This window comes from Chengkuizengella marina, assembly GCF_009910845.1.
Taxonomy (GTDB): Bacteria; Bacillota; Bacilli; order Paenibacillales; family KCTC-33759; genus Chengkuizengella; species Chengkuizengella marina.
Window position 1 is genome coordinate 115,343 of record NZ_SIJB01000030.1, and the last position, 57,671, is coordinate 173,013.

General features: G+C 33.2%; 45 protein-coding genes and 1 riboswitch (2 of these 46 running past the window's edge). Of the genes, 34 read left to right on the forward strand and 11 right to left on the reverse strand.

Annotated elements, in window-relative coordinates; genetic code table 11:
* The 3 genes from ERL59_RS21135 to ERL59_RS15185 form a co-directional block, all read left to right on the forward strand.
* Positions 1–1,555 carry the 3' portion of a fibronectin type III domain-containing protein gene (locus tag ERL59_RS21135; protein ID WP_235929915.1) on the forward strand. It extends 710 nt beyond the left edge of the window, so 1,555 of the gene's 2,265 nt are visible here — the last part of the coding sequence; its start codon lies off the left edge, out of view; it ends in the stop codon at positions 1,553–1,555.
* Positions 1,556–1,718: 163 nt separating this feature from the next.
* Positions 1,719–4,226, forward strand: a complete 2,508-nt coding sequence (locus ERL59_RS15180) for a glycosyl hydrolase family 18 protein (protein WP_160647075.1) — start codon at positions 1,719–1,721, stop codon at positions 4,224–4,226.
* A gap of 197 nt (positions 4,227–4,423) precedes the next feature.
* A complete protein-coding gene (locus ERL59_RS15185) occupies positions 4,424–5,323 on the forward strand; it encodes a 5'-3' exonuclease (RefSeq protein ID WP_160647076.1) in 900 nt (299 codons plus the stop codon).
* Between the two features lie 77 nt (positions 5,324–5,400).
* Here ERL59_RS15185 and ERL59_RS15190 read toward each other — a convergent pair whose 3' ends face one another.
* The 3 genes from ERL59_RS15190 to ERL59_RS15200 form a co-directional block, all read right to left on the reverse strand.
* Positions 5,401–5,661: a hypothetical protein gene (locus ERL59_RS15190; protein ID WP_160647077.1), complete on the reverse strand. Its 261-nt coding sequence runs from the start codon at positions 5,659–5,661 to the stop codon at positions 5,401–5,403.
* Positions 5,662–5,800: 139 nt separating this feature from the next.
* Complete coding sequence (locus ERL59_RS15195; protein WP_160647078.1) at positions 5,801–6,103, reverse strand: DUF3055 domain-containing protein; 303 nt, start codon at positions 6,101–6,103, stop codon at positions 5,801–5,803.
* Between the two features lie 47 nt (positions 6,104–6,150).
* On the reverse strand, positions 6,151–6,615 hold the full coding sequence (locus tag ERL59_RS15200; protein WP_160647079.1) for a DUF2269 family protein: 465 nt from the start codon (positions 6,613–6,615) through the stop codon (positions 6,151–6,153).
* A gap of 282 nt (positions 6,616–6,897) precedes the next feature.
* On the opposite strand from ERL59_RS15200, the gene ERL59_RS15205 reads away from it, so the two are divergent.
* A complete protein-coding gene (locus ERL59_RS15205; protein WP_160647080.1) occupies positions 6,898–7,530 on the forward strand; it encodes an HRDC domain-containing protein in 633 nt (210 codons plus the stop codon).
* Positions 7,531–7,537: 7 nt separating this feature from the next.
* On the opposite strand, the gene mgtE is transcribed toward ERL59_RS15205, so the two are convergent.
* Positions 7,538–8,890, reverse strand: coding sequence for a magnesium transporter (gene mgtE / locus ERL59_RS15210; RefSeq protein ID WP_160647081.1), 1,353 nt, complete (start codon positions 8,888–8,890; stop codon positions 7,538–7,540).
* 179 nt (positions 8,891–9,069) lie between these two features.
* A riboswitch (SAM riboswitch) is annotated at positions 9,070–9,185 on the forward strand.
* Between the two features lie 120 nt (positions 9,186–9,305).
* Here mgtE and metA point away from each other — a divergent pair.
* A complete protein-coding gene (metA, locus tag ERL59_RS15215; RefSeq protein WP_160647082.1) occupies positions 9,306–10,217 on the forward strand; it encodes a homoserine O-acetyltransferase MetA in 912 nt (303 codons plus the stop codon).
* A 14-nt stretch (positions 10,218–10,231) separates the two neighbouring features.
* Positions 10,232–11,392: an aminotransferase class I/II-fold pyridoxal phosphate-dependent enzyme gene (locus ERL59_RS15220; RefSeq protein ID WP_160647083.1), complete on the forward strand. Its 1,161-nt coding sequence runs from the start codon at positions 10,232–10,234 to the stop codon at positions 11,390–11,392.
* Between the two features lie 101 nt (positions 11,393–11,493).
* Here ERL59_RS15220 and ERL59_RS15225 read toward each other — a convergent pair whose 3' ends face one another.
* The gene (locus ERL59_RS15225; RefSeq protein ID WP_160647084.1) at positions 11,494–13,287 is read right to left on the reverse strand and encodes an MDR family MFS transporter; all 1,794 of its coding nucleotides are present in this window, start codon (positions 13,285–13,287) and stop codon (positions 11,494–11,496) included.
* A gap of 175 nt (positions 13,288–13,462) precedes the next feature.
* Between ERL59_RS15225 and ERL59_RS15230 the strand changes: the two genes are divergently transcribed.
* The 14 genes from ERL59_RS15230 to serC all read left to right on the forward strand — a co-directional run bounded on the left by ERL59_RS15230 (position 13,463) and on the right by serC (position 30,458).
* Positions 13,463–14,359, forward strand: coding sequence for a TetR/AcrR family transcriptional regulator (locus tag ERL59_RS15230; RefSeq protein WP_160647085.1), 897 nt, complete (start codon positions 13,463–13,465; stop codon positions 14,357–14,359).
* 91 nt (positions 14,360–14,450) lie between these two features.
* Positions 14,451–15,581, forward strand: coding sequence for a cyclic dehypoxanthinyl futalosine synthase (gene mqnC, locus ERL59_RS15235; protein WP_160647086.1), 1,131 nt, complete (start codon positions 14,451–14,453; stop codon positions 15,579–15,581).
* Positions 15,582–15,769: 188 nt separating this feature from the next.
* On the forward strand, positions 15,770–16,660 hold the full coding sequence (ytxC, locus tag ERL59_RS15240; RefSeq protein ID WP_160647087.1) for a putative sporulation protein YtxC: 891 nt from the start codon (positions 15,770–15,772) through the stop codon (positions 16,658–16,660).
* Positions 16,661–17,025: 365 nt separating this feature from the next.
* Positions 17,026–18,969, forward strand: coding sequence for a threonine--tRNA ligase (gene thrS / locus ERL59_RS15245; RefSeq protein ID WP_160647088.1), 1,944 nt, complete (start codon positions 17,026–17,028; stop codon positions 18,967–18,969).
* 182 nt (positions 18,970–19,151) lie between these two features.
* A complete protein-coding gene (locus ERL59_RS15250) occupies positions 19,152–19,877 on the forward strand; it encodes a 3D domain-containing protein (RefSeq protein WP_235929916.1) in 726 nt (241 codons plus the stop codon).
* Between the two features lie 103 nt (positions 19,878–19,980).
* Positions 19,981–20,127 (forward strand): hypothetical protein, encoded by a 147-nt coding sequence (locus ERL59_RS15255; RefSeq protein ID WP_160647089.1) that lies wholly within the window; start codon positions 19,981–19,983, stop codon positions 20,125–20,127.
* A 146-nt stretch (positions 20,128–20,273) separates the two neighbouring features.
* On the forward strand, positions 20,274–20,681 hold the full coding sequence (locus tag ERL59_RS15260; RefSeq protein ID WP_160647090.1) for a YugN family protein: 408 nt from the start codon (positions 20,274–20,276) through the stop codon (positions 20,679–20,681).
* 191 nt (positions 20,682–20,872) lie between these two features.
* Positions 20,873–22,357, forward strand: coding sequence for a S1C family serine protease (locus tag ERL59_RS15265; RefSeq protein WP_160647091.1), 1,485 nt, complete (start codon positions 20,873–20,875; stop codon positions 22,355–22,357).
* A gap of 148 nt (positions 22,358–22,505) precedes the next feature.
* Positions 22,506–23,186 carry a response regulator transcription factor gene (locus tag ERL59_RS15270; RefSeq protein ID WP_160647092.1) on the forward strand — a complete coding sequence of 227 codons (681 nt, stop codon included), beginning with the start codon at positions 22,506–22,508 and terminating at the stop codon, positions 23,184–23,186.
* Between the two features lie 44 nt (positions 23,187–23,230).
* Entirely contained in the window at positions 23,231–24,709 is a 1,479-nt protein-coding gene (locus tag ERL59_RS15275) for a sensor histidine kinase (RefSeq protein ID WP_160647093.1), read from the forward strand.
* A 54-nt stretch (positions 24,710–24,763) separates the two neighbouring features.
* On the forward strand, positions 24,764–25,714 hold the full coding sequence (locus ERL59_RS15280; protein WP_160647094.1) for a 4-hydroxy-3-methylbut-2-enyl diphosphate reductase: 951 nt from the start codon (positions 24,764–24,766) through the stop codon (positions 25,712–25,714).
* 160 nt (positions 25,715–25,874) lie between these two features.
* A complete protein-coding gene (gene aroF, locus ERL59_RS15285) occupies positions 25,875–26,918 on the forward strand; it encodes a 3-deoxy-7-phosphoheptulonate synthase (RefSeq protein ID WP_160647095.1) in 1,044 nt (347 codons plus the stop codon).
* Positions 26,919–27,738: 820 nt separating this feature from the next.
* Positions 27,739–29,163, forward strand: coding sequence for a type I glutamate--ammonia ligase (gene glnA / locus ERL59_RS15290; protein ID WP_160647096.1), 1,425 nt, complete (start codon positions 27,739–27,741; stop codon positions 29,161–29,163).
* A 212-nt stretch (positions 29,164–29,375) separates the two neighbouring features.
* Complete coding sequence (serC, locus tag ERL59_RS15295) at positions 29,376–30,458, forward strand: 3-phosphoserine/phosphohydroxythreonine transaminase (RefSeq protein WP_160647097.1); 1,083 nt, start codon at positions 29,376–29,378, stop codon at positions 30,456–30,458.
* A 123-nt stretch (positions 30,459–30,581) separates the two neighbouring features.
* Here the strand turns inward: serC and ERL59_RS15300 are convergent, their stop codons facing one another.
* The gene (locus tag ERL59_RS15300) at positions 30,582–31,088 is read right to left on the reverse strand and encodes a hypothetical protein (protein WP_160647098.1); all 507 of its coding nucleotides are present in this window, start codon (positions 31,086–31,088) and stop codon (positions 30,582–30,584) included.
* Between the two features lie 210 nt (positions 31,089–31,298).
* Here ERL59_RS15300 and trmL point away from each other — a divergent pair, with 210 nt between their 5' ends.
* Together trmL and ERL59_RS15310 are read left to right on the forward strand one after the other, a co-directional pair.
* Positions 31,299–31,760, forward strand: a complete 462-nt coding sequence (gene trmL / locus ERL59_RS15305) for a tRNA (uridine(34)/cytosine(34)/5-carboxymethylaminomethyluridine(34)-2'-O)-methyltransferase TrmL (protein WP_160647099.1) — start codon at positions 31,299–31,301, stop codon at positions 31,758–31,760.
* Positions 31,761–31,874: 114 nt separating this feature from the next.
* A complete protein-coding gene (locus ERL59_RS15310) occupies positions 31,875–32,120 on the forward strand; it encodes an AbrB/MazE/SpoVT family DNA-binding domain-containing protein (RefSeq protein ID WP_160647100.1) in 246 nt (81 codons plus the stop codon).
* Between the two features lie 331 nt (positions 32,121–32,451).
* On the opposite strand, the gene ERL59_RS15315 is transcribed toward ERL59_RS15310, so the two are convergent.
* Both ERL59_RS15315 and ERL59_RS15320 read right to left on the reverse strand, forming a co-directional pair.
* Complete coding sequence (locus tag ERL59_RS15315; protein WP_235929917.1) at positions 32,452–33,519, reverse strand: phosphodiester glycosidase family protein; 1,068 nt, start codon at positions 33,517–33,519, stop codon at positions 32,452–32,454.
* The gene (locus ERL59_RS15320) at positions 33,516–33,908 is read right to left on the reverse strand and encodes a hypothetical protein (RefSeq protein ID WP_160647101.1); all 393 of its coding nucleotides are present in this window, start codon (positions 33,906–33,908) and stop codon (positions 33,516–33,518) included. The genes ERL59_RS15315 and ERL59_RS15320 overlap by 4 nt, the downstream gene beginning before the upstream one ends.
* A gap of 295 nt (positions 33,909–34,203) precedes the next feature.
* Here ERL59_RS15320 and ERL59_RS15325 point away from each other — a divergent pair, with 295 nt between their 5' ends.
* The 5 genes from ERL59_RS15325 (at position 34,204) to sph (ending at position 39,647) form a co-directional block, all read left to right on the forward strand.
* Positions 34,204–34,974 carry a sulfite exporter TauE/SafE family protein gene (locus ERL59_RS15325; protein ID WP_235929918.1) on the forward strand — a complete coding sequence of 257 codons (771 nt, stop codon included), beginning with the start codon at positions 34,204–34,206 and terminating at the stop codon, positions 34,972–34,974.
* Positions 34,975–35,058: 84 nt separating this feature from the next.
* On the forward strand, positions 35,059–35,964 hold the full coding sequence (locus ERL59_RS15330) for an NAD(P)/FAD-dependent oxidoreductase (protein WP_160647127.1): 906 nt from the start codon (positions 35,059–35,061) through the stop codon (positions 35,962–35,964).
* 253 nt (positions 35,965–36,217) lie between these two features.
* Positions 36,218–36,355 (forward strand): hypothetical protein, encoded by a 138-nt coding sequence (locus tag ERL59_RS15335; RefSeq protein WP_160647102.1) that lies wholly within the window; start codon positions 36,218–36,220, stop codon positions 36,353–36,355.
* Positions 36,356–36,508: 153 nt separating this feature from the next.
* Positions 36,509–38,404 carry a PrkA family serine protein kinase gene (locus tag ERL59_RS15340; RefSeq protein ID WP_160647103.1) on the forward strand — a complete coding sequence of 632 codons (1,896 nt, stop codon included), beginning with the start codon at positions 36,509–36,511 and terminating at the stop codon, positions 38,402–38,404.
* A 274-nt stretch (positions 38,405–38,678) separates the two neighbouring features.
* Positions 38,679–39,647 carry a sphingomyelin phosphodiesterase gene (sph, locus tag ERL59_RS15345; protein ID WP_160647104.1) on the forward strand — a complete coding sequence of 323 codons (969 nt, stop codon included), beginning with the start codon at positions 38,679–38,681 and terminating at the stop codon, positions 39,645–39,647.
* Between the two features lie 65 nt (positions 39,648–39,712).
* On the opposite strand, the gene ERL59_RS15350 is transcribed toward sph, so the two are convergent.
* Positions 39,713–40,090 carry a hypothetical protein gene (locus tag ERL59_RS15350; RefSeq protein WP_160647105.1) on the reverse strand — a complete coding sequence of 126 codons (378 nt, stop codon included), beginning with the start codon at positions 40,088–40,090 and terminating at the stop codon, positions 39,713–39,715.
* Between the two features lie 369 nt (positions 40,091–40,459).
* Here ERL59_RS15350 and ERL59_RS15355 point away from each other — a divergent pair, with 369 nt between their 5' ends.
* From ERL59_RS15355 to ERL59_RS15385, 7 genes are all read left to right on the forward strand, one after another.
* Positions 40,460–42,238: a sensor histidine kinase gene (locus ERL59_RS15355; protein WP_160647106.1), complete on the forward strand. Its 1,779-nt coding sequence runs from the start codon at positions 40,460–40,462 to the stop codon at positions 42,236–42,238.
* Between the two features lie 36 nt (positions 42,239–42,274).
* Complete coding sequence (locus tag ERL59_RS15360) at positions 42,275–43,603, forward strand: ABC transporter substrate-binding protein (protein ID WP_160647107.1); 1,329 nt, start codon at positions 42,275–42,277, stop codon at positions 43,601–43,603.
* Positions 43,604–43,678: 75 nt separating this feature from the next.
* Entirely contained in the window at positions 43,679–44,875 is a 1,197-nt protein-coding gene (locus ERL59_RS15365) for a response regulator transcription factor (RefSeq protein WP_160647108.1), read from the forward strand.
* Between the two features lie 82 nt (positions 44,876–44,957).
* On the forward strand, positions 44,958–48,179 hold the full coding sequence (locus tag ERL59_RS15370) for a cellobiose phosphorylase (RefSeq protein ID WP_160647109.1): 3,222 nt from the start codon (positions 44,958–44,960) through the stop codon (positions 48,177–48,179).
* Positions 48,180–48,246: 67 nt separating this feature from the next.
* On the forward strand, positions 48,247–50,820 hold the full coding sequence (locus ERL59_RS15375; protein WP_160647110.1) for a carbohydrate binding domain-containing protein: 2,574 nt from the start codon (positions 48,247–48,249) through the stop codon (positions 50,818–50,820).
* 446 nt (positions 50,821–51,266) lie between these two features.
* Complete coding sequence (locus tag ERL59_RS15380; RefSeq protein ID WP_160647111.1) at positions 51,267–54,839, forward strand: carbohydrate binding domain-containing protein; 3,573 nt, start codon at positions 51,267–51,269, stop codon at positions 54,837–54,839.
* A 238-nt stretch (positions 54,840–55,077) separates the two neighbouring features.
* Positions 55,078–55,944 (forward strand): NAD-dependent epimerase/dehydratase family protein, encoded by an 867-nt coding sequence (locus ERL59_RS15385; RefSeq protein WP_160647112.1) that lies wholly within the window; start codon positions 55,078–55,080, stop codon positions 55,942–55,944.
* 152 nt (positions 55,945–56,096) lie between these two features.
* Here ERL59_RS15385 and ERL59_RS15390 read toward each other — a convergent pair whose 3' ends face one another.
* Together ERL59_RS15390 and ERL59_RS15395 are read right to left on the reverse strand one after the other, a co-directional pair.
* A complete protein-coding gene (locus ERL59_RS15390) occupies positions 56,097–56,993 on the reverse strand; it encodes a hypothetical protein (protein ID WP_160647113.1) in 897 nt (298 codons plus the stop codon).
* 28 nt (positions 56,994–57,021) lie between these two features.
* On the reverse strand, positions 57,022–57,671 hold the 3' portion of the coding sequence (locus ERL59_RS15395; RefSeq protein WP_160647114.1) for a GH36-type glycosyl hydrolase domain-containing protein. It continues 2,095 nt past the right edge of the window; only the last 650 of its 2,745 coding nucleotides appear in the window; its start codon lies off the right edge, out of view; it ends in the stop codon at positions 57,022–57,024.

Sequence of the window (57,671 nt, forward strand, 5' to 3'; positions counted from 1 at the left end):
GCATTATAATACGGGTTCAATGATTGCACTTGACGGTTTGTCTTATTCGCAAGGTACTGCTGACTTTCATGTGGCTATGGCAGAATTGTTACTACAAGGTTTTCCTGTAGCAAACAATCAGAATCATTTTTTTGAACCCTTGCGATCGGATCAGGTAATCATTGGATTACCAGCTTCTCCGCAAGCGGCTGGAGGTGGTTATACATCACCTGTTATCGTTCAACAAGCACTTGATTATTTGATAAAAGGAAAGTCATTTGGAGGGAATTATGTGTTACGTAATCCATCTGGATACCCTGGTTTTAAAGGATTGATGACATGGTCTATCAATTGGGATGCTTTTAATCATTTCGAGTTTTCTAACAGTCATCGAGCATATTTGGATAGTCTTACAGGACAGATAGATACTCAAGCACCAACTGTACCAAGTAACCTACGAGTAACAGGAAAAACAACAAGTAGTATAAGTTTGGCTTGGGATGCTTCAACAGATAATGTAGGAGTAACGGGATACATTGTAACCTATGGAAATACTTCAATCAATGTAGGTAGTTTAAATGCAACGATTAGCGGTCTTACACCAAATACATCTTACACTTTTACAGTAAAAGCGAAAGATGCAGCAGGTAATGTCTCGGGAGCAAGTAATGCAGTTACAGAAACAACGGAGCAGTCTAACGATACTACTCCGCCAACAGCACCTACAAATCTACAAGTCACTTCAAAAACTTCTACAAGTGTTGATTTAAGCTGGTCAGCTTCCACAGATGATGAAGGGGTTACAGGCTATACTGTTTCATATCACTTAGACTCTGTAGAAGTAACAGGAACAACCGTAAGTATTAACGGATTAACAGCAGATACAACGTATACTTTCACTGTCATAGCAAAGGATGCAGCTGGAAACATATCAGATGAAGCTTCCATTCAGGTAACAACGGATGGACCAAACAGTTGTCCTTATCCAGCTTGGGATGAGAATACAGAATATGTTGGTGGTGTGAGAGTAACCTACAACGGGAAGGTCTACGAGTCTAAATGGTGGACAGCAGGAGAATTTCCTGATCAAAGTGGAGAATGGGGCGTGTGGAAATATATTAGTACCTGTGATGGTGGCGGAGGTGAAATAGATCATGAAGCACCAAGCATTCCAAGTAATCTCCAAGTTACAGGAAAAAGTTCAAATAGTGTAAGTTTAGCTTGGGATGCTTCTACAGATAATGTGGGTGTAACAGGATACATGATCACATATGATATAGGCAGTGTAGAGGTAACAAATACAACAACAACCATCAATGGATTAAGTGCTGAAACAACGTATACTTTTACAGTGACAGCAAAGGATGCAGCGGGCAATGAATCAGATGGGGTATCCATTCAAGCGACTACAGATGAAGGTGATCCATCGGGTGTTGAGCCTTGGGAAGCTGGAGTTAGTTACAGTATAAATGATGAGGTCACCTATAATGGAAGCATTTATTATTGTATACAAGCTCATACTTCACAAATAGGTTGGGAACCGCCTAATGTACCTGCTTTATGGGGATTAAAGTAAATACTTCTAGCATTTTTACTAGCAATTCTTTCTATTTATTAACGTGGTAGGTAGTTTAATTTTTACTATATATTTGGCTTGTTAAAGCATTTATTCTATTAGATTAAAACAATACTAGAGTTAAAAAGATATTGATTGATTTTTAATACGAGGAGGAACAAATATGATTTTAAAAAGAAAGTCTATTAAAAAATCATTTATTTTGCTATTCATTATTACACTATTATTTTCTCTGTTTCAATTTCATGTTTTTAATATAGAAAAGGTAGAAGCTAATTCTGATTATAAAATTGTTGGTTATTATCCTTCCTGGGGTGCCTATGGGCGTAATTATCAAGTTTGGGACATGGATGTCTCAAAGGTGACACATATTAACTATGCTTTTGCTGATATTTGCTGGGACGGAAGACATGGCAATCCTGATCCCACAGGTCCTAATCCTACTACATGGACTTGTCAGGATGAAAATGGAACGATAGATGTACCGAACGGTTCAATTGTGTTAGGGGACCCATGGATTGATGTTCAAAAAAGTAATCCTGGGGATACTTGGGATGAACCGATTAAAGGGAACATCAAACAGTTAAATCTATTAAAAGAACAACATCCTCATTTGAAAACGATGATTTCTGTCGGCGGATGGACTTGGTCTAATCGTTTTTCTGATGCTGCAGCTAGTCAAATCACTCGAGAGAATTTTGCTAATTCGGCAGTAGATTTTCTAAGAAAGTATCAATTTGATGGTGTTGATTTAGATTGGGAATATCCGGTTAGTGGTGGTTTACCAGGGAATAGTACTCGTTCAGAGGATAAACAAAACTATACATTATTATTACAAGAAGTACGTGAAAAACTAGATATTGCAGGAGCTGAAGATGGCAAATATTATTCTCTCACTATCGCTTCAGGAGCAGGACCAACTTATGCTCAGAATACAGAGCTTGATAAAATAGCAAATGTTGTAGATTGGATTAATATCATGACTTATGACTTTAATGGAGGATGGCAAACGATTAGTGCCCATAACTCACCATTGTATTTTGACCCAGCAGCAGCCAGTTCAAATGTGCCAAACGCTGCTGAATTTAATATTGAGGCAGGTGTTCAAGGTCATATAAATGCTGGAGTACCCTCACAAAAAATCGTAATAGGAACGCCATTTTATGGGCGAGGCTGGAGTAGTTGTTTATCAGACAATAACGGAGAATATCAAAACTGTTCTTCTGCAAATGATGGAACTTGGGAGAATGGGGTTTGGGACTATACTGATTTAGAAGACAACTATATCAATAAAAATGGTTATGTACGTTATTGGAATGATGTAGCTAAAGTACCTTTTTTATATAACGCTTCCAATGGTAACTTTATTACTTATGATGATGTGAAATCTTTCGGTTATAAAACAGATTTTATAAAATCAAATGGACTAGGTGGAGCCATGTTCTGGGAGTTTAGTGGGGATCGGAACAAGGTCTTATTAAATAAGTTAACAAGTGATTTAGATAGTGGTGGGGTGCCTGATAACGAAGCACCAACTGTACCAAGTAACCTACGAGTAACAGGAAAAACATCAAGTAGTATAAGTTTGGCTTGGGATGCTTCAACAGATAATGTAGGAGTAACAGGATACATTATAACCTATGGTAATACTTCAATAAATGTAGGTAGTTTAAATGCAACCATTGGTGGTCTTGCTCCAAATACATCCTACACTTTTACGGTAAAAGCGAAAGATGCAGCAGGTAATGTCTCGGGAGCAAGTAATGCAGTAACGGAATCAACGGATCAATCTAATGATACTACGCCGCCAAGCGCTCCTGCAAATTTACAAGTCACTGCAAAAACTGCTTCAAGTGTTGATTTAAGTTGGTCAGCTTCCACAGATGATGAAGGGGTGACAGGCTATATTGTTTCATATGATTTAGGTACTGTAGAAGTGACAGAACCTACTGTAAGTATTAGTGGATTAACAGCAGATACAACGTATACTTTTACAGTGACAGCAAAAGATGGAGCGGGGAATATATCAGATGAAAGTTCAATACAGGTAACAACGGATGCACCAAACAGTTGTCCTTATCCAGCTTGGGATGAGAATACAGAATATGTTGGTGGTGTGAGAGTAACCTACAACGGGAAGGTCTACGAGTCTAAATGGTGGACAGTGGGAGAATTTCCTGATCAAAGTGGAGAATGGGGAGTATGGAAATATATTAGTACCTGTGATGGTGACGGAGGTGAAATAGATCATGAAGCACCAAGTATTCCAAGCAATCTCCAAGTTACAGAAAAAAGTTCAAATAGTGTAAGTTTAGGATGGGATGCTTCAACAGATAATGTGGGTGTAACAGGATATACAATCACATATGATTTAGGCAGTGTAGAAGTAACAAATACTACGACAACTATCAATGGATTAAGTGCTGAAACAACGTACACTTTTACAGTCACGGCAAAGGATGGAGCAGGAAATGAGTCAGAAGGGGCGTCCATTCAAGCCACAACAGATGCAGATGATCCATCGAGTGCTGATCCATGGGAAACAGGGGTTAGTTACAGTGTAAATGATGAGGTCACTTATAATGGGAACACCTATTATTGTATACAAGCTCATACTTCACAAATAGGTTGGGAACCGCCAAATGTACCTGCATTATGGGGGTTAAAATAATAACATAATTATCAATCAAAAATAGAGATTCCAAAAAAATAGCTAAAGCACCTTCAAAAATCACTTCTGTGGTGGAAATTGGGGTGCTTTTATTTTACTTTTCGAGGAGTTACTTGTTCAATTTTCCAAAAGGAAATCCCTTTTTATTGTAGAATTAGTTTATAATTAAATCTATCATCAGCTTAAAGGAGATAAAAATGACAGGAAATAATCACATAGAAGATCAAGAAAATTCTATTTTAATCATTGATAGCTTTGCATTATTATTTAGAGGTTTTTACGCTACTGCAGTCACTGGAAACTATATGAGAAACTCTCAAGGTCTTTATACAAATGGTTTATATCAGTTTACTAGATATATGCTAGATGCCATTGAGAGATTTAAACCTACCCATGTAATTTGTGCTTTTGATATGGGAGAAAAAACGTTCCGCAACGACATGTATTCAGATTATAAAGCAAACCGAGGAGCTCCACCAGAAGAACTCGTTCCACAATTTGGTAAGCTGTGGGAATTAGTAGAAGCATTTGAAATCCCTTGTATGGGGAAGGTTGGTTATGAAGCAGATGACATGATCGGATCTATTGCTAAATACTATTCGAATCAAGGGATAGAGATAAATGTTTTAACAGGGGATAAAGATACTTTACAATTAATCAATGAAAAAACGAATGTTACACTTATGAAAAAAGGATTCGGTAATTACTTAACAATTGGTATGGATAATTTTAAGGAAGAAACAGGTGTAACCTATCCATATCAAATTATTGAAATGAAAGGATTAATGGGGGATGCGTCAGATAATATTCCTGGATGTCCTAAAGTAGGTCCCAAAACTGCAATCAAATTAATTGATGAGTTTGAAAATATAAATCAATTGTTTGAAAACATAGATCAAGTTAAAGGTAAGTTACAAGAAAGATTGTTAGAAAATAAGGAATTAATTTATTTATCAAGGGAATTAGCAACGATTCATACAGATGTTACATTCCAATGCCATTTAGATGACTGTACTTATGTGATTAATCAAGAGAAACTTATTCATAAATTAAAAGAATTTGAGTTTAAATCTTTAATAAGAAAGTTTGCAGTCTAAATATTATTGATTTTATTAATTTATACCCACAAAAGTATTCGGACTATGCATCATCAAATTTTGTTCACTTTTGTGGGTTATTCGTCATGAGTAGCATGTCCAGGTGGATCTTGTCGAGGAAGCCCCTCATGCAACTCCCGGTTTTCATAAGTGAATCGGTTAGGAGGTCGTTGGTCTTCTCTCCAAGGAGAGCTTTTTCCTAAAGATTCACTTAATAAATCCATACCATAAGCCCCTTCTGGAAATTCTTCAGCTGTTAAATCATTGCGCTGAGATTCTACTGTTTTTAGATCTGTAAATTTACTTTTTCTTTCTTTTTGAAATGGTTTATTATTCATGAAAAAACCTCCCAGGAAAGATGTGATCGTATTGTCACATTATTTTTCCCTTGGAGGTTTGTTCTATTCGTAATATTCACCTTGGAAATAAAAAATATATAGATTTAACTCCCATCTAACTTATATACATTAGATTGGATTATAGGTCAGAAAAATTAACAACACCTACGACAAGGTCTAAAAAGGCACGCAGCTCTATTCCTTCTTCTTCATTTAATTGATATACATGCTCTAAATAACCTTCTTCCTCTAAATCATCAGGACCAAGAATTGCGGTTTTACCTGATTGTAAATCGGCAACTAATTTTTTACCGTAAAATCTTCCTGTTGTTGTAATAGCTAAGTCATATCGCTTTAAGCTTTGCTCCCCAACAAATGTAACAAAGCGTGTTGATGTTTCTTCAGTGCTATCTGATAGAAAATCAAATGAAATATCAGACATGTGATCACCTCTTTTACTGTATATATGTTCTTTTATATTACAACATATTATACAAATACTAAAGGTTTAAGTATCATCAATACAAAAATGAATAATATTAGTGTTGTACTAATATAAAAAAGTAAGTTTACTTGACTTCGCATTAATATGATTTCAAATGGCAATTTGATTTCATTATTATTATTTGGATCAAACAACCATGAAGCTATTTTTTTCTGCCTCGGCGCTATGAAACCCAATAAAATGACTTGAGCAATAAGATATAAAACTAAGGAACCAACTAACCATAGTTGAAAAAAAGTACCATAATCGTTTAAAAGTATAATTAAGAGTCCAGTTAAAACCGCAGTTAAACCGCCTATTTTTGGAAATAACAACAGTTTTTTTGCTATTTTCATGGAAAAACGAAGTTCCTGTACAGATTGCTCTTTCCTTAATAATATATGGATGAAAAAGATAGGACCCACCCCAATTACAGCGGATAACACATGTATTAATATTAAAAAACTCATTTTTCACCTCCACACATGATTTGTTTTATGATTATGTAGTTGATATGATCACATGTTTTAAGTTAATTTAATCGTAAAGAAAAACAGTATTTATTTCAATATAAAATAACGTAGTTGTGAAATTACAAAAGAAAAATAATATTTAAGTCCTATTGATTACATTAGGGAAAATGATGTATCATTCAAAAAAAAGATGAAAAACATGAGGAAGCACCTCTTTTACAAACTTTGTAGAAGGGGTGTTTTTTAGTTATATTGCCAGTTAGGGAAGGAAGTATAAAAATGAAAGAAAATTTAGTTTACATGAATACGTTGAAAAAGGAATCAGACGACAAAAATGAAAGTAATGTTGTTCAAGTTCATTTATTTGAACTCGAGTCATTTTGGCAAATGAAGGTCATAAATGAAAATGTGGAAACTGTGAAAGACTTAACGATTGAAGAAAAAAGTTTAGAAGTTATTTTAGTACAATTAAGATTAAAATTTAAACAGTATATAAGGGAGGGTTATCTCCCGTTGTATGCTGACCATTTTAATCATTCTAAGTCACTCTCTTCAAAAAATAAAAGGACTCAACTGCTGTATTTTTATAGTGAACAAATGGGAAATCATGAATTGTTTGAGCAATTGCGTGGATGGAGGAGGCAAGAGTCTGATAAATTAGAAAAGCCTCCTTATATTATTGCATCTAATCGAGTGTTAAAAATGTTAAGTACGTTTATTCCAAAAACAAAAGAAGAGCTATTGCAAATTCCTGGACTTGCAACAGCTAAAGTTGATCAATTCGGTGATTCAATTTTAAATATAACGAATCAATTTGAACGTGTAACTAAATTTCCTCTTATGTGGGTTGAAGAGCAAATAAATGTTCCGCAATTTGATGATTGGTTTTATAAAAAACAAATGATGAAGTAAAACATGTTTAAAAATAAGACATAAATAAGGTGGCTAAACCGAAATAAACGGTTAATGAAAAAATATCATTTAATGTTGTAATTAGTGGTCCTGAAGCGATAGCTGGGTCTACTTTAAACTGATATAGAATTAATGGAATAATGGTCCCTGCTAATGTACCTATAATCAGTGTTAAAAATAGTGAGGAACCAATAACGAAACTAAGCATTAAATTTCCCTGCCAAAAAAAGGAGATCAATGAAATGAGCATTCCACAAACCGTTCCAATGATAAGTCCAACACCAATTTCTCTAAACAATAATTTGAAAAATGATGTTTTATCCAAGTGTTGAGTAGTTAGCCCACGAACAGCAATAGCTAAAGATTGAGTACCTGTGTTTCCTGTCATACCAGCAATCATAGGCATGAAAAAGGTTAATGCAACTACTTTTTCTAAAGTTCCTTCAAAATTTGAGATTACACTGCCTGATAATAACCCTAAAAATAATAGTAGAACTAACCATGGTAAACGACGCATAGAGGCAGTGATAGTACTTGTATTAAAATCAATGGATTTACCACTGGCAGATAATTTATGAATATCTTCATTTGCTTCTGTTATCATAACATCAATAACATCATCAACAGTAATGATACCAGAGAGTCTTTGTTCTTCATCCACAACAGGAACAGCGATAAAGTCATATCTTTCAATAATTGTAGCCACATGTTCTTGATCCATAGTTACAGGTACAGAGATGACTCGGTTATACATAATATCCTTAATTGAATCTTCAATATCTGCCAATAGTAAATCCCTGTAAGATACTACACCAACTAATTTTTTATCTTCATCTAGTACATATAGATAGTAAATATTTTCTGCAATTTGGGCAAATGATTTTATTTTATCTATGGCTTCACGTACAGTATAATAGCTGCGTATCCATACATATCGGTTTGTCATGATTCCACCTGCAGTTTCAGGCGGATATTGCATTAGATCTTGAACCGTTTTGGATTCTTCTTTTTGCATGGAAGACAAAAATTCTTCCATTTTTTCTTCTGACAGCTCATTTAATAAATCAGCAAGGTCGTCATTTTCCATTAGATCCATAACCTTAGATGATCTTTCTATCCCCAAAGCTTGTAATATTTCTAATTGTAGTTCGCTTTCCAATTCTTGTATTAAAATAGCTAAATGTTTGGAGGATAAACACAAAATAAACTTTATTCTATGTTTATCTGGTAAAGCTTTGTAAAGTTCAGCAATATCATATGGCTGTAGTTCATCAAATAAATTTTGAACTTCCTCTTTTTTATAATCTTTAATATATTTAATGACTGTTAACAGAACATTTTCAATTTGTGAATGTTTCATTTATGTTATTCACCTAAATTCGTCAATATAATTGTAAATTGCCCCATAATGAACAATAGCATAATCAAAATTTTAAATAAATAAAATTTAACACATTTTAATTTATTATATTTATTTTTTTTCTTCTTGACTCAAATACTTTTTTCAATTAAAGTAATAATAATTAAATAATCGTGAAACTCTTATCAAGAGCAGGTGGAGGGACTGGCCCGATGAAACCCGGCAACCGGCATTTTTTAAAATAATTTTGCACGGTGCTAATTCTTGCAGAAGTGTACCTTCTGAGAGATGAGAGAGGATATCATTGTATAATGATATAAAAAACCTTTCTCAGTAAGCAGTGAGAAAGGTTTTTTTCTAACTACTCTGATGAGTTTTATGATTGATACATTCAAACTAAAGGAGTGAAGTTAAGATGCCCGTTAAGATTCCAGATCATCTACCAGCCAAAGAAATATTAAATAATGAGAATATATTCGTAATGGATGAATCTAGAGCCTTCCATCAGGATATTCGTCCATTAAAGGTGATCATGTTAAATTTGATGCCTACTAAAGAAACGACAGAAACACAAATCTTGCGCTTATTAAGCAATACCCCTTTACAAGTAGAGTTTACACTGATTCATCCTAAAACACATGCAAGTAAAAACACATCACAAAAACATTTAAAACAATTTTATAAAACGTTTGAAGAAGTTAGGCATCTGCGTTTTGATGGAATGATTATTACTGGGGCACCTGTTGAAACTTTAAACTTTGAAGATGTGAATTATTGGGAAGAATTAAAGGATATTATGGAATGGTCTAAAGTAAATGTTACCTCAACATTGCATATATGTTGGGCTTCACAAGCAGGTCTATACCATCACTTTGACGTTCCTAAGTATTTATTAGATGAAAAAATATTTGGAGTATTCCAACATCAAACGAATGTAAAAAACGTGAAATTATTTAGAGGTTTTGATGAAGTATTTAATGCCCCTCAGTCAAGACATACAGAAATACGTAGAGAAGATATTGAAAAACATGAAAATCTGGAAATCTTATCCGAATCAGAAGAGGCAGGGGTATACATTGTCGGAACAAAAGATGGAAAGCAAATTTTTGTTACAGGTCACGCTGAGTACGACTCAGAGACTTTAAAATGGGAATACGATAGAGACATAAATAAAGGCATGGAATGTGCTATTCCTAGAAATTATTTTCCAAAAGATGACCCTACTAATAAGCCTTATAATACTTGGAGAGCGCATGGAAGTTTGCTGTTTTCCAATTGGTTGAACTATTATGTATATCAAGAAACCACATATGACTGGGTTATTTAAAGGAGGATATAGTTATGAGAATAGAAAGTCGCTTAGCTCAAATAGGTTCACAAGCTGACCCTAAAACTGGTGCAGTTAATTATCCGATCTATCATTCCACTGCTTTCAGACATCCAAAACTAGGGGAAAGTACTGGGTTTGATTATGCTAGAACCAAAAGTCCTACACGTGCCATATTAGAAGATGCCATAGCAGATCTAGAAAATGGAGATGCTGGATTTGCATGCAGTTCAGGAATGGCTGCTTTACAGACGATATTTGCTTTATTTTCACAAGGAGATCATTTGATTGTTTCATTAGATCTTTATGGTGGAACGTATAGATTATTGGAGAAAACTATGTCTCGATTCGGAGTAACCTCTAGTTATGTTAATACAAATAATATTGAAGAAATGGAAAAGCTTATCACTTCAAATACAAAAGCGATTTTAATTGAAACACCTACTAATCCATTAATGATGGTAACTGATATTGAGAAAGTTAGCACATGGGCAAAATCAAAAAATCTGCTTACGATCGTAGATAACACACTGCTTTCCCCATATTTTCAAAGACCGATTGAATTAGGGGCAGACATTATTATTCATAGTGCATCCAAATATCTAGGAGGACATAACGATGTGATTGCAGGTTTAATTGTCACTATAGGAGAGGAATTATCAGAAAAGATGTTTGAACTGCATAATTCTATTGGTGCGGTATTAGGACCTCAGGATTGTTGGTTATTAATGAGAGGGATGAAGACGTTAGCACTTCGAATGGAACGACATCAAGAAAATGCAACGAAAATAGCTGAGTATTTACTTGAACATCCAATGGTGGAAGAAGTTTTTTATCCGGCCTTGCCATCACACCCTAGTCATGAAGTGCAAAATCGACAATCTTCAGGAAACACGGGTATTTTTTCTTTTAAAATGAAAGATGCAAGAACGATTGAGCCCATTTTACGTCATATTCAAATTATTGCATTTGCAGAGAGTTTGGGTGGAGTCGAATCTCTGATGACTTATCCTTCCGTACAGACACATGCTGATATTCCAAAAGAGATACGTGAAAAAATAGGAGTAGATGATCGTTTATTACGTTATTCAGTAGGTATAGAACATGTTGAGGATTTGATTACAGATCTATCTCAGGCTTTTGAAAAGGCAAAAGTAGAGGTTGAAGGAGAATAAGCACTTCATAATTAATTGTTTTAAAAAAGGTAAAATAAACTAGTCCCAAACCAAAGATAATGATGGCACTAGTTTATTTTTGTTTTGCCTTTCTTTTTGCTTTACTCTGTCACAAGCTCTTTTTTCATTCCTTGTTCCTTCTTTTCTCTTCCGATTATCGCGGATTTCTTTTTATCTCGTTTAATACGTCCGTTTCCTACAGAAAGAGCAACAAATATACCTAAAGCGATAATACTTAATCCTGTTAAAAATACAAAGGAGAATGATTGTGACCATGCAGTTTTAATAGCAAGAACAACGCCATGTAATGTTTCTTCTGGAATCGGCAACATCTCTTTAAGTTCATCAGGTGTTGTAATTAATATGTTGAATAAATCATCGGGTTCATTACCTATCGCACTTAACGTAGAGGCCACAGCTGGATCACTTTGTTCACTTGTTACATTGGATATTTTATCAGTTAATGTATTATTCATGACCACATTAAAGATTGTAACCCCGATGGTACCTCCAATGGATCTAAAAAATGTAGATGCAGATGTCACAGCGCCTAACTTTTCTTTTGGAAATGCATTTTGTACAGCGATCATCAATGTAGGCATCACTAACCCCATTCCAAATCCCATAACAGTCATAAATCCATAGGCTGTCCACATTGTTGACTCCAGACCCATCGTGCTCATAAGGAAAAATCCTATGCTTGTAATGATCATGCCTACGGTAAGGTTTGTTCTATATTTAATTCGCAGCAACAACCTACCTCCTATTACGCTCGCAACAATTAAAGATATCATCATGGGTGTCATTGTAGATCCTGCTTCTGTTGGTGAAACTCCTAAGATAGCTTGCATAAACATCGGAACAAACATAATCGCTCCAAACATACCTAAACCTAGTAGAAATCCTAGCCCGTTGGTTGCAGCAAAAACTCTGTTTTTAAACAAACTTAGATCCAGAATCGGTTCAGCTGTTATACGTTCGATGAAGATAAAAATAATCATTAATAGTATAGAAATACCAAAAATAAGATAACTAGTTAAGGATAACCAAGCAAATTTGTCTCCCCCGAACGTTAAACCGAGTAATAATATAGTCAGTGCAGGAATTAATGTCATAATCCCAAAAAAATCAATATTTAAATCTTTCCGTTTTATAAAACCAAACAAAGTAAAGATAAAGAGGGGAATACCAAATATCAAATAACTTTCTAAAGAATTCCATTCAAAGGCATCTCCACCAAGTATTAAACCAATCAATAATAGGATACCAGCGATAATCAGTGAAATTTTACTCATATATCCAATGGTAACTTTTTTTGTGTTTTGTACAATTTCATTTTTCATACCTATAAAAATTAAAGCAGCAGATAAGAGTCCAAAAGGAACATTAATTAAAAAGATCCAGTGCCAGCTAATTGTATCTACAAAAAAGCCTCCAACTAACGGACCGATAACTGAGCTCAGACCAAAGATGGCTCCAAATACTCCCTGCCATTTTGCACGCTGTTCAGCTGTGAAAATATCTCCCACAATGGTTTGTGATAATGGCATGATCATACCGCCGCCGATACCTTGAATACCGCGGAAAATGATTAACTGTTCCATTGTAGTTGCAGTTGCACACAATGCAGATCCTACAATGAAAATGACCATTCCAGTTAAGTATAAGTATCTTCTTCCAAATAAATCAGATATTTTCCCAACAATAGGAATTACAGCAGTAGATGTAATTAAGTATGCTGTAGTTACCCATGCAAAAATTTCAAAACCATTTAACTCACCAATAATGGTCGGCATAGCTGTACCAACTACGGTCTGTTCAAGTGCACTGAAAAACATACCGATCATTAAACCTAAAAGAACGATTCTTGTATTTATTTGTTTTTGTTGTAACATCCTTAGTCTTCCCCTTCAGAGCTATTTGTATTGACTAGATAGTCATTGTATAATAAAAACAGTCAGTCAATTATTTTATGACCATGTAGACATATTATATAAAAAAGATAGTGACAGGTCAATTGGAAAGAAATATAATGAAATGAAATTATTTTTAGATTGAGGGTTGTTTTTTATGAGCGATAAACGGAAGAACATTATGGAATCTGCGATGAAATTAATTTCTCAAAAAGGGTACCACGCAACATCTATGAAAGAGATTGCTGATGATCTTGGTATGGCCAAAGGGTCTATATACAATTACTTTGATTCAAAAGAGAATTTGATGATCTCCCTATTGAGATATTATTTTGATCCCATGTATGAAAAAGTAGAAATGGTTAGAGAAAACGAAGATGATTTATCACCAAAAGAAATTTTTACTAGGCAATTGATGGTACAGATGGAACAACAGTCTAAATATAAAGAATTTATAAAAATGATCATGAGAGAACAGGTTTCTCAAATTAATGAGGAAATAAAGCAGTTTATGTTCAAAATCAGGGCTCAAACCATCAACTGGGTTACAAGACACATTATTGAGATTTATGGGGAAGAAGTAAAACAATATGCTTATGATTGTGCAACCATATTAATAGGCATGATGAGAGAATTTATGTTTTATGTCATTATTGATAAAAAGAAAATTGAAATAGAACGTTTACCAGGTTTATTAATTTCTGTATTAGATCAAGTGGTAGATCATTTTAAAAAATCTCAAAACGAACCTTTTCTGACAGAAGATTTATTGGAAAATTTCATAAATATAGAAGAAGAAATTAGAAAAGCTACAGTTAAAAAAATTAAGAAAATAATAGTTGAGACAGAGAATCTATTAATGAGTTTAAATTTAGATAAAAATGTAAAGAAAAAAATTAACGATTCTTTGTCAGCCATGGATGAAGAATTGGAGCAAGAAAACCCACGAATTATCATTTTAGAAGGACTCATGTTGGTTTTAGAAAATACAGGAGTTTCTAAACTTGACGATTATATTAAGGAGTTAAACTCAAAGTTAGAATCTTTAACTTAAAGTTTCCATTATATCCAAAAGGTTCATTCTTCAAAATAATGACGCTCCTATTTTTTTGTGATAATATTTTGATAGATAAGGAGTGATCGTTATGAGTCAAATAGATCAAATTTTAAATAAAGCATTATCAGGTGAAAGGTTAACATTAGAAGACGGTGTTGTTTTATTTGAATCTGATGAGATTGAAAAAATCGGTCAAGCTGCGAATAAAAAAATGCTTCAATTTCACCCTGATCCCATCACTACATTTGTGATCGGTAGAAATATAAATTACACTAATTTTTGTGACGTTTATTGTAAATTTTGTGCCTTTTATAGACCGCCCGGTCATGAAGAAGGATATGTACTTCCTAATGAAGTCATATTTCAGAAAATCCAAGAAACCTTAGATGTAGGTGGTACAGAAATTTTAATGCAAGGTGGTGTAAATCCTGACCTTCCTTTTGAATATTATTTAAATTTACTGAAAGAAATAAAACAAAGATTTGATATTCATATGCATTCATTGTCAACCGTTGAAATTCGTAAGATGAAAGAAATGTCAGGTTTACCTTATGAAGAAGTGTTGAAGCAATTACATGAAGCAGGATTGGATTCTCTTCCTGGTGCTGGAGCAGAAATGCTCATTGATCGTATTCGTAATAAAGTCAGCCGTTTAAAAGGATCATGGAGAGAATGGATGGACATTCATCAAGCAGCACATAAAGTGGGGATGAATACAACGGCAACTATGGTTATTGGCTTTGGTGAAACTTTTGAAGAACGAGTGCTGCACATGTTGAGAGTTAGAGAGGCTCAGGATGAATGCATCCATAATAAGTGGAATTCAGCTGGATTTTTAGCTTACATTACATGGACTTTTCAACCTGAAAATACGAATTATAAACAAGAAAAAGCTACCCCTGAAGATTACTTAAAAACATTAGCAATCAGCCGATTAATGATTGATAATATACCTAATTTTCAAGCTTCTTGGGTGACATTAGGAGCAGAAATAGGAAAGAAATCATTAGAGTATGGATGTAATGATTTTGGAAGTACGATGATGGAAGAAAATGTGGTATCTGCAGCTGGTACAACGCATAAGGTGAATATTGAAACCATTTTAAGATTAATTCGAGAGGCTGGAAAAATACCTGCGCAAAGAAATACAGCTTATGAAACTTTAAAAGTATTTAATGAAGGGTCAAGTATAGACAAAGATTTCATTATGCAAAACTAATACAAAATATGAATGAAACAGTCCAATTGAACTGCATCCCAATTGTTAGAACAATCTAACAATTGGAGGTGCGGTTTTTTATGTTCATACTTTTGTCCAGTTAATAATCCCATTCTTTTCTTCGTATATCTACCTCATTAGAAACATATACTTTAGATGGCAGATATATACGTGAAAGGAGTGTGAATATGGACCTAATAACCATTAATATGGACAATTTTTCAGAAGATGAAATACAACAATGTTATGTAAAATTACAAAAAGAAATCACCCTTATACATAAAAAAAATAATCTAAAAAAACAGATTATTAAAATTATGAAAGTGGATAATAATCTTGTTAGTACAGGTGTTTTACCACAATTTCAACTAAATAAACATGCTGCAATGCTTTATCAATCTATAAGTCAATCACTTGCACACTTTATAATCAACGATTTACAAAATATACTTGTTCTTCGGCTTTTGAAAAAGGAGCAGCCTCAATTTGATAAAAATGAAATTTCAAGGTTAAATAAATATTGTTCTGACCTTTTAAACGAATCTTCTCATTCTTCAAATTTCATTAGAAAAAAATATCAAAAAATAGAAGAGCAATTGTATCATTATATTGAAAAAAATACGCAACTGAATTTAGATGCCTTCATTCGTTTTAGATTGCAGTTTTATATTCAAGAACTTAATGATGTCGTTGAATACGCCGTAGAAGAGTATATTAGTGATCAACAATATAAAGAATTTATGTCCTTGTTAAAATCATTTGTTTTTACACAAGAGTATAAAGTACCAACTGTTCACATTATCCATGACGGAGAAAATGATTTTTTAATTTTAGATGATGATTTGAAATGTTTAGATCATGACGATACAAATAATGAAATTTATGATAAAAATTTTGATGATCTGATTATTACTAAATTAGTTTCTTTATCTCCACAAAAAATTGTCATCCATACGAGAAAACCTGAAATGCAAGTCATTCATGTTATAGAGCAAATTTTTGAACAACGTACAATTTTATGCAAAAGATGTAATATGTGTGAGAAGATTCTTTCAAATTATCGTAAAGCACAAAAATAATAATGTAAATGTACTTGACAAAAAGATATCCTTCACTATAATACTATTATAAAAGTTAATAATTTTATAAATAGCCAATATCAAAGACATGAATCATTTTGTCGAATCTGATCAGAGAGAGGTAACCTGGGCTGTAAGTTCCTCCTGAATTTAAATTTGATTTACCACTTTGTAGCTGTGAGAATGAACATGAATTTTAAATAAAGTAGTTCCCACCGAGTTATTCACGTTAAAGAATAGAATGAAGGATCAATATTTTATCGATTGAACTAGGGTGGAACCACGAGCTAAACGCACTCGTCCCTTTTGGGAGGAATGCGTTTTTTTAATGTATAAAAAAGTATGTAAAACGGAGGAAGAATGATATGTCAGTACAAATTACATTTCCTGATGGTGCGAGTCGTTCATATGAAAAAGAGATCAGTATTGAAGACATTGCTGCATCCATCAGTCCAGGGTTAAAGAAGAAAGCTGTTGCTGGAAAAGTAGACGGTAAAGTAGTGGATCTAAGCTTCAATTTAAATGATGATGCTGCGATTGAAATTGTGACATTGGACAGTGAGGAAGGGTTGGAAGTTTATCGTCATAGTACAGCTCATTTAATGGCACAAGCCATTAAAAGAATATATGGTGAGAAAAATGTGAAATTGGGAATAGGTCCTGTTATTGAAAATGGTTTTTATTATGATATTGATCTAGATCAATCCATTACTCCTGAAGATTTGAGTAAAATTGAAAAAGAAATGAAAAAAATTATTAATGAGAATTTAAAGATCACAAGACGAGAAGTAAGTAGAGAAGAAGCATTAAATATATATACTCAGCTGAATGATCCTTTGAAGTTAGAATTAATTCAGGATTTACCAGAGGATTCGGTCATTACAATCTATGATCAAGGTGAGTTTTTTGATTTATGCAGAGGTCCTCATTTACCATCTACAAGTAAGATTAAAGCTTTTAAATTATTAAGTGTTGCGGGTGCATATTGGCGTGGAGATTCAAAAAATAAAATGTTGCAACGTATTTATGGAACAGCATTTCCTAAAAAAGCCGATCTTGATGAACATTTGCACTTATTAGAGGAAGCGAAGAAGCGGGATCACAGAAAACTTGGCAAGGAATTTAAAATGTTTACTTTTTCTCAAGAAGTAGGACAAGGGTTACCATTATGGCTTCCAAATGGTGCTAAGTTAAGAAGAACACTTGAGAGATATATTGTTGATCTGGAGGAAAGATTAGGTTATAACCACGTATATACACCTGTATTAGCTAATGTTGATTTATATAAAACTTCAGGACATTGGGAGCATTACCAAGAAGATATGTTTCCTAAAATGGAACTGGATAATGAAGAATTAGTTTTAAGGCCTATGAACTGTCCACATCACATGATGGTATTTAAAGACGATATGCGCAGTTATCGAGATTTACCTTTGCGAATCGCTGAATTAGGGACAATGCATAGATATGAAATGTCAGGTGCATTAACTGGACTGCATCGTGTAAGAGCAATGACATTAAATGATGCACATATTTTCTGTAGACCAGATCAAATTAAAGAAGAGTTTGCAAGAGTGATTCATTTAATAAGACAAGTGTATAAAGATTTTGGAATTAAAGACTATCGTTTTAGACTTTCATATCGTGATCCGCAAGATAAAGAAAAATATTTCCCGGATGACAACATGTGGGAATTGTCTCAAAAGATGTTACGTGAAGTAGTTGAAGAACTAGAACTTGAGTTTTATGAAGCTGAAGGTGAAGCAGCTTTTTATGGACCAAAATTAGATGTGCAGATTAAAACTGCACTGGGTAAGGAAGAAACCTTGTCCACGGCTCAAATTGATTTCTTATTGCCAGAAAGGTTTGAGTTAGAGTATATTGCTGAGGACGGGAATAAACATCGTCCAGTTGTCATACACAGAGGAATTATCAGTACAATGGAAAGAATGACTGCCTTTTTATTAGAGAATTTTGCTGGTGATTTACCAACATGGTTGGCTCCCGTTCAAGCAAAAGTAATTCCTGTTTCAAATTCTTATGATGAATATGCAAAACATGTAGCAGAAAAACTGCAGCTTGGTGGAATACGAGTGGAGACAGATTTGAGGAATGAGAAATTAGGATATAAAATTCGAGAAGCACAGCTTGAAAAAGTAAAATATATGTTAGTCGTTGGTGAAAATGAGAAAAATTCTGAGAGTGTGTCTGTTCGTGTTCGAGGTCAAGGTGATGTAGGTACAAAATCCATTACTGAGGTGATGAATCAGATCACAGAAGAAGTTGACAATAAAGTGATTAATGAATGATAAGATATATCAATTTATGGAAACAGTAATGAATTCAATCATTACTGTTTCTTTTTTACACTTTAACAATCTATAAATTTTTTTAAATTTTATAGACGTTAATGTTCGTTTTGGCTAATTAGTGTAAAGGTATAATTCATAGTCATTTTGGAAAACCTCCTTTACTAGGGGAGGTTTGTTAAATGTTTTTTAAAAATTTTAGAGTGAAAATGATATCTATCTTATTTTTGCCTATGATTGCATTATTAACCACATCAAGTATTACTCCACAATTACAACAGGTTGAAAGTGACGAAGTATTGGAATATGAAGATTCTTACAATAACGTTTCTGTGATAAATACACAATTAGACTCAACATCATCGACTTATCAAAAAGATTTTATTTTGGAAGAAATAAAAAAAATGAAACAAGAAATCTCAAAAAGAAAACGTGAAAAAGAGATACAAAATGCGAATATAAAAATAAAGAATGAGAAATTAAGTAATTCGGTAGCAATTTTAAGTGAAAACCAAATACGTAAGCAATATCGAGCTGTAGAAGTTATAGCAACTGGATATTATGCTGGAGTAGATTCAACCGGCAAAACGCCTGATCATCCTGAATATGGAATTACATATTCAGGTGTAAAGGTTAGAAGAATGCCTGAATCAGTATCTACAATTGCTGCTGATTTAAACTTATTTCCATTAGGTACAGTTCTCTATATACCAGGTTATGGTTATGGTATTGTGGCAGATATAGGTTCTGCTATCAAGGGCAATGTCATTGATCTATATTTTAACACAAAGGAAGACGTATATAAGTTATGGGGCAAAAAGAAATTAGATGTTTTTATTATTGAGGAAGGTAATGGACGAATTACCGAGGCTATTCTTCAACAGAAAATAGATACCTTTCGAAGTTAATTAATGTTCACAACCCACTAAATTAATATGCATAAAATGTTTTTTATGTGAAATAATACTATCGAATACAACGATTAGTATTGTGGTGGGAGGTGAATTCATAGTGGCTAAAAATAGAAACAACCAAAGAAATCAGAATCAGAATAATCAAAACAATGAGCAGTTTAATGAAGAATTTGCAGAAGAAGTAACTGCTAAGAATACTAAGAAAACAGGTCAGAATGCAAGAAATCAAGAAGCAAATGAGTAAAAGTTCATTTATTTTTTAAGAAAGTGATTTGCATACAGCAAATCACTTTCTTTTTCAGAAATTAGAATTTATATATACTGTCTTGCCTTTAAAGCTTGCCAATCGATGAGTTTTCTTTACAATAAATGATTTGGAGGTAGGAAACATTGAAGCCTATTCAGTCTAAAATCGAAAATAAAGAGGATTTATTTTCAAATATATATAAAGGATTAAAACCTTTACAATTTTCACTTGGAAGCAATTGGGAGTATGACCATGGCTATTTCGACCATGCTTTAGACGATAAGTCACAGGTATGGTTACGTATTCCATTTCAAGTGACGAGTGGACAATTAGATGGAGAAATTGAAAATCAATCCACGATGATTCAAATACGCACTCCATTCGTACTGAAACATGTCTACAATGAAGGATTAGATCAAGAAGCTAGTATCCGTACATATGGAGCTTTATTAGATCAATTTCAAACACCATTGGACAAAGATGCAGAAATTGAAGAAATGTGGATATTAAAAGCGGAAGAACTTATTAAAGAAGTTGAACTTCAAATTTAATTCACAATAAAAATGATTATATACATAAGAAATCTATTATTTTTTTGATCCCGAGACTTTTTACTTCTATTTTATCTATTTTTAAGGTTTATTTAATGTTTATACTGCATGATATAGACAACAATAAATGATATAATGATTTATGTCATTATTCATAAATAAATCTTAATACAACTTAAGGAGGTTTTCTTATGGATGATAATAATAGAGGTAAAAATGATTATAGTGATTTTTTCAGCGAAGATAAGTCGAAAGAAAGAAAAGATCAAGATAAACAAGAGCAAAAAAGTGAATATTATTCATACGGATCATTTAAACCTACTGAACCTATAAAGGAGACAGAATATACATCATATTCATCTAGCAGAGGGCACTCAACAGAGGTGGAAATTAATAAACCAAATGAAATATCTGTTTATAATGCTGAACAAAAAGATGTGCCAAATAATGAATATAACGGATCAGAATGGACATATTCTACTAGGAAAAAGCGATCTTCTTTTAAAGGTATGTTTGCTGCATTTATGGCAGGTGTTGTAGTTGTAGGTGGGCTTATGTTTGCCTCAGATAAAATGAATTTATTTTCATCTGAGACACCTCTATCTGGCCAACCTTCTGTACCTTCAAATGTAATCCCAGCAAATGGTAGTGAAAACCAGGCTTCCATTACATTTCAAAATAGACCAGACAATATAGCAGATATTGTAGAACAAGCTAGTCCTGCAGTAGTGAAAATAGAAACATATAATACAAAGAACAACAGTAACAATCGCAATGATGATATTTTCAGATACTTTTTTGGAGATGATTATAATTCAACACCAAATGGACCGCAGGCTTCTGGATTAGGGTCAGGTTTTATTTTTGACCAAGAGGGATACATTTTAACCAATGAACATGTAGTATCAGGAGCAGATGAGATATATGTAGAGCTTGAAGGATATGAAAATAAATTTGAAGCTGAATTATTAGGTTCATCTTATGATTTGGATCTTGCAGTTTTAAAAATAGAAGGAAGTGAATCCTTTCCAACCTTAGAAATAGGTGACTCTGATCAACTAAGAGTAGGGGATTGGGTAACGGCAATTGGGAATCCAGTAGGATTTGATCATTCTGTGAGTGTAGGTGTTCTTAGTGCAAATGAAAGAGAGATCTCAATTCCTGATTCACAAGGAACAAGAACCTATGAACATTTACTTCAAACAGATGCATCTATTAACCCAGGAAATTCTGGAGGACCTTTGATTAATCTTAATGGAGAGGTTATTGGAATTAATACTGCGGTAAGTACAGATGCTCAAGGAATTGGCTTTGCTATACCGACAAGTACCATAGATGAAGTATTAGATAATTTGAAAAATAATGTATCCATCCCTAAACCGTATATCGGGGTTGGGTTATACGATATAGATGATGAAGTACAGCAAGCATTAAATTTAAAAGACAAAGATGGTGTTTTGATCACTCAAGTTGAAAGACCTAGTCCAGCTTCTCGTGCAGGTATTAAGCCAAATGATGTGATTATTGAATTAAATGGTGAGCCAATTAACAATGCAAATGATCTCATTAATAAAGTAAAGGAAATGAATATTGGTGAGTCAGTCAATTTAACGGTTATAAGAGAAGGTAAGACTTACGAGACAGCAGTTACTATCGGAGATAAAAATGCAAAGTGATGAATGGACGTCTTGTAATCATATAAAAAATGAATAATGAATGTTAAACTTGTAAGAAAGTAGAGTGATAGTGGTGTAAGGCTAACTCTACTTTCTTTTTTAAAGGAAAATTTGTAAAAGTTCATTTTGGTAAAAAAGGAGAGTACGAATGAGGAAAAAAATTTTAATAATTGATGATGATGAAAAAATCACATCTATGTTAAAAAGAAACCTTGCATTTGAAGGTTATATGATACAAACGGCCAATCACGTAAATGATGGTTTAATGATTTTAAGAGATGAAGAGCCTGATCTTTTAATTTTGGACATTATGATGCCTGTAATGGATGGCTGGGAGGTATGCAGAAGAATTCGAGAGGGTGGAAGTCAAATGCCCATCCTTATGTTAACTGCTAAAGACGATGTCAGTGATCGAGTGAAAGGCTTAGATACAGGAGCGGATGATTATTTAGTAAAGCCGTTTGCTTTAGAAGAACTTTTGGCAAGAGTTAGAGCTTTACTTCGTAGAAACCAAGGTGTTGTTGAAGAAGATAAACAACAACTTCAATATGAAGATATCATTCTTGATTTAGACACTAGGGAAGTATTTCGAAATGGAATATCTATAGAGTTAACAACGAAAGAATTTGAGTTGTTGCATTTATTTTTAAGCAATCCTAATAAAGTGCTCTCTCGTGATGTCATCATGGATAAAATATGGGGTTATGATTATAGTGGAGAATCAAATGTAATTGAGGTATACATTGCGTTACTGAGACAGAAAACAGAAGAAAATGGAGAAAAAAGAATCATTCACACAAAAAGAGGGGCGGGTTATGTCCTAAGATAGGTCATACAGAGCTTTTTTATGGTGCTTAGTTGAGGTGAAACTTAATGTCTATTCGTTTACGTTTAACAATGTGGTATACAGGAATTCTAGCCGTGATGATCATTGTGCTTGGCATCGTGTTGTATTTAGTTCTAGCAACCAATTTATTTAACTCAGAAGAAGATAATTTAATAAGTCAAGGTGATGAAGTATATAATGAAATGTTAATTAACTTAGAAAGAACATTTTATTTAGCTCCTGATGGAACACCTGTCATTCAGTATGAACTGCCTAATCTCAACTTTTTGACATCCTCTTCGTATTTATTGCAAGTTGTGAACAGAAAAGGAGTTGTAGAGGATAAGAGCTTTGCTCTATTTGATAATGAAATTCCATTAGATGAGGAAACATTTGAGGCTGTAAAAGATGGAGCCCAAATCATTAAAACAACGAAGATTAATAATGTCTCTTTATTAACACTTTACAAACCAATCGTACAACAGAATGAAGTCATTGGTATTTTGCTAATCGCTACAGTAATTGATGATATTTATTCTTATTTAAATATGTTTCAGTGGATTTATACGATATCTGGTGTAGTTTTAATTGGAATTGCTGCTACTATAGGATTATTTATGGCTCGGAAAACATTAAAGCCCATTGAAAATGTTATATTAGCTGCTAATCAAATTGAAAAAAGTACAGATTTAGATAACCGAATCTTGTATGAAGGGCCTAATGATGAAATAGGGCGATTAATTCATACTATTAACGGTATGTTATCACGTATTCAGGTTATTTATGCAGAATTGGAAGATGCGTATCGTTTGCAAAGAAGGTTTGTTTCGGATGCTTCTCATGAATTAAGAACTCCTTTAACTACAATTAGAGGGAATATTGAATTTTTAGAAAAAATGTGGCAGACCAATAAAGATACTCATCTATCCGATGGAGAAAAAATGAAGCTGACGATGGAATCTGTTGTAGACATTTCTTCAGAAGCAGAAAGAATGAGTAATCTTGTTAATGATTTATTATCTCTAGCTAGGGCTGATGCTGGTTATGAAATGGAAAAAGAGAACATTGCCATTAAACCAGTTTTAGAACAAGTCATAAGAAAAGCACAATTCTTACCTAAGAATGTTGATTTTATAGTTGGAGATTTAGAGATTCTAAACGATAATTTAGTATATGGAAATAACGAGTATTTACAAGAGATGTTGTTTATTTTTATAGAAAATGCCTTTAAATATACTGAAGAGGGCCATGTTGAATTAGAAGTAAAAATTCTAGAAAACCAAGTTGGTATTCATATTTCAGATACTGGAATAGGAATGAACAAAGATGATATTCCTCATATTTTTCAAAGATTTTATCGTGCTGATGTATCTAGAGGGACAAAACCAGGAACAGGTTTAGGATTATCTATTGCAAAGTGGATTATTGACGAACATTACGGATCAGTGGAAGTATATACGAGTTTAGGGTCAGGTACAAAATTTATAATTTGGATTCCTTTGGTTCAATCATATCTAGATGATTAATGCTATAATGAGCATAGGGTTTTATGTGTTTATATTTATTTGAGGTGATATGAAATGGAAGTTATTAAAATCTCCCCTAGGGGTTATTGTTATGGTGTAGTAGATGCTATGGTGCTTGCTATGCAAACAGCTAAAAACTTAGATTTACCAAGGCCTATTTATATATTAGGTATGATTGTTCATAATAAACATGTTACAGATGCTTTTCAAGAAGAGGGTGTGATTACCTTAGATGGGGAAAATCGCCTAGAAATATTAGAAAAAGTGGATAAGGGAACAGTGATTTTTACCGCTCATGGTGTTTCACCAGAAGTTCGCAAAAAAACGAGGGAAAAAGGCTTAACGGTTGTAGATGCTACTTGTCCAGATGTAACAAGAACACATGATTTAATTCGAGAGAAAGCGGCAGAAGGTTATCAAGTCATATACATTGGAAAAAAGGGACATCCTGAACCAGAGGGTGCTATGGGTATTGCTCCTGATCATGTTACTTTAATAGAAAAAGAAGGCGAAATTGATAAGTTAAATGTAAATACGGAGCGTATTATTATCACAAATCAAACTACGATGAGTCAATGGGATATTCGACATATTATTAATCGTTTAATTGAAAAATATCCAACAGCCGAAATCCATAATGAAATTTGCCTGGCTACTCAAGTAAGGCAAGAAGCAGTAGCCAATCAGGCCAGAGACGCTGATTTATTAATCGTTGTGGGTGACCCACGAAGTAATAATTCGAATCGTCTTGCTCAAGTTTCTGAAGAAATATCTGGAGTAAAAGCATACAGAATAGCAGATGTATCAGAATTAAAACAAGAATGGTTGAAACACGTTAGAAATGTAGCAGTCACTTCAGGTGCCTCAACTCCAACGTTGATTACAAAAGAAGTGATAGAATACTTGGAACAATATGATCCAAATGATGAGAATACAAAAGGCATTCATCGCACCATCAATAAAGATAAACTATTGCCTCGTGCAAAAATAAAATCATCAAAGTAAATCAACCATTTTTTACAAGTACCTTGACTAAAGAGGGAAAATGATATATATTAACTTTAATACTTAAAAGCGTATAAGCGTTGAAGCGTATTAGCATATTTAAATGAAAAGTATATAAAAATTTTTGATTTGAAATATAAAAAATTGGGAGTGGAGAAACATGATCGTAATTACATCAAATGCAATAAGCGAAGATCGATTGTCAGAAATCGTAGGACACATTGAAACACAAGGAGTAAAAACACATATATCAAAAGGAACGGATCGTACGGTCATTGGAATTGTGGGAAAAGCAGATCCAATATTAGCAGAACAGATTCGTCAAATGAAAGATGTTGAAGATGTTATAAAAATTACAAAATCATATAAACTTGCAAGTCGTGATTTCCAACCGAATGATACAATCATAGATATTAAAGGTGTTAAAATTGGAGGAGATAACTTAGTAATCATGGGAGGGCCATGTGCAGTTGAATCTGCTGAGCAAATGGATGAAATTGCAGCGATTGTTAAAGCGGCTGGTGGTCAAGTATTGCGTGGAGGTGCCTTCAAACCAAGAACAGGTCCTTATAGTTTCCAAGGGGTTGGAGTAGAGGGACTTGAAATGATGGCTGAAGCAGGAAGAAAACACGGTCTTTTAACGATTACAGAAGTTATGACTCCAGAATATGTAGATGTAATAGCAGAACATGCTGATATTTTACAGATCGGTACACGTAATATGCAAAATTTTGATTTGTTGCGCAAATTAGGAGAAATTGATACACCTGTTTTATTAAAAAGAGGATTTTCTGCTACTTATGATGAGCTTTTAAATGCGGCTGAATATATATTAGCAGGTGGAAATCCAAATGTTATGTTATGTGAAAGAGGAATTCGTACGTTTGAAACTTACACAAGAAATACACTTGATCTAACGGCTATTCCAGTACTCCAACAATTAAGTCATTTACCGGTAATTTCTGATCCAAGTCATGGTACAGGACGTAGGGAGTTAGTTGAAACAATGTCCAAAGCTTCTGTTGCTGCAGGTGCAAATGGGCTGATTGTGGAGATGCATACAGATCCTGATAACTCAATGACAGGTGATGGGGTACAATCATTGTTCCCAGATCAATTTACTTCTCTTTTGCAAGATATCGAAAAGTTAGCTCCGTTATTGGGCAAAAAATTTGATATCATAAAAGAACCTGTATTAAAATAAAACTAGACTTTACCTGAAATAAAATAGTAACAGGACCTATCCCCTATAAGAGACATTTAAAAATCCTATACTCTTTTTAGATGAAGGAATAAATGAACTTGAAGGGGATTTTCATTGATGCTTAAAATAATCAATCTATATCCTAACAGTTGGAAGTTAAATAAAAAGGACTTTAAAAATGGATGTGATTGTAATTAACAAGAAAGTTTTTAGGTTTGTAATATCACTAATAGGTACAATTATCTTACTTTTTACTTTGGTGTTTTTTATAGTTAAAAACATAAATCCAAATGTTCCTATTAGTATGATAAGTAGTAACTTTTTTACAATAAATTTTATATTATTAATTTTTCTATATGTTCCGTTTTATTTTATTTATAAAAAAACGCAAAGTTTTAGTTTGCTTTTTATAATATATATCATACTTTTTTTGTTATTTTATTACTTTGGAATTGCATTTAATAATTTAGATAATTATGGACCTTGACTATAATTTTTTTTAGAAAAATTTTACTTGCTTTAAAGTGAATAGCTATCCTCCCCTCTAAGTAATTAAAAATCCTTTATGATAGTTGAAGGAATAAATGAACTTGGAGGGGATTTTCTCTTCTCAATATAACCTTTTTTTTGATTTATTTGAAATATAAACCAAACCTATGGAGGAAGTGTGAGAATATCTAACATTAAACTTAAAAATACCTTACATGACTATTGACTATCATCATATCAAGTTTTATAATAACTTTAACTTATAAACTTGAACATTAACAGTCAATATATCAGTTAACGTTCGGAAAAATGGCAAATGGGAGGAAATAGGATGTCAGTTCAAAACGTTTTAGATACAATTAAGGAAAAAAACATAGAGTTTGTAGATTTTAGATTTGTGGATTTATCAGGTAAAGCACATCATATTACAGTGCCTGCTTTATCTGTTGGGGAAGATACTTTTACAAACGGAGTAGCTTTTGACGGCTCTTCCATTCCTGGTTTTAGAGGGATTGAGGAATCAGACATGGTGATGATGCCTGATCCTGAAGCTATTTTTGTAGATGAATTTACTGCACATAACACTTTGAACATTATGTGTAACATTTTTTCACCTGATGGAGATCGTTATGATCGTGATCCAAGGAATATTGCTCAAAAAGCAGAAGAATACCTACAATCAACTGGTATTGGTACTTCAGCCTTTTTTGCACCAGAATCTGAATTTTTTATCTTTGATGATGTAAGATTTGAAAGTGGTCAGAATGTTTCTTCTTATTCAGTTGATTCCGACGAAGGGATTTGGAATACTGGACGTGAAGAAGAAGGTGGAAATTTAGGATTTAAAATTCGCAATAAGGGTGGTTATGTACCGGTATCTCCTGCAGACACAACTCAAGACCTACGTAGTGAAATTTGTCGAGTTTTAGAAGAAGCTGGTTTAGTCATTGAACGTCATCACCATGAAGTTGCTACTGCTGGACAACAGGAAATTAACTTCCGTTTCAGCACATTAGTTGATACTGCAGATAATTTAATGAAATATAAATATATTGTTCATAATACAGCAATGAAGTTTGGAAAAACAGCGACATTTATGCCAAAACCTTTGTTTGGAGATAACGGTAGTGGAATGCATGTACATCAAAGTATTTTTAATGGAGATACTCCATTATTTTATGAAAAAGGTGCATATGCAAACATTAGTGAGCTAGGAATGTATTATATCGGAGGTATTTTAAAACATGCTCCTGCCTTAATTGCTTTAACAAATCCTAGTACGAATTCATATAAACGATTAGTTCCTGGATATGAAGCTCCTGTAAACCTTGTATTCTCTAAAGGTAATAGATCAGCAGCTGTTCGTATTCCAGTGGCTGCAGTAACGCCTAAAGGAGCTCGTATTGAGTTCCGTACACCGGATTCAACTGCTAACCCATACCTAGCATTCTCAGCTATGTTAATGGCTGGTTTAGACGGAATTAAAAACAAAATTGACCCTCGTCAAGAAGGTTACGGTCCTTTAGATAAAAACATTTATGAATTATCTGATGTTGAAAAAAATGAAATCCGCAGTGTACCAGCTAATATAGAGGAAGCAATGGATGCTCTTGAAGCAGATTATGATTTTTTAATAGAAGGCGGAGTATTTACAGAAGAATTTATTAAACATTACATTAGTTTTAAGCGTGATGAAGCTAAGGAAATCGCAATACGCACTCATCCACATGAATTTTCTTTATATTATGATTGCTAACAAATAGTTTTGTGAAAAGACCATCTATGACGGTGGTCTTTTTTGGTAGAAAAATTTATTAGAGTATAAAGGTGATTTGATCTCTAGTGGGTATGTCATATTTTATCTTGAACAGAACGTTGAATACTGCTATCATATGCATAAATAATAGAAAAAACTAATAATTAATTCCGTTTGCTAGTTTAATATTCGGAAAAAGGAGTGGATTCCTATTGAGTAACAGAGCTTACAATTTTAACGCAGGTCCAGCAGCATTACCTCTAGAAGTATTGCAAAAAGCACAAGAAGAGTTGGTAGATTATCAAGGCATAGGCATGTCTGTAATGGAAATATCCCACCGAAGCAAAGAGTATGAACAATTAAATGAAGAAACACAAGAATTATTATCAGAACTTTTAAACATCCCATCTGGTTACAAAACTTTATTTTTACAAGGTGGGGCTAGTACACAATTCGCAATGATACCATTAAATTTTTTAAATGCTGGTAAAGTATCAAATTATATTATCACAGGAAGCTGGGGTAAAAAAGCTTTAAAAGAATCCAAGTTAATTGGAGAGACTTTCGTATCAGCTCAGCCAGAAAAATTCTCACACGTCCCTGATATATCTCAACTTCAACTTCAGAATGATAGTGCATATTTACACATAACTTCAAATGAAACCATTGAGGGGATTCAATATCAACAATTTCCGGATACAGGAAGCATACCACTGATAGCAGATATGTCTAGTGATATATTATGCAGACCTATTGATGTATCCCAATTTGCAATGATTTATGCAGGAGCTCAGAAAAATTTAGGTCCATCAGGAGTAACTTTGGTTGTAGTCAGGGAAGATTTATTAGAAGATATTCCTGATCATATTCCAACGATGTTACGATATGATACGCATATTAAAGCAAACTCTTTATATAATACACCACCAGTTTATTCAGTTTATATTGTGAATTTAGTTTTAAAGTGGATAAAAGAAAAAGGTGGGCTTGAACAAATAGAGAAAATAAATCGTGAAAAAACAAAATTGATATATGATGTTATTGATGAGAGTCAAGGATTTTATATTGGTACAGTCGATAAAAAGGATCGTTCCATTATGAATATTCCATTTAGATTAAAGGATGAACATTTAGAAAAGCAGTTTTTGAAACAATCTGAGGAGGACGGTTTTGTTGGTCTGAAAGGTCATCGAAGTGTTGGAGGAATGAGGGCCTCAACTTATAATGCTGTTCCTTTTGAAAGCTGTAAGGCTTTGAGTCAGTTTATGGTCGAATTCCAAAAAAGAAACGGATAAATTGAGGAGTAGATAAAAATGAAAAGGAAGATCGCCTTGAATAATTGGACGTATCTTCCTTTCAACTTTATTTATTTACTTTAATCGTTTTTTATTTAAGCCATCTTATGATTCGTAATTAATTTATTGAGTTTCAAAGGGACCTACACGAGTTATAATACAAGTTGATAATACTGCACTCACTAATACACCCTGAAATGTAATGTTAAATAGTACAATACCTTCTCCAACATCTAATATTTCAACACCAGCCCCTTCGAGTGCAAATAAAGGAATAAGTGCACTTAGACTAACAGTTTCTCCTATATTATTTTTTAATAGTTTTGTAGCTGGATCTTCAATACACTTACATGCAAAATTACTTCTCCTGACAGGAAGCAGCTTAATATTATCTATAATTTCGTCAACTGAAACACCCTTTACTTGAGAAATTGGAAAAGATCCAACTGATGTTTTAACAACACAACCTTTAACATCTATAATTTCAATGGGTTCTATTTCTCCTTGATCATTTACATTAAAGAATTCATTTTCTGTTGTTAATATAGTAGTTTTACCAATGAGCTGTTGTAATATTTTTTTCATTGGTCTTACACAACAGTCACAAACTGTATCTTTTTTTCTATTCATTAAATAACTTCCCCTCCTTCCATAATAATAGAGTATTCATATTCTCTATGAATAGCTTGTGCTTTTGCTCCTGGACAAAAGTGGAAAATTTAAACATATATTATATAATCCTGCCAAAAGCGCTTAGAATAAATCTATATCCCATAAGTAATTAGATTCAATATGTGTTACAATACTCATTAGCTTATTTCATAATAAAGGTGAGGTAATATGATACACATTGTACTAATAGAACCAGAAATTCCATCAAATACAGGTAATATAGGTAGAACATGTGCTGCGACTGGGGCTAGACTTCATTTAGTTCATCCCCTTGGTTTTGAAACAGATAATAAAGCATTAAAAAGAGCGGGATTAGATTATTGGCATGAAGTAGATGTTGAACATCATGAATCTTTTGAAGCCCTACAAGCCAAATATTCAGATCATCGATTTTTCTTTGTAGAAACGAGAACGGATCATTTATATACAGATTTTAAATATCAAGATGGGGATTTTTTTGTTTTAGGAAAAGAATCTGCGGGTTTGCCTAAAGATATGTTAGAAGTCCATAAAGAAACTTGTATAAGATTACCTATGACAGGAGTTGTAAGATCGCTAAATTTATCCAATGTGGCCGCTGTTATTGTTTATGATGCTTTAAGGCAAATCGGCTTTTCAAACATGGATTAGTATAAATTAGTTATAAATTTATAAAATTTGATAAAAATTAGCGAATATAGAAGGAAATTATCGATTTATGTCGAATATTATTCTAGATAAATTTAAAATGAGGTGAAAATATACATGAAGCCAATGGGTGTTGTTCGCAAAGTAGATCAGCTTGGGCGTATCGTATTACCAAAATCATTGCGTAAAAGGTATATGATGAATGAAGGCGACCCAGTAGAAATATTAGTTCAAGGTGATCATATCATTCTGGAAAAATATAAACCTAGATGTGTCTTTTGCACATCTTCTGATAATGTGGTTGAATACAAAGAAAAATACATCTGCTCATCTTGTCTAGGTGAAATGCAACAATTTGTTTAATTAGCAAATATTATAAAAAAACAAACTCCATTGATTAGGAATAATCATTAGAGTTTGTTTTTTTAAAAATTGGATATAGTTAATTTTATAAAACTCTTATAGTCCTTTAGTTTTATCGTCGCTAAACGCTGCAGTTAAAATGGCTGTTAAAAACATTGCAAACACAATCATAACAATCCAAAATGTTGAAGAAAACATGCATAAACCCCCTAAGTAGTAACATAAACAATTAAATCTATTATACCCAAGTAAGTATAAAAAACCAATCTGAAATTTCGAATTTTTATTGAATGTTCACCTAACCTTTAAACAAAAGGCATATCTTATCCACTTATTTAAAAAATAAAAAATGAGTGGACAATGGTCTTAAGTTTCCATCACTAGGTTGGTTGATAATACTGTGATTTAATACGAATGAAGTAGAGCCGCCTCCATCAAGGTTATAAGCATCAATCACCCCTAATTCCATTAATTTATCCTGCATTTCTATTAATGAAGCGCCATAATTACCTTGGGTATCTTGACCTTCAGTTACTAAAAATAACAAGTGATCATTTTTATAATTGGCAATTACGGTACGAGCTGCCCTTTTAGGTGAAGTTAACCATTTTTGTGGAATGGTTTGTTTAATTTGGTTTTGAATTAAAATCGGGACAAAAGTAGCACCAAACTTCGGTTGAAGTTGATCTAAGTCAGATTTTTGATAAAACTTACCCCCAATTAATTTTCCATTATCATTGATACCTACAAAAAATAAGTCTTTAAAACTTGCTTCGAAGCCTGTAACATAATTACCATCCACAATCGTGGTGCTTAAAGGATAACGTTTTCCTGTGCGAAAATCATCAGCAAATCCTCCTGCATTGATTCCTGCGATGGCTCCAGTTCTTTGGACAGCTTGTAAAGTAGTTTCGCTTTTACCAAGTTCATTTTTAGCTAATACCATATCCATACCTTCCATAGATTTAAGCTCAACTTTTAGTGCATGACCTCTATAATGATCTTCAACGATATTAAATAACTTCAAATCAATTTTATCTGATTGAATATGTTTAATAGGTGACCCTAATTTGCTTAGAATTCTTTTATCATATATGATTCCGGGTTTATTTACCTGTGCAGAAGCTACATGAACCAGTTGATTTGCAGTATCAGCACTTTTATTATAGATTTCAAACAAGTTAGAAAGGGAGGAATGAATTCCATCGATTTGGATTTTGGCTTCATTTAAATCTAATAACATTCCCTCTGATTGTTCTTTAATAGAAACAATTGATACAGATGGTAATCGTGATTCAGAAATGTTAATTTGAATAGTTGAAATACATAACAAAATGAAAACACCTAAAAAAGGAGCGATAGCTAACATGATTGTTTTATTTATATATGTATATTTCATTTAATAAGGTCCAATTCTTGTTGCAATTTGATTAACTGATCTTCTAATTGGAGTAGTTGAGAATAAAGTTGATTACTGTTGTCTGTTTGGTCACTCGTACTGTCCTTAGTGAAATTTAATAATTCATTAAAGGAATTAATTTGCTCTTGAAGTGTTTCAATATCTATCAGAATGTTGTTTTTCATATCATTAATTTGTTCATTAACATCTGATTGTACATTTGAAAGTTGAATTTCCATTTGATTTGACAAATCTGATACTATTTGTTGTTTTAAATGTTCGATGTACATTTTGCTACCAAATACTCCACTGCTGATTAAAAGTGTCCAAAGCATGAAAAATGGGATGAAACGAAGCCATTTATTTCTTTTCTTTTTTTTCTCATTCATCAGTTACTTCACCTCGATGTCTTTGATTTTAAGTAAGTTCTATTTACTAGTATACTAGATTTTTATCACACCAAAAAGTGTAGAATAATCAGAAACATAGAATCATAAGCATTTTAGAGGACCCCAAAGTTGAAATACACTGAATTGCTAGTTTCATAGGGGTTGGTTAAATTTTAGGGGTACAAAAGAATATTTTACTAGTACTTATGCGGTTTCTTTGAAAAAAACCTTTACTTATCCAATTCATTACCTTATAATCCTATGTAAATACTCGGAATTACTTGGGGTGTAGCTTATGGGATTTGGAATAGAGATGACTATACTTGGACTCGTTGTTGGATTTTTAGTAGGATTAACTGGAGTAGGCGGAGCTGCATTATTAACTCCAATTATGATTATGCTCGGTGTCCCTGCAACGATCGCAGTGGGAACTGATTTGTTTTATAATGCAATTACAAAAATGTTTGGAGCTATCCAGCATTTTAGACAGAAAACGATTAATTTGAAACTAGTTAAATTTTTTGCTATAGGCAGTATACCAGGAGCAATAACCGCCATTGGTGTGCTCCAATTGTTTGAGAATTTTTTTCAAAATCAAGAATCAATTATTAGAACGGCTTTAGGAGTGATGTTAATTATCATCGCTTTGGCCACTATTTTCAGACAAATCTTTGATAAAAAATGGAGAGAAAACCGTTGGCAGAAGAAACCACTTGAAGAGAAAAAGATGCTAACCATTGCAATTGGTTTTATTTTGGGATTTGTGGTTGGATTAACTTCAATAGGTTCAGGTTCTCTTTTTGCTTTAGCACTAATTTATCTATATAGATTAAAGGGTTCAGAAATTGTAGGTACAGATATTGCACATGCTTTATTATTAGTCTCAGTTGCAGGGTTTTTACATGCAGGATTAGGCAATGTAGATTATCTTCTAACCTTAAATTTATTATTAGGATCAATTCCCGGTGTGTTAATTGGCAGCACGTTATCAGCGAAAGTACCTACCAAACCATTAAGAACTATTTTAGCCACCATTATATTATTAAGTGGAATAAAAATGATATAAATTAAAAACACTGATAAAAAGTAAACTAACTTGTCAGTGTTTTTTTGTGCGTATAAATACAAGAAAGGAAGAAAAAATTTGGATATGTTATACGATTGTATCATTATTGGTGGTGGAATTGCTGGATTACAAGCTGCTATACAATTAGGAAGATATGAACACGATGTTCTTGTTATTGATAAAGGTGAGGGAAGATCAACTTTATGTAAAGGATATCATAATTTATTAGGGTGGCCCAATGGTATTTCCGGTTCAAAACTTAGGGAACTTGGTAAAAACCATGCTGAAAGTTTAGATGTTGAATTTTTGCAGGGAGAGGTGATTCAAGCAGAAAAAAAGTCTGAACAATTTCATATTTCTTTAAAGGATCAGAAACAAGTATATAAAGGGAAGACTATACTGCTAGCAACTGGAATTTTAGATCGTATGCCTCATTTTCCAAATTTGATTTCATGTTTAGGATTATCTGTTTACGTATGCCCAGATTGTGACGGTTATGAAGTGAAAAATAAAAAAACCATTATATTAGGATCTGGTGAGGTTGGTGCTAACATGGCATTTACTTTAAAACAATGGACGGATGAACTAGTTTATATCAATCATGAACAAAAACAGATTAGTTCAAACACTAGAAAAAAATTAGATGAGACTAAGGTTTATTATATAGAGGAGCCTTTTGAAGAAGTGTTGGAAACTAGAGGGATGATTTATGGTGTTGTTTTAATGAGTGGAGAAGTGATCCATTGTGAAAGAGGTTTTATAGCTTTTGGCGGAAATGACGTAAAATCCTCTCTGGCATCTCAAATGGGTGTTGAGAGGCAAGAAAACAAACATATTATAACCGATCCACGAACAAAAATGACAAGTGTAAAACATGTATGGTCAGCAGGAGATGTGAATGTGCACTCAGAACAAGTATCGATTGCTATGGGAGAAGGCTCGCAGGCAGCGATATGGATACATAAATCATTGGTGAATAATTCCTATTGACTATTGACACTCTAATAGATGTAGTTCATTAAATCCCCTTTTGATCACGAAGCAACTAGAGGGGGCGATTTCGGCATCGAATATTGCACTCACATTTGAAGTCCGGTGCTCATGTAAGCAATCACTACACTCCGCTCCGCTCCGGCTTCTGCATGTTCGCACAATCTTCTCGGTGTTGAAAACGAAATTTATTGAACACTCACTAATAGTGCCTATCCCAGTTAGGTACCATAAATTTTAAGGAGGTATGAAAATGCATAACGAAAATCAAGAGGAAGAAAATGTACAATTGAATAACAATGAGCAATCTCCAAAACAGAAGGATGATGAAGCAATTCAAACTTTAAAAGCAGAAATTGAAGAAAATGATGAAAATCCTAGAGATTGTTAGTGCTTTTCCTAAAATCAAACATTTAAAAGAAACATAAATTTCTCGTCAACATCCTCTTACTTATTGCATAAATATTATTACGAATCATTTTTTTCCTTTCGTAATTGTTACCTATTTATTGCAATGCCCATGATGAGTTGGGAGGAGTGAAACATGGATATATTTAAGAGGATCACTAGCCATCGGGCAGATGAGGAGAAGTTGAATTGGTCTGGCACCTTCAAGGATTACATCGACATTGTTCGTCAAAACCCTAAAGTATCAAGAACTGCTCATGCAAGAGTATATGATATGATTGCTTCACATGGCGTGACAGAAAAGAATGGAAAGAGAATATATAAATTTTTTGAAAAAGAAATTTTTGGATTAAATAAAACTTTAGAAAAATTAACAGAAGAGTATTTTCATTCAGCTGCACGTAGATTAGATGTAAGAAAAAGAATATTGTTGCTTATGGGTCCTGTGAGTGGAGGAAAATCCACACTTGTGATGATGTTAAAACGTGGATTAGAACAATACTCACGTACGGATGAAGGGGCGCTGTATGGAATTAAAGACTGCCCTATGTACGAAGAACCTTTACATCTAATCCCTCATGAACTCAGACCAGACATTGAAAAAGAATTGGATGTAAGAATTGAAGGTAATTTATGCCCATCATGTCAAATGCGTTTAAGAACTAAGTACAATGGAGTCATTGAGAACGTTGAAGTTGAAAGAATCACATTATCAGAGGATAAGCGTGTTGGGATTGGTACTTTTAGTCCATCTGATCCAAAATCTCAAGATATCGCAGATTTAACAGGCAGTATAGACTTTTCTACCATTACTGAATTTGGATCTGAATCCGACCCTAGAGCATATCGTTTTGATGGGGAACTGAACAAGGCAAATCGAGGAATGATGGAGTTTCAAGAAATGTTGAAATGTGATGAGAAATTTTTATGGAATTTACTTTCACTCACACAAGAAGGGAATTTTAAAGCAGGTAGATTTGCATTAATATCAGCAGATGAATTGATTGTTGCTCATACAAATGAATCAGAATATAAAGCGTTTATATCTAACAAAAAAAATGAAGCACTTCAATCTAGAATGATTATTATGCCTGTTCCTTATAATTTACAAGTTACTCAAGAAGAAAAAATCTATCATAAATTAATTAATCAAGGGGATGTTGGTCACATTCATATTGCACCTCATACTTTAAAAACAGCTAGTATTTTTTCCATTCTAACAAGATTAAAAGAAACGAAAAAACAAGGTATGGATTTCATTAAAAAAATGAGGATGTATGACGGTGAATCTGTTGAAGGGTTTAAAGATGCTGACTTAAAAGAAATGCAAAATGAGTATGATGAAGAGGGAATGACAGGAATTGATCCTAGGTATGTCGTCAATCGAATTTCAAGTGCGCTCATACGGCAGGATATAAACTGTATAAATGCACTGGATGTGCTCAGATCATTGAAAGATGGATTAGACCAACATTCTTCTATCACTAAAGAAGAAAAAGAGCGTTATCTGAATTTCATTTCATTAGCTAGAAAAGAGTACGATGAACTCGCTAAAAAAGAATTACAAAAAGCCTTTGTTTATTCATTTGAGGAATCAGCTAAAACATTATTTGAGAATTATTTAGACAATATAGAAGCATTTTGCAATCAAAATAAAATAAAAGATCCGATTACAGATGAAGAGCTAGAGCCTGATGAACGTTTGATGAGATCCATAGAAGAGCAGATAGGCATCTCAGAAAACGCTAAAAAGGCATTTCGTGAGGAAATCTTGATTCGAATGTCTTCTTACTCTAGAAAAAATATTAAATTTAATTATAGTAGTCATGAACGTTTAAAGGAAGCGATCGAGAAGAAATTATTTGCTGATCTAAAAGATATTGTAAAAATTACAACTTCAACGAAAACACCAGATGAAAAACAACTGAAAAAAATTAATGAAGTATCTAAAAGATTAATTGAAGAACATGGGTATTGCTCTATATGTGCAAATGAAATGTTAAGATATGTTGGTAGTTTATTAAATCGATAAATAAACAATAGATGTACAAAGAAGAATATTAAAAGAACCGTTCGAAGATTTTTGGACGGTTCTTTTGCTTATTGTAAACAGTTCTTCAGTCTATTGTAACTTGAGGTTCATTTTAGTTAACGATGATTCTTTTTTTATATAAAGTTAAAACTTTCTTTACTTTTATGGAAATATTTACAAAAAATAATTTTCAATTGATATTGCGGTGGATTTACACTAACAAAACTCCTATACGATATGATTGTTGTTCATATTCAACAATGATTAATATTCAATGGGAGGCCTAATTATGAAAAAATGGATTTTGATGTTAAGTTTTATTTTTACAATGTTGAGTATTATTCCAAACAATGTGTCTAATGCAAGTGACAGTTACACTGATGATTTTAAATTATTACAACATAATGTCTTATTATTACCAACGTATTTGGCTAGTTGGGGACAACAAGAGCGTGCAAATTTAATTGGCGAAGCCGATTATGTGAAAGGTCATGATGCTATTATACTTAATGAATTATTTGACAATAAAGCTTCTGATGTTTTGCTTTCCAAACTTGACGAAGAATATACTTACCAAACACCTGTTATGGGGCGAAGTAATAGTGGATGGGATGAAACGTTAGGTTCTTATTCTAATTTTGTTCCAGAAGATGGAGGAGTATCTATTGTAAGCAAATGGCCAATTGAAGAACAAATCCAATATATTTATAAAAATGGCTGCGGAGTTGATTATTATTCAAATAAAGGATTTGTGTATGCGAAAATACAAAAGAACGATCGCTTTTATCACATTATAGGAACACATGCACAAGCGAACGATACAGGTTGTGGTTATGGCGAAGCTGAATCTGTTCGAAGCACACAATTTCAAGAGATGAGAGATTTTATTATAGATAAAAATATTCCTGTCGAAGATATTGTACTTATGGGTGGAGATTTCAATGTGAACAAGGAGAACGATCAAGAATATACCTTGATGCTTGAAACATTAAATGTAGTTCCTCCAGATGAATTTACAGGTCATTCATCTACATTTGATTATGGAACGAACAGTATTCTTGCCTATGGACATTCTAATTCTGATCCTCAGTATTTAGACTATATCTTTGTTGAAAAAGACCATGCACATCCCGCTTTATGGGTAAATGAAGTACTAAATGTTAAATCTCCTACATGGACAGCAATTATTAACGACTACAATGATTATTCTGATCACTATCCAGTTGCTTCATATTCAAGGTGAAAAAATTGTGATCCAAACTTTGATTCTTTGAGTTTTAACATACAATTAATGATCAGACTCACCAGTCACTGGTGAGTCTGAAAATCGTATTGCTCAGATACTTGTTTTTTTGGTCGTCCTATTTGATTCATTAATCCAATTTCTTTTCTTTTATGCCGAATGATAGGCACTGTCAGATGTGGGAAGAATTTCTCCACTAGCATTTTATCCGAATAGGATTGATAGTGTCGCTTAAGTGTTTCAATATCGATCTTAGTCCACTTATAAGGCTTGTTTCGTTCCAGTTTTGATAATTTAATACCCATTCTTTCAATTTTCTTTCGAACTCCCTGCTCTGATCTACCTAATAGTTGTGCGATTTCTTCAACAGCCATTTTGTCTATATTATTTGTAATAAACTTAATTTCGTGAATAGTAAATCGTTTATCTTTATTTTTAAGCATATTGCATTCTCCTTTCAAACGATATTCAATAAATCAATGATTGCTTTAACCCTTAATTTCATGCTCACATATATGGTTATTCTAAGATAAATTGAAAACGTTTCCAATTTTAAAAATAAAAACCTCATTTCAGTCATCTTCACAAGTTCATTTTACAATAGGAATGTGTCATGCATGTGTCAATCCATTATTTGATGTTATCTGACAATAAGAAATGAGCATATGTTATGTTTAACCTTGTAATTTGACAGAAGGAAATACAAGGTCTAAGCTAAAGTTGTAGTATTACATTCTATTATTATTAAAGTTTTAAATTATTAATATAATAAATGAATTCGATTTCGTAAGCAACTGGAGGTGAGTAGTAAGTTGAATAAAAAAATACCTATTTTAGTCCAATTAATGTTAGTTTTTTCGACGATATTGCTCATCACAGTTAGTTTAATTAGTTACTTTTCAATTCGAAATTCATCTGAAGTTGTTTTAATAAAAACTTCACAGTATTTACAGGAGTCTGTTATCCAACTAAAAGGGAAAATTGATGTGAATCTATTGGAGTTTGATAAGGTATCACAGACGGTTGCATTTCATCCAATTGTACAGGATTATCTCTTGGATATACATAAAGGAGATATTCCTACACAAAATAGATTTGAAATAAATAATATTATTGGAGAACAGAGTCGTTTTATAAAAGAAGATTATATTATCCACGTCATTGATAGTGTTGGAGATGATTACTTTGAAAATAACACTTTATATTTAAATCAAGATCTAAATGAATTAATGGAAAATAGATGGTTTAATAAAGTAAATGAGCACAGCGGAAGAATGGTATGGGTTGCTGGAGATGCTTGGAGAGACGAAGAAGTATTGCCTAGTGTAATTGGTGCAAGACAAATTAATGATTTAGATCACTTAGAACCAATCGGATATTTGTTCACAGTGTTTCCTATTGAAACTTTAAAAAGACTTGTTGGAGAAGTTAACTTTGGTGCAAGTGGAAAAGTGCAAATTGTAGATAACGAAGGTTACGTCATTTATTCTGAAGATAAAAGCCAAATAGGGACACAAGTCGACGAAGGTTTGCTTAATGAAATGTTGAACCATCCTAATGATATGATTGATTGGGAAATCGATGGGGACAAAACATACATTTCTCATGCTCAATCTGAATATGCTGAATGGACATTTATGGTTTATGTAGATATTGAGGAGGCATTTAAAGATTTAAAAAGTATCGAGAATAATTTGTTGATCATTGGATTGACAGGTGTGATTACAGCACTGGTTTTTACATTGTTTTTTTCATGGTCATTGTCCAAACCAATTAGGAAGCTTGCTTCTAGATTTAATCAGATAGAACAAGGAGCATTAGAACCTTATAAAGGAATCATGGGGAACAGAGAAGTATACATGCTGTATAAAAGCTACAATCAGATGCTTCAAAATTTAAATAAAACAGTGAAGGATTTATCAGATAAACAAATTAGTGAAAAACATGCACAGTTGATTGCTTTGAAAGCTCAATTTAAACCTCATTTTTTATATAACACTTTAAATACAATTTATTGGGAATTAATTAATGAGGGTCAATATAATACAGCAAACATGGTCTTAAGCTTAAGTGATTTGTTACGTTACAGTATTCAGCCTGGATCTGAGTTGGTTACGATTGATGAGGACTTAAAACATTTGAATCATTTCCTTGATATTTTAAAAGCCAGATATGGAGAGAAACTTAAGGTAAACATAGAGATAAATCCTGAATCTATATTATCCACTTATATCATGAAGCTTTTGTTACAACCATTAGTGGAAAATGCCATTTCACATGGATTGGAGCCAAAGAGAGTACCAGAGTGGATGATCAATATTCATATTTATAGAATTGAAAACCATGTATGTTTTATAGTAGAAGACAATGGAATTGGAATGTCAGAAGAGGACATGAAGAAATTCGAGGAGGTTCAAAGCCATGCAGAGATGAATGATCAAAATATCATGCATTCTGGAATAGGGTTGTCTAACCTCAAATATAGAATTCAATTAGTTTATGGAAAAAGTTATGGTTTACATCTTTCAAAAAGTAATTTAGGTGGTTTAAAAGTTCAAATTAAACTTCCTTTAAAAAAAGATAAAAGTTAAAACAAAGCGTTTTTATTTACGATTGGAGGTATCATGATGTTGGATCTATTTAAAAAGTCAATTCTAATTATACTGTCTATTTTTTTACTTCTTCATATTTCGGCATGTGATTTAGTGAAATATAATGATTTTGGAAATATCGCTTCCAATAGAACGAATGACAATCCAGTTGTGGATCTAACCGTTTGGCTGTGGCCAGGAAGTGGACTAGAAGACATGATACGCGAATATGACTTGCAAAATCCAAATGTTAATATTTCAATGATTATATTGCCTTATATAGATGTTCATAACAATTTACAAACTGCATTTGCAGCTGGATATGGAGCACCTGATATTAGTCTTGTTGAGGTAAGTTATTTTGAACGTTTTAAAGAATTTGATAAGTCGTTTTATGATTTAACATTATTTGGAGGGCAAACTTTAAAAGATCAATATTTGGATTGGAAGTGGCAGCAAGCTACTAATACGGAAGGTTTCTTGTTTGGTTTACCTACGGATATTGGCCCTGTTGCAATGTTGTATAATCGAACATTGTTTAAAGAAGCTGGATTACCTACAGACCGTAAATTAGTTGCTGAGCAAATTAGAACATGGGATGATTTATTTGAGGTTGGGGAAAAATTAAAGGAACATCATATTTATATGGTGGATAATATTTATATATTATATCGAATGATTTTAGGTCAAGGTGAACAACAATATTTTGAAAAAGGAACTAATCAACTTATTATAGATACTAATCCTACGGTTAAAAAAGCTTGGGAATATGCAGTGAATGCAAAAAAATTGGGTTATTCAAGAGGAACTCCCCAATATTGGGATCCTGAATGGGGTGAAAGATTAAGAGAAAATGAATTTGCAATTACTTTTGCAACTTCATGGATGTTGTCATCGATAGAAAAATCATTTCATTCATCCTCTGAAATTAATGTTAGTAATGTAGGGGAATGGGATGTAACTTATTTACCTGAAGGAGGAGGAAACTGGGGAGGATCATTTTTAACGATGCCAAAAGAAGGCAAACATCCTAGAGAATCTTATAAATTAATAGAACACTTGACCTCACCTGATAGCCAACTAAGAGTATTTACTAAGGATAAAAATTTTCCATCGTCTTCATTACTTTATGATCATCCCATTATTTTAGAGACTAAATTACATTATTTTAATAATGCTCCGGTAGGTGAGATTTTTGTTGATTCAGCTAAACATCTAAAACCAGTATACGAAGGTCCAAATCAACATATTGTAACTAAAATTATAGATAACGCTCTTATAGAGGTTGATACAACAAATACACCTCCAGAGGAAATATGGAGTGAAGCAATGAGGTTAATCAAAAACCAGCTAAACAATGATTAATATTTTAGTTTTAAAGTCTATATTATTAGTTTTGTTATTCATTTAACAAATTCTATTTTAAAAAAGGAGCTAATCATGAATATATTAATGGTAGATGATGAACCGATTGTGAGAAATGCAATGGCCAATATGATTCAATCTATGGAGGATGATTATGATGTAAAGACGGCTGAAGATGGTGAAGATGCGATGATTAAACTTAACGATATAAGTTTTGACATTGTGATTACAGATATTAGGATGCCTGGAGTAGATGGATTAAAACTTGCAAAATATATATACGAAAATTACCCAAAAACTTATATCGTGATGTTAACAGGGCATGCTGACTTTGAATACGCACGCACTGCTCTTCAATATAAGGTCGTTGAATATTTATTAAAACCCATCTCTATGGAAAGTGTGAAAGAAATCATTAATAAAATTGAACTGATGATTCAAAATAGAAAATCCAAATCTGAAATTGGTCGCTTAAGGGAAAGAAACTTACTAGAAAAAAGAGTTCAAGATTTATTTTATGAGATGCCAGTACCTTATTACGATGAATCGTTATTTCCACAATTTCAATCTATTTTTTTATTTTCCATTACGATGAAACCAGATGAATTAAGAAAAAAAACGATCCGATTTTCCATAAAAAATATTATTTCTGATGTAATGAATGAACTTGGTACCTCCATTGTAGTAGTAGAGGAAAGCCATTTATCCACCGTTTTATTCTCTTACAAGGATCAATCTAATCATGTTGAAAAAGTTTTGAAGAATATCTCTTCATCCATTGAACAATTTTTAAAAAGAAGTTGTGAAATTGGAATTGGAGGAGTAAGTAACAAGCTGAATGAAGTCAGCACATTATATAAAAAAAGTTTAATGGAATTAGGTTTATATGAGGAGAAGGTTCCAGTTAAGAACGGAAAATCAACCGAATCTATACATCGATTAATTCGTTCTGTGCTAGAATACGTGGAAAATGATTATTCAAAAGAAATCACTTTGACTTCGTTAGCAGAGCAATTATTTGTAAATCCTAATTACCTGAGTAGTTTATTTAAAAGTGAAATGGGAGAAACCTTTAGTCACCATGTAACGAAAACTCGAATCAACAAAGCCAAGCAGTTATTGCGTGAAACGAATCATAAAATATACCAAGTTTGTAAAATGGTTGGTTATACAGATCAAGCCCATTTCAGTAAAGTATTTAAAGCTTTGGAAAATACGAGTCCTTATGAGTATAGAGAACAAAATAAACCTCAACAAAAACATTCGCAATAACGTCAAGTTTAAAGTACTACAAAATGATTAATAATTTTGATATATTAAAGGGATAAATAAAAAAACTCACTTGGAGGTTATGATGAAACCATACTTTTTTGATGAAAAAGAACGCTTTGTTATTAAAGATTATAACAATCAGAAGCCATTTTCTAGTTTTTTTCCTGGTATTGCAGGAACGATGGGAATTCCACTCTGGGCTTTTTATGTAAATAGAGGTCAGGGCATCGCAAGTTTTGGAATACAAAATAAAGATAGTTCTATTATGGAGTTTTTCCCAGCGAATAAATCTTACCAGCAAATTCCTTCAACTGGATTTCGCACATTTATAAAATATCATAAAAATGACGGTAGTGGATATTATGAACCTTTCACATATCAAACAGGTGGATTGAAGTTAGAAGAAAATATGTTTATTTCACCTAATCTTCTTGAAATCGATTCCAAAAACCAAGAGGCAGGTTTACATGTTAAAGTTAGTTATTATATATTGCCTAATGAATCATTTGCTTCACTAGTTCGTACTGTAACGATTAAAAATATTTCTCAAGAAAGTATAAAATGTGAAATATTGGATGGAATGCCGTCTATACTTCCATACGGTATTACTGAAGAACCTTATAAAAGATTAGGGCATACCTTGAAAAGTTGGATGGATGTATACAATCTTGATCAACATATCCCTTTTTATAAACTTAGAGGAGATACCGCTGATACCGCTGCTGTTGGTGAAATTAAAGGGGGTTATTTTTATTTAAGTTTTGAAGATGAAAACCTTATATCTCCTATTGTAGATGCAAATCTTGTATTTGGAATGAATACCTCTCTTAATAAACCTGATACCTTCTTGAAACATTCTTTAAGTGAGTTATTAAATCATCAACAAGTGACAACAAATAAAGTACCCACAGGTTTTTCTGGAGTAGAAAAGGAATTACAACCTGACCAATCCATTGAAATAAATACCCTAATAGGATTTGTTCAAGATATTGAACAAATCAATGGTCGTAAAGATGAATTATGTAAAAAGACTTATATCGATATAAAAAGAAATGAAGCTAAACAGCTTGTTAATGAATTAACAGATGACATCTCCACAAAAACTTCCTCTAGTTTGTTTGATGCTTACTGTAAACAAAATTACTTGGACAATCTACTACGTGGTGGATATCCTGTTACGTTTGAAACAGGTGAAAAACCACTTGTTTATCATGTTTTCTCGAGAAAACATGGTGATTTAGAAAGAGATTATAATTTTTTCTCATTAGAAGCAGGGTATTATTCACAAGGTAACGGAAATTTTCGAGATGCAAATCAAAATAGAAGAAGTGATGTGTTATTCCATCCTGAGATTCATGATTTTAATGTCAATATGTTCTTTAACTTAATTCAGACTGACGGATATAATCCTTTAGTAGTAAAGGGATGTAGTTTTACAGTTAGACAAAATCAATTAGAGGAAACTTTGAAATTTGTTGATAAAAAAGATAAAAATAAAATGCAAGTTTTCTTTTCAAATCCATTTACTCCAGGTAAACTGCTTACCAAATTAGAAAACGAAAACATCCAGTTAAGTAATTCTGCACAACAATTCTTATTAGAAGTACTTCAAAATAGTGAACAACATGTTGAGGCAGAATTTGGTGAAGGGTATTGGGTCGATCACTGGACATATAATATGGATCTAGTGGATAGTTATCTTGCAATTTATCCAGATCATTTACAGCAATTTTTATTTGAACAAGAAACTTATACTTACTTTGATAGTCCAGCTGTTGTGTTACCAAGAGAAGATAAATACGTCTTGGTAGATGGAAAGGTACGTCAATATGATGCTATTAAAGAAGATACACAAAAAGAAGCTTTACTTCATTCAAGAAAAGAATTGCCAAATTGGGTAAGAACAAAATATGGTGAAGGTGATATTTATTATACGAATCTATATAGCAAAGCAGTATCACTAGCTTTAATTAAATTTGCAACCTTAGATCCCTTTGGATTAGGTGTAGAGATGGAAGCGAACAAACCAGGCTGGAACGATTCTATGAACGGATTGCCAGGTTTATTTGCCTCTGGTTTTAGTGAAGCAAGCGAGTTAAAAAGATTGATTCAATTTGTGATTAACTCAAGTGAAGGAATTAATAGAACAATCAAACTTCCAGTGGAAATGGCGGAATTGTTAACCTCTGTGGATCGTATGCTTGATGTTTATAATCAATCAGAAGAATCAGATAAGGATTACCAATATTGGGATCAGGTTTCTAAAGCTAGAGAAGAATATCGTGATCAAACGAAATATGGATTAGACGGAGCAGAAACAGAGCTGAGTGTATCTGAAATCATGCATATTTTTAAAAAGTTTATGTTAAAAATGAATGCAGGAATGAAGCGTGCTTTAGAGCTGAATGATGGAAAGTATCCTACTTATTTCTATTTTGAAGCAGAAAGTTTTGAAGAGCTCGTTGATAAAGATGGAAAACAAAAAGTAAATAAAAATCATTTACCAAATGTCAAAGTGACAAAGTTTAAACTGCATAACCTTCCTCAATTTTTGGAGGGTCCTACAAGAGCACTAAAGGTATTGGACTCCTTTGAAGAAAAGCAAAAGTTATACGAGCAAATCAAAAGTAGTGGAGTATATGATGAAAAGTTGAAAATGTATAAAGTTAATGCATCTCTGGAAGGGTATCCTTTTGAACTAGGTAGAGTTAGAGCATTTACTGCAGGTTGGCTAGAAAATGAATCTGTTTTTATGCATATGGAATATAAGTATATTTTAGAGGTATTAAAAGCTGGTTTATACGATGAGTTCTTTGAAGATATGAAAAATGTGATGGTTCCATTTTTAGACCCTGAAGTTTATGGAAGAAGTATTATTGAGAATAGCTCATTTATCGCTAGCAGTGCAAATCCAGATGTTACACAACATGGTACAGGTTTTGTGGCAAGGTTAAGTGGATCTACAGCAGAGTTTCTATCCATGTGGCATATAATGATGGTAAACAAACAACCTTTTCAAATGGAAGGAAAGAAGCTTTGTCTAAAATTGAAGCCGATTTTACCAGGCTGGTTATTTGATGAAAATGGTACTGTGGAATTTAAATTTTTATCCAAATGTGATGTAACTTATATAAATAAATCGGGTAAAAATACGTATGGAACAAATGGCGTAGAAGTTAAGAAACTTGTACTGACAAAAAAAGATGGTGAACAAATCAGTTTCAAAGATGGTTCTATTCCTGATCCATTCGCTTCTATGGTTCGTGAAGGTCAAATTTCTAAAATTAATGCTTATTTAGATTAGATTTATAGCTCCAAAAAGTTTTTCCTGTATTCTGGAGTATTATTATAACAGAAAGTAGAGGATCAAATTGAAAAAACGAGGTTTAGTCATATCTTCTTTAGTCGTTATTATCATAATTGGTATCGTTTTCTACTTTATTCAAAAAAATGATAACAATGGATTTCAACCAAAAGCTTCAAAAGGAACAATCCATGGTACGACGGCTGTAACTGTAGATTTCGATGAAACCATTCATCATTTAGCAGTTCAGGTTTCAAGTGAATCATTTTCTGAGCCTGATTCAGGAGAAGTAGTGCCTACTCATCGCACTGTTTCAAACCCTTATCTTCCAGGAACCGATATTTCTGGTGTAGATGCGAAAACAAATAAGTATGTAGGAGTTTTTCTAGCGGATGAAAATAACAAAATTATAGATTTTAAGGAACTAAAATTATCAAAAGGAAAAGTCCAGACTGAAAAATGGAAATTGGTATGGGAAGATGAGTTTGAGGAAGAGGAAATTAATGTAAGTAAGTGGAACTTCATCCAAGGTGGTGGAGGTTATGGTAATCATGAATTACAGCATTATACAAACCGTAAAGAAAATGCACGTATTGAAGATGGTAAATTAATTATTGAAGCACATGCAGAAAATTTTGGTGCTGAACAATATACTTCTGCTAAGTTAACAACAGAGGGAAAAGGCGACTGGAAATACGGACGGTTTGAAATTAGAGCCAAATCACCTGAAGGACAAGGGATTTGGCCTGCGATATGGATGATGCCTACGGATTATCAAGTTTACAATATTTGGCCTTCATCCGGTGAAATTGATATTTTTGAGTTGGTAGGACATGATCCTTACACTGTACATGGTACATTACATTACGGTGTTCCACATACTTATACAGGTGAATCTTATCAACTGCCAGATGAGAAGAAGTTTAGTGATGATTACCATACTTATACAATGGAATGGGTACCTGGAGAAATAAGATGGTATGTAGACGATGTTCTATTTTCAAAGCAAAATGATTGGTTTTCCAAAGATCCAAACAATCCAGAAAATTATACGTATCCCGCACCATATGATCGAGCGTTTTATTTACAATTAAATTTAGCAGTTGGTGGAGACTGGCCTGGATATCCAGACAATACGACAGTATTCCCTCAGCAATTTTTAATCGATTATGTAAGGGTGTATGAATTAGACGGAGAATATAGAGAATCAGGTAGTCGACCTGAACCTTCTCCTTATGAATCCCAAACAACTAGAGATGGAAGAGAACCATTAGAAGATGGAAATTATGTATATAATGGCTCTTTTGAGGATGAGTTATCAAATTGGGAATTTCAACCCTATGAGCCGAAAACACAATTTGGGGGTGAAGGTAAAGTTACCGTTGTTGATGGAGAATTAAACACAGTGATTCAGAAACAGGGAGAAGCACCTTGGGCAATACAACTAGTACAAACACAAATACCAATGGAAAAAAATGAACGTTACACTCTTTCATTTGATGCTAGATCTTCTGGAAATCGTCAAATGATGGTAAATGTCTCAGGTCCAGATCGAAATTTCTCTCGTTATTTTCAGGACACGAACGTTTCTTTAGATGAAAATATGCAGCATTATGAATTTACATTTGATATGGTTCAAGATTCCGATATGAATGCTCGTATTGAATTTAATATGGGGCAGGTCTCTACCTTACCTGTATGGATTGATAATGTTAAACTTGTTAAAAAGCAAAAGGATCCAAATGAAACAAAAACAATTCTTCCTACAGGAAACTATATTTATAATGGAACATTTGATCAAGGTGATCAACGTTTAGCATTTTGGGAATTCACAAGCCAAAATGGAGTAGATGCAAGGGCAACTGTAGGGGTTGAACTTGAAGAACGAGAACTGCAAGTAAAGATCAATGAGACAGGAGATTCACTTGAATCCATACGTTTAACTCAAACTTCTCTTAACATGGAAAAAGGAAAAACATATTTACTCTCCTTTGACGCACGTGCAGAACAAAAACGACTGATTGGTGTTCAAATAACGGATAAAACACAACAAACTGCTTATGCTTCAAATACATTTGATTTGGTAAGAGAAACTCAGTCAAATCGGTTAATATTTAAAATGGAAAATAAAACAGACGATCAATCACAACTTCATTTTCTATTCGGCAGTCAAAAAAATGCAGTATTTTTAGATAATATATTGTTAAAAGAACTATTACCACCAACATTATTGGAAGAACATGTTGTAATTAGAGCCAAAGAGTATTATGACATGAAGGGAGTCGTTATTGAAGGTGAGACGGTTGGTTTTATTGAAGAAGGGGACTGGATGCAATATGTCATAGATGTAAAGGAAGCAGGAGATTATAATATTTCTTACTTTGCTGCATCAGAAAGAGATGACGGCAAAGTAACGATGTTAGCCAAATCAGGTAGTGTGTTTACTCAAAATCTAGAATCGGGTGAATATTTGGAAAGTGATTCTGATCACCAAACATCCATTCAAGTAGAAAATACAGGAGGCTGGCAGTCGTATCGCTCAATGAATGATACGATAACTTTAGATAGAGGAGTTCAGACGATTCAGATTTATGCTCCAAATGTCAATTTACATTGGTTTAGTCTAAGGAAAGAAAAGTGAGAAATTAGTGAATTTTTGATGGAAATTAGGTGACTTGTTTGAAGGGGCTTATCATTTAAGAGATTAGTTATTGACAATCTTTTGTGAACAGATTTATTATTGAGGAAGGGAGAAATATACTTCCTTCCTCAATATATAGTTCTAAATCAAAGAGTAATTTAACCTCATATTTACTCTTTATCTCCATATTGGTAACGTTTTCTATTAAAATAAATGATGAATAAAAAAAGATATTGCAGTTTCTTTGATAAATGATAAATTATCTAAAATGGAAACGATTTCATAAACAATTTCAATATTTATATAAATTTATTTTTTGAAAGGGGTGATACTTTTTAAGAATCCATTTAGATTTCGTAGTTGTCTTTCGAATTTAGTAGATAGTAAACCAAGTTGTTTTAATCTATGAGTATGCACTTATTCTAATATTAAAGGAGAGAGTTCATTTGAAGAAAATATTACCCCTTTTACTAGTTTTAATGATGGTGTTAAGTAGTTTCCAAATTGCATTTGCTGAAAAGAAAGGGAATGGAAATGACACACCTGCTACGAATAACTTTAATCCCAGAGCTTCTAAAGGTCAGTTGCATGGTTCAACTGAAGTGGATGTAAAAATTGATGAAAGCGTACATCATTTGGCTGTACAAGTTTCCAGCCAGCCGATAGAAACACCAAATGCAGGGGATGATGTACCTACCGACTTTTCTATTAAAAACCCATATACACCACTTGATGATATTTCAGGTGTGGATGCAGAGATCAATAAATACCTAGCTGTTTATTTAGCGGATGATAAAAATAAAGTCGTAGATTTTAAATTACTTAAACTTACAAAAGGTAAAATTCAAAAAGAAAAATGGAATCTAGTTTGGGAAGATAACTTTGATGGACAAGCAATAGACGAAACAAAATGGAACTTCATCCAAGGTGGTGGAGGGTACGGAAATAATGAACTTCAAAACTATACAAATCGTGAAAAGAATGCACGAGTAGAAGATGGTCTACTCATTCTTGAAGCACATGAAGAAAATTTTGATGGAAATGAGTATACTTCTGCTAAGTTAACTACTGAAGGAAAAGGTGATTGGACTTACGGTAAGTATGAGTTTAGAGCGAAAATGCCAGAGGGACAAGGGATATGGCCTGCGATTTGGATGATGCCTACAGATTATGGAGTCTATGATATTTGGCCGTCATCAGGAGAAATTGATATTATGGAATTTTTAGGACATGATCCTTATACCGTTTATGGAACGCTTCACTATGGGGTGCCGTGGACTCATACGGGTCAGTCTTTCCAACTGCCAAGTGGAGAAAGTTTTGTTGATGATTATCATACATTCACATTAGAATGGGAACCAGGTGAAATGAGATGGTACGTCGACGGGATTTTATTCTCTACTCAAAATGATTGGTTCTCTAAAGACCCACAAGGAGCAGACAATTTCACTTATCCAGCACCATATGACAGAGATTTTTATATTCAAATGAACTTAGCTGTTGGAGGGAACTGGCCAGGTTATCCTGATGAAACGACTGTATTTCCACAGCAATTTTTAATAGATTATGTTCGCGTATATGAATTAGACGGGGAATATAGAGAAGCTGGTGAAAGACCAGGTCCATCACCTTATGGCAACAATGATTCTGAAGGAAGAGAACCATTAGAAGATGGAAATTATATTTATAATGGTGAATTTGATAATAATTTAACTTATTGGGATTTCCAACCTTTTGATCCAGATGATTTATTTGGTGGTGAAGGTGAGGTTTCTGTAGTTGATGGTGTATTGAATGCAACCATCACAAGTGCAGGGGATGCACTATGGGCTATACAATTTGTTCAACCAAATCTACCAATTGAAAATGGTGAAAGATATAAGTATTCCTTTGATGCATGGTCTACAGGGGATCGTTCTATGATGGTTAATGTATCTGGACCAGATAATAATTTTGCTCGTTATTTGCAAGATGCAACGATCGAATTAACAGATACACCTCAACATTTTGAGTTTGTTTTTGACATGGTTCAACCGACGGACTTCAATGCACGTACTGAATTTAATATGGGGCAAGCTTCAACACTTCCAGTTTTCATAGATAATGTGCGATTAGAAAAAATTGAAAAGGATCCAAATGCTTCTAAGGAAGTATTACCTGATGGCAACTATATATATAACGGAACATTTGATCAAGGAACGGATCGATTAGGATTCTGGGAGTTAACTACAGATCATACTGCAGACGCCACTGCTTCAGTGAATAGTGAAATCTATTATCGTGAACTCTATGTTTCTATTGATGAAGCAGGAACTTCATCTGATTCTATTGCTATAAGTCAAAACCATTTAAACATAGAAGAGAACCAAAGTTATATTGTTTCTTTTGATGCACGAGCAATAGAAGAAAGATCAATTGAAATTCAATTAACGAATGCTGATCAAACTGAAATTTATATGAATGAATCCATTGATTTATCAACAATGACACAAGAATACTCAAAAATATTTAGAATGAATAATACAACAGATGAACATGCATTGTTCCAGTTTTTATTCGGAAATCATGATCCAGGTGTTTACATTGATAATGTAACAATGAAAGCCATTTCTCCACCAAAAGATGTTGCTGGAAATATACAAATTGAAGCGGAAGACTATGTTAGTATGTATGGTGTGATCGCTGAAAATGATGGTCAAACCATTGGTTTTATTGATGAAGGAGATTGGTTGCAATACGCTATAGACGTTGAAGAAGCTGGCGAATATGTTATTTCATACTCTGTTGCGTCTAACGTAGATACAGGGAATTTGACTTTGTTAACAAAAATGGGAAGTGCATATACCGGTGAATTGGAATTTAATGATGAAATAACAGAAGCTGAAGCTGATGGTGTATATTACATGGATATTGCTAGCACTGGTGGATGGAATAACTGGGGTATAGTAACGCAAACCGTTCATTTAGAAGAAGGTGTACAAACCCTTCAAATTGCATCACCAGGAGTGAATTTGGATTGGTTTACGATTTCAACTGAAAGCCAAAGTCAAGGTGAAGATTTAATTGTTAATGGTACGTTTGATTCCGTTGTTGAACCCACTTTTGCTTGGTGGGGAGATCAATGGAATGGGTATGCTGAAGGTGAAGCCTCAATAGAAGATGGTTTACTTAAAGTTCATCTTGAAAGTTTAGGAGCACAACCTTTCATTCCACAAGTTGTTCAAGAAGGATTGCCATTTATTAGTGGACAAACCTATACAGTAAGTTTTGATGCGAAATCTACCTCACCTAAAACGATAAACGTAAATGTTGGCAGAGGGTTGGATGCAGCCCCTTGGTTTATTCCATATGTAGATACACAACAGGTACAATTAAATGATGAACTGCAAACCTATCAGTTTACATTTACAATGAACGAAGCTTCTTATGACAATGGAAAGATCGTATTTGAATTAGGACCCATTGATGGAGAAGCAGTTGCAGGTGATGTATATTTTGATAATCTAAGTATTAAAAGAGATATTATTCAAAATGGACATTTCAGCTCTTCCATTGAATCATGGCAAGCTTGGTGGGGAGATCAATGGGCTGGATATGCAGTTGGAGAAATGAATGCAGTTGATGGACTACTGGTTATTGATATTGAGCAGACAGGGGATCAATCCTATAGTCCACAAGTTTTCCAAGATGGTTTATATTTTGAAAATGGAAAAACCTATACAGTTTCCTTTGATGCAAGCTCAAGTGAAGCAAGGCAAATGAATGTAAACATAGGGAAAGAATTAACAGAAGCACCATGGTTTATTCCATACGCTGCTACACAAGTCATCAATTTAAGTACAGATCAAGAAAATTATCATTTTACTTTTACAATGAATGAGGACACTTACAATAATGGGAAGATCGTTTTTGAATTAGGGAACATTGCTGGTCAGGCTATCCCTGCAACAATTAACTTAGATAACGTGAGTATTATTGAAGGTGTCTTAAATGGTGAAGGTGATTCTGTTTTAGAATGATGCAGAATAGGGATGAAGAATCAGCAGTAAATAAAGAATGAAAAGTGATGATTTTAAGACATAAATAAATGATGAATAACCCTAACCAATTGCAGATTATTTGTGTAAAGGTTAGGTTTTTCATCTAGTTACAAATTGTGGAATAGCAATTTCAATATAAATTGGATAAAATGAAAAGGAAATGAATCTAACATAACCAATGAAAGTTTTATTTAGATCTATACAGGAGGTTATTACTATGGCAAATGAACGAATAATTGTGACTGGTGGGAGTGGTAAGGCAGGTAAGTGGGTTATAAAAGACCTTGTTGAACATGGATATGATGTTCTGAATTTAGATTGGAAAAGACCTGAGGAAGAGCTTTGTCAAACCATTATTGTGGATTTAAATAACTTAGGTGAAGTTCAGAATGCTTTGGCTCAGTATAATACAAGAGAACACATTCCTGTGAAAGGAATCGTTCATTTTGCAGCTATTCCTCAAGCTTTTATTTATCCTAATGATGTGACTTTTAGAAATAATGTAATGAATACATATAATATATTGGAAGCGGCTGCTAATCTAGGTATTGATAAAGTAGTACTTGCTTCAAGTGAATCTTCATATGGAATGGTATTTGCAAGTGAGTTTTTTGACCCTATGTATTTACCAGTAGATGAAGAACATCCACAAACCCCAGAAGACAGTTATGGATTATCAAAGGTAGTGAATGAAGTGACTGCACAAGCTTTTAACAGACGAACAGGTATGCAAGTTATCTCTCTTCGTTTAGGAAATATATTGGAGCCTTCTGATTATATTTGGCTTAGGGAAAGATTTGACAAACCTGAAGAACGTCTCCTCATTCTTTGGTCTTATATTGATGCACGTGATGTAGCAACAGCATGCCGATTATCTATTGAAAAAGATGATTTGGGAGTTCAAGAGTTAATTATTGCAGCAGACGATACATCTTCTGACATACCATCAAAGCAACTGATTGAGAGGTTTTTACCTGATGTAAAGGATATTCGATCAGCATTTAAAGACAGAGAAAGTTTATTATCCAACAAAAAGTTGAAACAAATTTTAGGATGGGAACAAAAGTATAGTTGGAAAGAGTAGGATGATGAGAACTTGTTCATCCGTGACAATTAGAAATGAATCAAACATACTAATATATTGAGGAAATCGTAGTCTTATAAAATAATTCTATGATTTCCTCTTTTTTTTATATACGATGTTTATGTTATTAAATTAAGTTTTCTGCATTTCATTTATCTTTCGAAAAATTCGAAAGTACGAGACCAAGTCTGTGTTTCTCCAGGTTTTATATCAATATCAATAAATATTTCTGGTGAAACGACGTGAGTAGTACCCCAAATCGCAAACATACTGGGTGGGAATTCATTCTTCTCTCTCATACCTACACCGCTTGGTTCATGAAATAGCTCCCATTTATGGTCTGTGTTGTTGTATCCTGTAGGACGGCAATAGAAAGGTTCAATGGGTTTCCGCCTCCAACTTAATTCATGATCCTTAATCATCATAATATCTGGCAAATCATTGATTTGTGGTGTATAAGGTAACCTCAATTTGTAATCAGGACCAATGGGTTGATTATTGATGCCTATAAAGTTATGCACATATTCTTCAGTTTTAATCGATTTTGTCCCGACGTTTTTTAAGTTGTAGTGTATGGTTAAACTTTGATCGTTTAAGTCGATGGTTTTTTCTATAGCAGCTGCATATCCCTGACAATTTATAGGCGATACCTTAAAGAGTATTTTACTTTCTTCTTCAAAGACTTCTATTCTATAGGGAGAGATAGGATAAGGTGAGTGGAATTGATATTCTTTCTTTTCAGTACGAGTAAGATTACCAATTCCTAACTTTGGAAATTGTTCACCTACATTTGTTTCTTCATAACCTATGGGTGTAAATATCCCAAATTCGTTGCATATTCCTTGACCCTCTGTTCCTTTTTCAGGTGTGTAGGTTTCTGGTACGCAAAAAGTATGTTTATTGTTTAATGTAACTTGTGTTATATAACCCGTCCAATCAAAGCGAGAGCCTTTTTGAAAGGCTCCCGGTTTTGCTATATTTATTTTTAGTTGATTATTTTGCAAAATGAATGAAGGAGGGTTAAAAAATTCATGTTTAGATAGACTCATATGAATGCTCCTTTCATTTATTAAAAGATTAACCTAAAATAACCTCTAGGGTGTGGTTTTCATTTTCTGTAAGTCGGCTTATGAACTCACGGCTAATAATCACTGCTTTTTGTTTAGTTTCAAATGAAATCTCTTCACCATTTAAAGTAATGGTTTGAATTTGATATTCCCCATATTCTAAGCCATTTTCATTTTTGTATATAATGTCTAAATGACGGTTTGCAAAATAGGAGAATACAGATGATTGGTTCTGATCATTAAACTGATTTAGAAGTAGTTTAGGTTCTAAAGATAAATCACCAAGTTTTCCTTTTACTCCAAACATCTCAGTTAGTACAGTAAGCAATAACCAACTTGCTGAACCCGTTAAGTAGTGGTACATGCCTCTGCCTTTTTCACTAATATATTCAGGTACGCCAGGATAAATACGACTAAGCTCAAAGTTTTTACTTAACTCGTAAATAGAGTTAAGTACATCATAACCTTCATGTGCAAATTGACGTTGGTACATTGCATTACTGTACATTACAGCCATATGGCTGAACATAGCTCCATTTTCTTTATGACCAAATGCAAAACCAAATCCTCGGCCAATGTTTTGTTGAATTTCCCCAAATTGTGAATTTAATCGATATCCAATTTTTTCATCTTTAAGATACTTCGTTACTGATTTTGATA

Coding starts and splice junctions, on each gene's coding strand:
- ERL59_RS15225 (WP_160647084.1), bottom strand. CDS start 13,287: ATGTTACAACAAAAACAAATAAATACAAGAATCGTTCTTTTAGGTTTA.
- ERL59_RS15250 (WP_235929916.1), top strand. CDS start 19,152: ATGTTTTTTAAAAATTTTAGAGTGAAAATGATATCTATCTTATTTTTG.
- ERL59_RS15220 (WP_160647083.1), top strand. CDS start 10,232: ATGAGAATAGAAAGTCGCTTAGCTCAAATAGGTTCACAAGCTGACCCT.
- aroF (WP_160647095.1), top strand. CDS start 25,875: ATGATCGTAATTACATCAAATGCAATAAGCGAAGATCGATTGTCAGAA.
- ERL59_RS15195 (WP_160647078.1), bottom strand. CDS start 6,103: ATGTCTGATATTTCATTTGATTTTCTATCAGATAGCACTGAAGAAACA.
- glnA (WP_160647096.1), top strand. CDS start 27,739: ATGTCAGTTCAAAACGTTTTAGATACAATTAAGGAAAAAAACATAGAG.
- ERL59_RS15265 (WP_160647091.1), top strand. CDS start 20,873: ATGGATGATAATAATAGAGGTAAAAATGATTATAGTGATTTTTTCAGC.
- ERL59_RS15275 (WP_160647093.1), top strand. CDS start 23,231: ATGTCTATTCGTTTACGTTTAACAATGTGGTATACAGGAATTCTAGCC.
- ERL59_RS15365 (WP_160647108.1), top strand. CDS start 43,679: ATGAATATATTAATGGTAGATGATGAACCGATTGTGAGAAATGCAATG.
- ERL59_RS15190 (WP_160647077.1), bottom strand. CDS start 5,661: ATGAATAATAAACCATTTCAAAAAGAAAGAAAAAGTAAATTTACAGAT.
- ERL59_RS15330 (WP_160647127.1), top strand. CDS start 35,059: ATGTTATACGATTGTATCATTATTGGTGGTGGAATTGCTGGATTACAA.
- ERL59_RS15180 (WP_160647075.1), top strand. CDS start 1,719: ATGATTTTAAAAAGAAAGTCTATTAAAAAATCATTTATTTTGCTATTC.
- ERL59_RS15385 (WP_160647112.1), top strand. CDS start 55,078: ATGGCAAATGAACGAATAATTGTGACTGGTGGGAGTGGTAAGGCAGGT.
- ERL59_RS15390 (WP_160647113.1), bottom strand. CDS start 56,993: ATGAGTCTATCTAAACATGAATTTTTTAACCCTCCTTCATTCATTTTG.
- ERL59_RS15280 (WP_160647094.1), top strand. CDS start 24,764: ATGGAAGTTATTAAAATCTCCCCTAGGGGTTATTGTTATGGTGTAGTA.
- mqnC (WP_160647086.1), top strand. CDS start 14,451: ATGAGTCAAATAGATCAAATTTTAAATAAAGCATTATCAGGTGAAAGG.
- trmL (WP_160647099.1), top strand. CDS start 31,299: ATGATACACATTGTACTAATAGAACCAGAAATTCCATCAAATACAGGT.
- ERL59_RS15320 (WP_160647101.1), bottom strand. CDS start 33,908: ATGAATGAGAAAAAAAAGAAAAGAAATAAATGGCTTCGTTTCATCCCA.
- ERL59_RS15230 (WP_160647085.1), top strand. CDS start 13,463: ATGAGCGATAAACGGAAGAACATTATGGAATCTGCGATGAAATTAATT.
- ERL59_RS15270 (WP_160647092.1), top strand. CDS start 22,506: ATGAGGAAAAAAATTTTAATAATTGATGATGATGAAAAAATCACATCT.
- ERL59_RS15315 (WP_235929917.1), bottom strand. CDS start 33,519: ATGAAATATACATATATAAATAAAACAATCATGTTAGCTATCGCTCCT.
- sph (WP_160647104.1), top strand. CDS start 38,679: ATGGGAGGCCTAATTATGAAAAAATGGATTTTGATGTTAAGTTTTATT.
- ERL59_RS15310 (WP_160647100.1), top strand. CDS start 31,875: ATGAAGCCAATGGGTGTTGTTCGCAAAGTAGATCAGCTTGGGCGTATC.
- ERL59_RS15370 (WP_160647109.1), top strand. CDS start 44,958: ATGAAACCATACTTTTTTGATGAAAAAGAACGCTTTGTTATTAAAGAT.
- metA (WP_160647082.1), top strand. CDS start 9,306: ATGCCCGTTAAGATTCCAGATCATCTACCAGCCAAAGAAATATTAAAT.
- ERL59_RS15205 (WP_160647080.1), top strand. CDS start 6,898: ATGAAAGAAAATTTAGTTTACATGAATACGTTGAAAAAGGAATCAGAC.
- ERL59_RS15185 (WP_160647076.1), top strand. CDS start 4,424: ATGACAGGAAATAATCACATAGAAGATCAAGAAAATTCTATTTTAATC.
- ERL59_RS15325 (WP_235929918.1), top strand. CDS start 34,204: ATGGGATTTGGAATAGAGATGACTATACTTGGACTCGTTGTTGGATTT.
- mgtE (WP_160647081.1), bottom strand. CDS start 8,890: ATGAAACATTCACAAATTGAAAATGTTCTGTTAACAGTCATTAAATAT.
- thrS (WP_160647088.1), top strand. CDS start 17,026: ATGTCAGTACAAATTACATTTCCTGATGGTGCGAGTCGTTCATATGAA.
- ERL59_RS15340 (WP_160647103.1), top strand. CDS start 36,509: ATGGATATATTTAAGAGGATCACTAGCCATCGGGCAGATGAGGAGAAG.
- ytxC (WP_160647087.1), top strand. CDS start 15,770: ATGGACCTAATAACCATTAATATGGACAATTTTTCAGAAGATGAAATA.
- ERL59_RS15335 (WP_160647102.1), top strand. CDS start 36,218: ATGCATAACGAAAATCAAGAGGAAGAAAATGTACAATTGAATAACAAT.
- ERL59_RS15350 (WP_160647105.1), bottom strand. CDS start 40,090: ATGCTTAAAAATAAAGATAAACGATTTACTATTCACGAAATTAAGTTT.
- ERL59_RS15360 (WP_160647107.1), top strand. CDS start 42,275: ATGTTGGATCTATTTAAAAAGTCAATTCTAATTATACTGTCTATTTTT.
- ERL59_RS15200 (WP_160647079.1), bottom strand. CDS start 6,615: ATGAGTTTTTTAATATTAATACATGTGTTATCCGCTGTAATTGGGGTG.
- ERL59_RS15300 (WP_160647098.1), bottom strand. CDS start 31,088: ATGAATAGAAAAAAAGATACAGTTTGTGACTGTTGTGTAAGACCAATG.